Source organism: Streptomyces jeddahensis (assembly GCF_001642995.1).
GTDB classification, from domain to species: domain Bacteria; phylum Actinomycetota; class Actinomycetes; order Streptomycetales; family Streptomycetaceae; genus Streptomyces; species Streptomyces jeddahensis.
Genome location: NZ_LOHS01000079.1, coordinates 1 through 55561 on the forward strand (window position 1 = coordinate 1; position 55561 = coordinate 55561).

Sequence of the window (55561 nt, forward strand, 5' to 3'; positions counted from 1 at the left end):
CCCGCCCGCCGTGGCGCGCGTGAAGATCTCCACCTCGACGTTGATCGCGGCCAGCCGCTTGGCGAGCTCCACGATGTATACGTTCATGCCGCCCGCGTCGCCCGTGCCGGGCTGGTGCAGCGGGGAGGTGTGCACGCTGAGCATGGCGACCCGCCGCGGGCGCCGGTGTGTGCCGGGCAGCCGGAGCCGGGAGGGAGCCGCCGGGGAACGGCGCCCGAACCTGGTCACGTACTGGCTCACGTGGCGGTCCTCCTTGCTGCGGGCGTGGCAGCTCGATATGCGGGCAGTGCAGGCACAGCTGTGCGCGCAGTGCGGGCACACCTGTGCGGAGAACGTGCTACCGCCTCCAAGAGCCGCAACACCGGAGCAACCTCCTCGCATTCCGCTTTGCCGAAAGATTGCCGAGGCGGGGTCGAGGGTGACCAGGTGGCGGGCCCGGCGGGGGCTCCGGCGTGACCCGGTGGCGGGGCTTCGGCTGGGGCTCCGGTGCGAGCAGGGGGCGAGCGCGGCCGCGGCCCGGCGGCAGGCGCGGCCGCGGCCCGGTGGCGGGTCTCCCGCGTGGCCGGTGGCGGGCTCAGCCATGGCCTGGCGGCAGGCTCCGGCGTGACCCGGTGGCGGCTCAGCCGTGGCCCGAGCCCCCCGGTGAGACGGCTCACACGCGCGTGGCGGGCCATGCGGCCGCGGAACGCCATCGTCGCAGGTCACACGTGCGGGCGGTCTTCGGGAGCGCGGCCGACGGGAAGGCGCCCGCCCATACCCTCATACGCATGGCCTCCCGCACCCAGTCCCGGCCCGTGGGAACGGTGACACGCGGGACCACCAATCCGAACCGGCTGCGCCGCATGGACCGCTGGATCGCCGCCGCCCACGGCCGTCGGCTGCGGCGCGCGGACGACGCCGTCGCCGTCGATCTCGGCTACGGCGCCGCTCCCTGGACCGCGGTCGAGCTGCTGCAGCGGCTGCGCACTGTCGCGCCGCACGCGCGCGTGGTCGGTATCGAGATCGAACCGGCACGGGTGGAGGCCGCGAAGCCGTACGAACGCGAGGGGCTGCACTTCCGCCACGGCGGCTTCGAGATACCGCTGCCCGAACGCCCCGTCCTCATCCGCGCGGCGAACGTGCTGCGCCAGTACGACGAGGACCAGGTCGCCGCCGTCTGGGAGCGGCTGTGCGCGCGGCTCGCGCCTCCGGCCCCCGCGAGCGGTTTCGCGGGCGGGCTGCTGGTCGAGGGCACGTGCGACGAGATCGGCCGGCGGCACGTGTGGGTCGCGCTCGACACGTCGGGGCCGCGCACGGTGACGTTCGCGACCCGCCTCGGCTCCCTGGACCGCCCGTCCGACCTCGCCGAGCGGCTGCCGAAGGTACTGATCCACCGGAACGTGCCCGGTGAGCCGGTGCACGCCTTCCTGCGCGACTTCGACCGGGCGTGGGCGGCCGCGGCGCCCTACGCGTCGTACGGTGCGCGCCAGCGGTGGATCAGGGCGGTACGCGACCTCACGGCGGACTGGCCGGTGCTGGACGGGATCTCGCGATGGCGGCAGGGCGAAGTGACCGTCGGCTGGGAGGCCTTGGCGCCGCGTACGTCGTCCTGACCGGCGCGCAGGACGCCTTGCCGCCGACGGCCGGGAACGATCTCCGAGGCCCGTTCGTCACATGAGGCGGTGGGGGATCGGAATTCCCGTCCGGCTCTGTCGTATTGAGCGCGGGCGTGGCACCATCCCGAAGACGTCCGGTAGTTACTGACGGTAAATCAGCTTTGGGGGGCTGAGACGTGATCGGGAAGACCGGGAAGGTGGGCTTGACCTCGGCGGCCGTAGCGCTGGTCTGCGCGGTGACGGTACTGACGGCCCCGGGAGCGGCGTACGCCAGTTCGTACGCGAATCCGGCCAAGCCGGCCCCGACCCCCACGCCGACGCCGACGGCCTCCGGGGACCAGGACCTCGAAAAGGTCCGCGAGGAACTGGACCGGCTCTACCACGAGGCGGCGGTCGCGACGGACGAGTACAACGCGGCCGAGGAGAAGGCCGACGAGCAGTCCGCGGAGATCGTCGAGCTGGCCCGCAGGATCGTCAAGGGCCAGGAGAAACTGGACGACTTGAAGGAGCGCGTGGGCGCGGCGGCCAGGGCGCAGTACCGCAGCGGCGGGCTGCCGCCCGAGGCGCAGCTGATGCTCAGCGACGACCCGCGGCTGTTCCTGGACGGCGCCAGCCGGGTGCGCGAGGGCGCGCAGGCGACCAAGGGGCTGCTCGCCGAGCTGACCCGGACGCAGGAGGACCTGCAGTCCTACGCGAAGGACGCCTCGACCCAGTGGCAGCGGCTCGAGGCCAACCGCAAGGCCAAGGCGGCGGCGAAGAAGAAGATCAAGAGCCGGATCGCCGAGGCCGAGAAGCTCGAGGCGAAGCTCGAGAAGGAGGAGCTCGAGCGGCTCCTTGAGCTGGAGCAGGAGACCGCGTACCAGAACCAGGCCGCCTGGCTGAGCTCCGGAATCCTGAAGGAGATCGACGGCAAGGCGTCGCCCCGCGGCAAGAAGGCCGTCAAGTACGCGACCGCGCAGATAGGCAAGCCGTACGAATGGGGCGCCGAAGGCCCGAAGACGTACGACTGCTCGGGGCTGACCTCACAGGCCTGGGCGGCCGCCGGGCGCGGCATTCCGCGCACCTCGCAGGAGCAGTGGAAGCAGCTGCCGCACATCGACATCAGGGACATGCGGCCGGGCGACCTGATCATTTATCACGACGACGCCAGCCATGTCGGGATGTACATAGGCGACGGCGCGATCGTGCACGCGCCGCGCCCGGGGCGTACGGTGACCATCGCGGGCGCCGGCTCGATGGCGATTCTCGGGGTGGTACGTCCCGATAAGTGAGGCCTTGCGTGAGGCGCGACACGTGACCTACTGCACGTGACCCGCGGCACCTTCGGGCGCCCACTCAACCTCTGCGGCGTGATGTTCGTCATCCACAGTGAGACGTGCCGTGCCCAAATCCGCTCCTGAATGCGGCATATGACAGCGGCGGTTTGCTGCTCGCCATTCCGTTACCGCGGGGGCTACCGCTATGGTCCCCGTCGGTGGGGGCGAAGGTCTTCGTTCCACCGTGCCCTCGGGGGGAGGGAAGGAATCCAGAACCATGCCCGTACCCATACCGCGGCAGAGAGGTATCCCAGCCGTGGAGAGTGGTCAGGCTCAAGCCGAGCCCACGCACGGCCTGCCTCGCCCCCGGACGGAACCGGCGACGCCGCGGACCGCCGACGCCGTAGACGGCGGCGGGCGCACCGGCGACGGCCACGGCCGTGACGGCGATCACGACGGTGACGCCGACAACGGCCGTCACGACGCCGGCTACGGCGGTGGTCCCGGCAGCGGTACGGGGATCACGCTCCTGGTCATCGAGGACGACCCGGCCGGTTCGCTGAGCCTTCCGGAGCTGATCGACTCCGCCGGCAAGCCCGTCCGCGTCCGCACCGCCCGCAACCTCATCGAGGCCGAGCGGCTTCTCACGGACGACGTCAACTGCATCCTTCTCGACCTCGCGCTGCCCGCACCCGGCAGCGGCACGGCGTCCCAGGGACCGGCCGGCGGCGCCCGGCCCGGATCCGGGAGCGGTGCCGCGCACGGTTCCGGGAGCGGTTCCACGCACGGTTCGGGCAACGGTCCGCGTCCCGACGCCGACGAACTCGCGACGCTCAGGCACGTACTGCGTCTCGCGCCCCGGCACGCCGTGCTCGCGCTCACCGCGTCCGGTGACGCCGAGCGGGGCGCGGAAGCCGTGCGCGTGGGCGCCCAGGACTATCTGTTCCGGGACGAACTGGACGGAAAGCTGCTCACCCGCGCCATCCGGTACGCGGTGGAGCGCAAGCGCGCCGACGTGGCCCAGCGCAAGCTCACCGAGTCCCGGCTGCGGGCACAGGAGAACGCCCGTCTGGAGCGGGGTCTGCTGCCGACGCCCCTGCTGGGCGGCTCGTCGCTGCGTTTCGCCGCCAGCTACCGCCCCGGCCGTTCGCGCGCCCTGCTCGGCGGCGACTTCTACGACACGGTCCGCACCCCGGACGGCACGGTGCACGCCATGATCGGCGACGTCTGCGGGCACGGCCCCGACGCCGCGGCGCTCGGCGTCGAACTGCGCATCGCCTGGCGGGCGCTGACCCTCGCCGGGATGTGCGGCGACGAGCTGCTGTCGACGCTCCAGGAGGTGCTGGAGCACGAGCGCGCGGACGACGAGATCTTCGCGACGCTGTGCACGGTGGACATCGCCCCCGACGAGCGGCGCGCCGGCCTGTGCCTGGCGGGACATCCGTCTCCGCTGATCGCCCGGCAGGGCAGCCGCGCCGAACTCCTGGCGCCGGAGGAGAACAGCGGCCCGGCACTCGGCCTGCTCGAACGCGCCCGCTGGCCGCGCCGGCAGGTGGAACTGGGCGCCACCTGGAGCCTGATGCTCTACACGGACGGCCTGATAGAGGGCCGTATCGGCCAGGGCAATCAGCGGCTCGGCCAGGAAGGGATGGTGGACCTGGTCCGCCGCCAGCTCGCCGCGGGCCTGCAGGGCGAGGAGCTGCTGGAGGCGGCGGTCAACGAGGTCCGCGACCTCAACGGAGGGGACCTGACGGACGACGTGGCCGTCCTGCTGCTGGACCGCGACCGGAACCGGGACCGCACCCGCGGCCAAGGCCGGGAGCGGTAGAGGCCGAGAGCGGTAGAGCGCAACGCGCAGGAGGCACCCGCAGAGGCACCAGGCCCCTGGCGACCGCTACCGTCCGCCGTTGTAGGGCCCGTAAGGACCGTCGCTGCTCGAGCCGCGGCGGCCGCCGCCACCCGTGATCGACCGGACCGCGGGCCGCACGTCGACCATGTACACGATGGTCGCGATGGCGCCGATGATGGGCAGGAACGACAGGATGGGGAAGAGCAGGCTCACCACGAAGGCGATCCCCAGGATGATCAGCCAGAACGGCTTGGTCTGCTTGTCGGCGGCACGATAGGCGTCTTCGCGCCGGATGGCGGCGTCGATCAGAGCGAAGCCGCTGAACAGGATCAGGGCCACGCTCAGCAGCCACATGAAACCCGCGAACCCCTGCATCAGCACTGCGTCCACCACCTGGTCATCGGCTCATGTCTATGCGGCCACCGTACCTGCTACCCGAGGAACGAGCCGGGCACTCCGCAAGTGCCCGGCTCATTCCCGCGACGAGGTCGCTCCGGAGCTCTCCCGGGACCCGGAGCTTCTTCCGGAACCCGGAGCTTCTCCTGGAACGCGGTCACTTGGCGGGCGGGGTGGGCTTCTTCGCCGTGGTGGTGGTCTTCTTGGCCGGGGCCTTCTTCGCCGCGGGGGTCGTCTTCTTGGCCGAGGCCGCGCTCCGGGACTCGGCGGCCTTGGGCGACGACGCCGACGAGGACGGCTTCGACTCCGGCTCGACGGTCACAGCGAGCTCCGAGATCTCCTCGGCCGCCTCACCGCGCCAGGTCCGGACGGCCTGCTCGCCGTGCTCGGCGACCTTCTCGTACGTCTCACGCGCCTTGACCGCGTACTCGGCGGCCACGCCGACGCCGCGCAGGGCCAGGTCCTGAGCGGATTCGCCCAGCTTCTTCAGGTCGGTGTCGATGGTGCCGAGCACCTCCGCGACCTTGGCCTGGAGGGTCTCCTGCACCTCCTTGGCGCGGGCGGCGGCCTTGTCCTGGACGACCTTCGGGTCGGTGCCGCGCACGGCCTCGATACGGGCCGGAGCCTCGGCGCGCAGCTGCTCGACGAGCGAGGGCACCTTCTTGGCCTGCTGGTACGCGAGGTCGGCGGTGCCCGCTGCGAAGTACAGCGGCGTGGGGTCCTTCAGGGTCTTACGCAGATCGTCGGTGATGGCCATGACTGTGGTCCTCCCGGATCACTTCAGCTCGAGGGTTTGTGGTCGTGCTGGTCGTGCTGGTCGGCATCGCTGCCACTGGCCGCGCTGGGCTCGCCGGCCCCGCCGCGGCCGTCCGCGGCGGTGTCCTGGATGGCATCCGCTACGACATCCGTAACGGCATCCGTAACGACGTCGGTCCCGGTTCCGTTCTCCTTGCGGAAGGACTCGTAGATCTGCAGGAGCACCTGCTTCTGACGTTCGTTGAGGGACGGATCGGCAAGGATCACCGCGCGCGTCTCCACGTCGTCCCGATCCCGCTCCGCGTCGAGGATCCCGGCCCGCACGTACAGCGTCTCGGCGGAGATCCGCAGCGCCTTCGCGACCTGCTGCAGCACCTCGGCACTCGGCTTGCGCAGCCCGCGCTCGATCTGGCTCAGATACGGATTGGACACCCCTGCCGCCTCCGCGAGCTGCCGCAGCGACAGCTGCGCGGTGCGCCGCTGCTCGCGCAGGTACTCGCCGAGATTGCCGACGTTGAGTGATGCCATGCCTCGATGGTGCCTCACTGGCGCTAACTATTGCAAGCGCGTGCTTGCAAAAGTGTGCCGCGCGGCGCGAGCCCAAAGATGCCCACTTCCCGATAATCCGCTACGGACCGATTGCCACTACCCTTGCCCGCATGACCGCCATGGCACCCAAGCGCACCGAGCCGGACCTCTCGTACCTGCTGGACCACACGAGCCATGTCCTGCGCACCCAGATGTCGGCGGCGCTCGCCGAGATCGGATTGACGCCGCGCATGCACTGCGTACTGGTCCACGCCCTGGAAGAGGAGCGCACCCAGGCTCAGCTCGCCGAGATCGGCGACATGGACAAGACCACAATGGTGGTCACCGTGGACGCGCTGGAGGAGGCCGGCCTCGCCGAGCGGCGTCCCTCCAGCCGGGACCGGAGGGCGCGGATCATCGCGGTCACCGAGGAGGGCGCACGCGTCGCCGAGCAGAGCCAGAAGATCGTGGACCGCGTCCACGGGAGGGCCCTGCAAGCCGTCCCCGAGGGCGACCGGGCGGCTTTGTTGCGGACCCTGGAGCAGCTGGCCGGCGGGCATCTGGCCACACCGGCCGAGAGCCCGCGACCGGCCCGGCGGGCACGTCAGCGCGGATAGCAACCGCTCCCGCCCCCACTAGATGTGAAGTAGATAGTCTGCAACAGAACTATCTGCTACGGTCTCTCCTGTCGGCCCAACCGAACAGGAGAGAACGCATGTCCGCAGCATCTGCCGCTTCCACTCCTCCTCGCGGCGCAGCGCCCCGGCGCGAGGCGTCCGCGGGTCCCGCCCCGACCACCCGGTCCCGGACACTCGCCCTCGGCGTCATCGCCACCGGAATGCTGATGACCGTCCTCGACGGCAGCATCGTGACCGTGGCGATGCCCGCCATCCAGCACGACCTGGGCTTCTCCCCCGCCGGCCTCAGCTGGGTCGTGAACGCCTACCTGATCGCGTTCGGCAGCCTGCTCCTGCTCGCCGGACGGCTCGGCGATCTGTTAGGGCGTAAACGCATGTTCCTGGCCGGAACCGCGGTGTTCACCGGCGCATCGCTCCTTGCGGGAGTGGCGACGTCCCCCGCCGTACTGATCTCCGCCCGGTTCCTGCAGGGCATCGGCAGCGCGATGGCCTCCGCCGTCAGCCTGGGCATCCTCGTCACGCTGTTCACCGAGCCCAGGGAGCGCGCCAGGGCGATCGCCGTGTTCAGCTTCACCGGGGCGGCCGGCGCATCGCTCGGCCAGGTGCTCGGCGGCGTCCTCACCGATGCCCTCGACTGGCACTGGATCTTCTACATCAACCTGCCGATCGGGCTGGCGGCCCTCGCGATCGCCGTACCCGTCCTGCCCGCCGACCGCGGGCTCGGCCGTGCGGCAGGTGCCGACGCCCTCGGCGCTCTCCTCGTCACGGCCGGCCTGATGCTCGGGATCTACACGATCGTCAAGGTGGAGGAGTACGGGTGGACTTCGGCACCCACGCTCGGCTTCGGCGCCCTCGCCCTCGTCCTGCTCGCCGCCTTCGTCGTGCGCCAGGCGACCGCCAGGACCCCGCTCATGCCGTTGCGGATCTTCCGCTCCCGCAGTGTCTCGGGGGCGAACCTAGTTCAGATCCTCATGGTGGCGGCGCTCTTCTCGTTCCAGATCCTGGTGGCCCTCTATCTCCAGAAGGTGCTCGGGTACGGGGCGGCCAGGACCGGCCTGGCCATGCTCCCCGCGGCAGCGGTCATCGGCGCGGTGTCGCTCGGGGTCTCAGCCCGGCTGAACGCCCGTTTCGGTGAGCGCAACGTGCTGCTCGCGGGACTCGTGCTGCTGATCGGGGTGCTCGGACTGCTCACGCGTCTGCCCGTGGAGGCGCACTACCTCACCGACCTGCTCCCCGTGATGCTGCTCGCCGCCGGCTTCGGGCTCGCCCTCCCCGCACTGACCACGCTGGGCATGTCGGGCGCCAAGGACGACGACGCGGGGCTGGCGTCCGGGCTGTTCAACACGACCCAGCAGATCGGCATGGCCACAGGCGTCGCCGTCCTCTCCACCCTGGCCGCCTCCCGCAGCGACAGCCTCCTCGCACAGGGCCGCACCCCGGCCGAGGCCCTGACCGGCGGCTACCACCTGGCCTTCGCCGTGGGCACGGGGCTCCTGGTGACGGCGTTCGTGGTGGCGTTCGCGGTGCTGCGCCCGTCGCGGCGCGTCATACGCCCGTAGGAAACCCGACAGCCCTCGGCCTGCCGTCGCCGTGCGGGAGCGCACGGGCGAGGTACGGGTTCGCCGTCGACCTGACCGGCAGCCCCAGCGATGCCGTGGCGGCCGCCAGAGTCATCCCGTACGAGTCGACGGCCCGGCGGACGTTGGGAGCGTCGAGACTTGCGCCCGTGACGAGCCGGTCCAGGTCGACATAGGCGGAGCGGATGATCTCGATCCGCCGGTAGACGGGCCAGTCCTCTCGCCAGCCCTTGGTGTGCTCGTCCGGGAGCCGGCGCTGCCAGCGGTCGAACATGCGCTGGCGGATCTCGGGCCGGGTCGGGGTGAGATGCATGTGCCGGACCAGGTCGTAGAGAGGGTCGCCGATCACCGCCATCTCCCAGTCGATGATGGTGAGACCGGCCCCCTCTCTGCGCACCAGATTCCACGGGTTCAGATCACCGTGGAGGAGTGCCGACGCCCGTGGAGCGACGTGGTAGCGGCCCAGGATCTCCCTCAGCCGGCGCCCGTCGGGCAGCCCCAGGACCCTGGCCAGTTGCTGGGACTCCTTGGGCAGCTCCTGCACAAGCCGGACGAGTTCCTGGGTGAGCCAGCCGAAGAAGTCCAGTGAATCCGCCGCGGGGTCGAGTGAGGAGTACTCGATCTTGGTCAGTTCGCAGAGCTGGTCCACGAGTTCGTCCGCTTCGTGGGGCAGCAGGCCGTGTACGGGGTGGTTGGGCGGCCGGTCACTGCCGAGCGGCCCCACATAGGTGTGGATGGCGAAGGGGTCCTTCGGCCGGGAGGCCCGGGGCTCGCTCAGCCCGAGGGCCAGTACCCGGGGGGCGCGCACCGTGGCGTTCGAGTCCTCGATGGCCCGCAGTACCGCGTGCTCGCTGAGGAAACTGCGGCTGCGCTCCCGGCGGCAGGGCGCCGCCAGCTTGCGGCGTACCACGACGGGGAAATCGACACCGGGCACCCTGACCACCGAGTTGAGGTGCGCGGTGCCCTTGAACACACGGTCGGCGGGAGCGGCGCCCTCGGCGATGAGCGCGTCGAGGACAGCGTTGCGAGGAAAGTCCGGGTGCTCGGGGACGCGCTTGTCAGGCTCCCAGCCGATCCCTGTGGCCGTCCGTACCCCGGTGCGGCGTTCCCGCCGCGCCGCCTGCCAGCGGACGAGGACGCGCTCGATCTCCGGCTCCTCGGGCAGCTGCCTGAGCCCGAGTGGTTCGGCTGCGGCCTCGAGGGCCCGGCGCACCTCGGCGGAGGCGACGTCCAGGTTCTTCTGATCGCACGAGTCCTCGAGGGACTTCGCTGCGCGCATGATGTCCGGATAGACGGACTGGGCGCGTTCGAAGGCGATGTAGTGGCGCAGGTCCCTGGTGAGGCCGTTGACCGCAGCCGGTCTGGCGCCTTCCATGGCCGCTGCCCACGCGTCGATCACCTCGCCCCACTGGAACGCCGGGTACTGCATCCGGACCAGGTGTGTCGCGAGGTCGTGCAGCGGATCGCCGTACGTCGCGAGCTCCCAGTCGACGCAGATCAGCGGCGGGTCCCCGCCGTAGGACACGATCACGTTGTCCCGGTGCAGGTCCGTGTGGAGCAGGCTGTAGGGACGACGGGACATCGGAGGCACCCGCTGCGCCAAACGGGTCATGGCGTCGTCGGGAATCCCCAGGGCCGCGAACAGCCCTCCGAAGGCGGTCCAATTGGGCTGCCGGACTTGGCGGTCGACCAGAACGGCCAGGGTACGCAGGAACGCCTGGCTGTCCTTGTCGTTGCGGGGCCAGCAGTCGGGCAACCGCGGTAACGCCTCCCGGCGCACCTGGGACATCTGGGCCAGGAGCCCGGCCAGCGCCCTGATCAGCATCTGGTCGAGCGGCTTGCCGTTCTGGCACATGCTGGAGAGCGGTACTCCCTGCACATAGCTGTGGACAGCGGAGCCCGGTCGTTCGGCGAGGCATTCCGGCACATGGGGAAGGACGCCCTTGATGGCGCCGAGAATGTCCGACTCCTGCTGCCAGGTCCTGACCACCACCGGCAGGGCCTCGGCCCTCCGGATCCGCACCGTCACAGACGTGCCCGGCTCTCGTCCCACCAGACGCGCCATCCGTTCCGTCAGAGGCAGCACGAAGTTCCGGTTGTGATGTCCACGGCTCATCTCGCCGACCTGCTTGGCCTGCCGCACGAAGTCGTCGTAGGCGTCGTCGGTGGCGCATCCCCAGATGACCGAGGGACTGGGAACAGGAGGTGCGCCCACTGGCCGCTCCTGAATAGGTCGCGCGAGGTGGTGCAAGAGAATGCACCCAAGGTGTTTGCACACCCTAGCGGCGGCGCACGCTCCGCACGACTTGAGCGGTACCGTCTCTGGTCTCAATGAGGTATACGTCGCCCTGCGGTGTCACCGCGTTCGACGGTTTGGCCGGATTCCGTGTCATTGAGCCAATCGGTCCCAGACGGAGTCGAACCACGTCTGCATGCTGTCGACAAAGACGGACCCTTGGGAATCAGCGTCCTCGTCGCGGACGTGATGCATGAGCGTGGCCCCGAGCCCGAGGACGTCGAGAGCGTCGACAGTCGTCCCGTCGTCCAGCAGGATCGGGCGCCTGACCACCTCGTACGGGCCGTGCAGCGCCTCTGCGCCGTTGAAGAGATACAGCTTGAAGGTCGGCGTCAGCGCTACTCGGCGGACCTCGATGTCGACCGCCGGAACGGCACCCTCGGCCTGCAGTGCGCGCAGCACCGTTCGCAGCGAATGGGTATGGCGGGTGGTGATGTCGCGCAGGCGGCTCGCCAGGATCTCGTCGACCCGGTCGGCATCCTTGCGGCCGATCGCTCGCGGATAGGGCATCACCTGCGTTTCGGAGGGCAGCAGCATCCGCAGCGCGATCCTCTCCGGGCCAATCTCACCTGCACGGATCCGTTCGGCCTGGACCCGGATGTGCGCGTCCAGCGACTCGGACGTCAGCGTGTAGACGTCCAGGCTCACTTCGGGGTGCTCGAACGCTTCTCCTATGAGCGGGCCCAGCGTGACACCGCCCTTGCGTGTGTCCTTCGCCGTGGACGAGTGGATGCGCTGGGTCTTCAGCACCCGCGATCCGCTGCCCTGCCGGGACTCGATCCAGCCCTCGCTGACCAGCTCCCGGAGCACCCGCTGCACGGTGTCCCGCGAGACACGGAACTCGGCGGCCAGTTCCCGCTGCGCCGGCAGCATGCCGCCCACTCGGTAGGTGCCGTCGGCCAAGCGGGCGCGCAGCTGCTCGGAGACGCGCAGGAACTCCCTGCCGCCGCCGTCAGCTGATGACCGTCCCGTGCCACCCACATCGCGACCGTACCTCTTCCAGCCGACAAGCAAACCGATTTCAGTCAAATAGAAGGGCCCGCGGGTGGCTGGTTAAGGGATCAATCAGGCAGGGCACATCCACTTCAAGTCAACCAGTCCAATTGGACGGTTAGTTGATCGCTTCTCGGGAAGCGGAGAGGGGGCGGGCCCATGGTTCTCTTCCAGCTGCTGTCGACGGTCGTGGTCCTCGGCTTCGAACAGCTCGTCCAGTGGGAGTACGGCCCGATGGGCATGGTCTGCCTCTGCCTGCTGGCCGTGGGCATGCGGATGCGCAACTCGACCTGCGTGTCGCTCGGGGCCGTGGTGTTCGTGCTGCTGATGGTTCAGGCCTGATTCCTGAGCACCTTCAGGACAGGCTCCAGCGAGTTGACGATGTGCTCCGCGCCGGACGCTCGCAGGAGCTTCTCCTTGCGGGCGTTGCGCGCGTAGCCGAGGAACGGCACCCCGGCCCGCTCGGCGGCCTGGAAATCGGACGGTGTGTCGCCGATCATCAGCGCGGACTCGGCGTCGGCGCCCAGGGCGTTCAGGGCCCGGTTGAGGCAGTGCGGGTGGGGCTTGAGGAGGTGCAGGTCCTGGGTGCGGCCGTAGATATGGGGAAGGAAGCATTCTTCGAGGCCGCGCGTCGCGAGGTACTCGCGCACGGCGCGCGGTGAGTTGTTGGTCGTGATGGAGAGCCGCGACCCGACGGCGGTCCAGGTGCGTATGAGCGGGTCCGCGTACGGTGTCGGCAGGGCTGAGGGGACCGCCCGCAGCTCCTGCTGGGTCAGGCGTTCTTCGAGCTCGGCGACCAGGTCGCTGCCGGCATGTCTGCGGTCGACGGCGCGCAGCACCTCGTGCGGGTCCGGTACCTGGCGCTCGACCTCCGTCAGCAGCCCGTGGAGCCCGCGTTGCTCGAGCCACCGCACCTGGCCTTCCGCGATCAGCTCCGCCTTGTGTCCCGCGAACAGCCTGCAGATCGGCCCGTCGAAGTCGAACAGGACGTAGCGAGCGCGTGTGATCAGTTCGCGCAGGTTCTCGGTCTCTTGTGCCGCCGGTTCAGTCTGCTTCGTATCAGATGTCACTAGGAGAGTGTCAGGTCCGTGGTGATGGTTTCCCAGAGGGCGTTGAACCACTTCTGCGACTCCTCCACGAACGCCATGTCCCGGCTGCCCGCCCGCTTCTCGAAGGCGAAGAGCAGCGATTCGGTGCCCAGGGCGTCGTACATGTCCAGCTTTCCGCTCTCGACCTCCTCCTCCCGCCTGGTGACCATGTAGTACGACAGCAGCGCTTCGGTGCCGTTGAGCAGGTACAGCTTCACCGGCGGGGTGAATGGCAGCGCGCGGAACGTGACGTGCACGTCGATACCGTGCGAGGAGCGCAGGGAGCGGAGGTTGTGGCTCAGGACGTGGCCCTGGGCGTTGCGCTGGGCCAGCCAGCGCTCGTGCACGGGGTCCTCGTCGCCCTGGTCCTCGACCGAGACGGGGAAGGCCAGATTGATGTCGCGGCCGGGGAGCAGGATGCGGACGTCGATGGACTCGGGGCGGATGCGGCCCTCATGGATGAGGCGGACCGGCTCGCCCAGCGCCAGCATCAGGGTCTCGGCCGTGAGGGAGACGACGTCTATGCGCACCTTGGGGGTGGCGAAGGCCGCTGTCAGGCGCGGGGCGAGCGCCACCATCGTGGGCTGCGGTCCCTGGCGCGTCGGGGCCGGCGCCGCGATGCGCGGCGGGCTGCCCTTGCTGACGTTGGCCAGCAGGCCGTCGTCCTGCAGGGTCTTCAGGGCCTGACGCACGGTTCCGCGCTCCACGCCGAACTCCAGCGCGAGCTCCGCCTGGGTGGGCAGGCGGTCTCCGGCCTTGAGGGCACCGGTGCGGATGCGTTCCCGCAGCGCCTCGGCGATGTCCTTGGGCGTGAGCTTTCTGCTGCCGTTCACTGCGACGTTCTCCTGGGTCACAACCAAACGCTACAACTCCATGCCATCTGATGGGAGTTGTTTGGAAGTTGTTTATTCCCTCCGACCAACTGGGGATAACTTCAGTGTAGTTGGTTGCCAACTTGGTCAGCCTGGCGGAAGTTAGCAGCCATCCCGCTCCTCCCACCCCGAAGGAGGAACCACCGTGCCCGTCATCGCTTTCGTCTCCGCCGTCTTCATCATCGGCTTCGAGCAGCTCGTCCAGTGGAAGTACGGCCCGATGGGCATCGTCGGACTGCTGCTTCTGACCATCGGCGTCAAGGCCAGGAACCCCGTCTGCAGCTCCATCGGGGCCGTCGTCCTCGCCCTGATGGTCGCCCATCCCGCCCTCTGAGGCACAGACGCCCGAGCCGGGCTCAGCACGGCACCGTGAGCGCGGCTCAGGCCGTCAGGACCAGATCAGAACTGATCGTGTTCCATAGCGAGTTGAACCACACATGGGACTGCTCCACGAACGTCGTGTCCCGCAGCCCCGCCCCCTGCTCGAAAGGGAAGAGCATGGACTGGGTCCCCTGCGCGTCGTACGTCTCCAGGTACTCGTGGTCGATCTCCACGCCCCGCAGGGTGAGCGTGTAGTACGCGAACAGCGCTTCGGTGTTGTTCAGCAGGTACAGCTTCACCGGCGGGGTGAAGGGCAGCGCCCGGAACGAGACGCTGACGTCGATGCCGTGCGTCGACCGCAGCGCCATGAGGTTGTGCCGCAGCACCTGACCCTGGGCGTTGCGCTGGGCCAGCCACCGGCGGTGCAGCCGGCTGTCGGCGGCCGCGTGCACCGGTGCGGGGAAGGCCAGCGCGATGTCCCGGCTCGGCAGCAGCACCCGCACATCCACCTTGGCTGGTTTCATTCGGCCCTCGTGGATCCTGCGGAGCGGTTCGCCGATGGCGAGCGTGAGCGACACGGCCGTCAGGCACAGGGCGTCGATCTCCACGTGCGGTGCCGTGAACGCGGCGGCAATCCGCGGGGCGAGCCCCACCATGGTCGGCTGCGGCGGCGCTTCCGGGCCGGTGAAGGCGTGTTCTATGTGCTCGGCGACAGTGGCCGGGCTGCCCTTCGTCACATTGGTGAGCAGCTGTTCGGACTGCAGGATGCGCAGGGCCTGGCGCACGGTGCCGCGCTCCACGCCGAACTCGACGGCCAGCTCGGCCTGCGTGGGCATGCGCTGCCCCCGCCGCAGCCGCCCGTCCCTGATCCGGGCGCGCAGTTCGTCGGCCACCTCGCGGTACGACCGAGGTGACGGCCCCTCTGACCTCTTCCGTCCGTCGACGGCGGCATGCTCCGGGTTCACAACCAAACACTACAACTTCCCGCCATCTTTGGGGAGTTACCGAGAAGGTGGTTATGAGCCGTGCCACCGCGGAGATAAGTACGAGTGAGTTGGTCACCAACTTGAGCAACATGGTCAAGCTTCCGCAGGGTTGGCAACGGCCTAGCGGGGGTCCACCTCCCCATCCCCAAGGAGGGACCGTCATGCCACTCGTCGCCATCGTCGTCGCCGCCCTCGCCATCGGATTTGAGCAGCTCATCCAGTGGAAGTACGGGCCGATGGGCATCATCGCCTTCGTCGCCCTGACCATCGGCCTGAAGGCCAAGAACACCATGGTCAGCAGCATCGGGGCCGTGATCCTCGTGATGCTGCTCGCCCAGTCCGGCTGACCGGGCCCCAGTACGGCTGGCTGGGCTCCCTTCCGGAGGGGAGCCGGGAGCCCGGTCACGCCTCAGCTCCCGCACACCACCTACACCCACGCCCCCACGGTGTGCGGGTCATACGTGAACAGAAATGCCGGCAGTCAGAAGATGTCCGGCCCCGTCGGGCGTCGCATCCAGCCGATAGCGCCCGCCCGCGAACCCGCCGTCGTCGGCGATCTCCAGCACGAGGCTCGCCGACGACGCGTACGTACGGGCTTCCAGGGCCCGTACGACGTCCAGGATCCGCACCCACAGATGGCGGCCCCGCCGACGCGCCCCCGCAGGCGGGGCGCGTCAGAACGTCGCCCGTACCGCGCCCACCTCGCGCCCCCCGCCCCACAGCGGCGCGTGGCCGATGCGCTCGAGTACCGGGGCGTCCAGGCCCGCCAGGGTCAGGGCGCGTGCCAGTACCGGCCCCAGTGCCCGCGTCGCGCCGTCCTCGATCTTGAACGCCAGTGCGCGGCCGTCCGGCAGGGCGACGGCCTGGACGGCCTCGGCGCCCATCTTCGACAGGACGCCTGGCACCTCGCGCATGAGCCAGGTGTCGGGTCGGCGCGTACCGGCCACGTACTCGGGGTGGGCCCGCATCGCGTCCGCCACCCGCCGCTCGGCGGACCCTTCGGGCGCGAGCACGAAGTGGCGGAAGGCGCGCGCCAGCCCCGTGAGGCTGATCGCCATCAGCGGCGCCCCGCACCCGTCCGTACCGACCGCGGCGACGGACTCCCCGGCCGCCTCCTCCACCACGGACAGGACGAGGCGCTGCAGCGGATGGTCGGGGTCCAGGTAGGTGTCCGCGGACCACTCGTTCAGCCCGCACGCCGCCAGCATCGCCGCATGCTTGCCGGAGCAGTTCATCGTGACCGGGTCCCGGACAAGGCCGGCTGCCAGATACGTCTCGGCCTCCGCCGCGTCCAGCGGCAGATCGGCGGGGCACTGCAGCTGCCCGGCCGTCAGCCCGTTCTCGGCCAGCATCTTGTGTACGAGGTCGCGGTGGAACTCCTCGCCGGAGTGGCTCGCTGCGGCCAGTGCCAGCCGCTCCCCCGACAGGTCGAGCCCGGCGCGCAGGACGGCCGCGGCCTGCATCGGCTTGTTCGAGGAGCGCGGGAAGACGGGCGCCGTCACATCGCCCAGCGCCAGCTCCACGCTCCCGTCCGCCCCCAGCAGGACGAGGCTGCCCCGGTGGTGGCCCTCGACGAAGCCGGTCCGCACGACGTCGGCGAGGACCGGGGGTATGGCGGGCACGGACGACGTGCCGGCGGCGGGGGAGCCGGAACAGGAGGTCATGGGGTACGGCCTTCCGGGCTGAACGGACCCGTCCCGGCCGGGGCCGCCGGGATCTCCGGCGGCCCCACGTCACGCGAGCAGGTCGTCTACTTGTGCTTCGCCATCACGGTACCTGCGGGCGATCTCGGCACTGCACTCGTCGGTCGTGCGCTGGAACTGCCGACGGCGCCGGGAGACCTCCTGCTCGTACTGCACGAGGCGGCTCATGGCGCTGTGCAGTTCCAGGTTCGTGCGGGCTTCCAGGTCCGAGAGCGCGACCTCGGCGAGCATGTCGGCGGCAAGCTGCCGGTACTCCTCGCTGTAGGGCGTGCCGAGTGTCACATGCCGGGCGGAGGACCGGTTGCGGGCGGGCTGGTCGGTGAGGATCTCCGCGAGCCGGTCGACGATTGAGGACGAGGCCACCGGGTCGGGCACATGAGCGCCCGCCGGGCCCGGCAGCCCGGCGTCGCCGACACCGTCCAGTGGGCCACCGCCTGCACGCACACCGGTACCAGCACCAGCTCCGGTGCCCGTACCCGCACCACAACCAGAACCAGCAGCACCACCAGAACCACCAGAACCGGCGCCCGTTCCAGCGGCACCGGCACCCGTTCCAGCGGCACCGGCGCCCGTACCGGCGGCCATCGCACCACGGGCCGTTCCCCCACGGCGCGCCAGCTCCGCTCGGAGGATGTCGATCCGCCCCTGCAGCAGCCTCCGCACATAGCTGAGATCGGCCTCGTGCCGCTGTGCGTCGCGGCGCAGGGCACGCAGCTCGGGCAGCCGCAGCATGGTCGGTTCGTCCTCGGCCGAGCCCTGGGGCTCGGGCTGCGGGGGCTGCGGGTACCAGCCACCGCCGACCGCCGGAGTGGACGGGCTGCCGCTCCGCTGCAGGGGCGGCCGGAACGCCCCTTCACCGCCCAGCGCCGCGAGCGCCTGGGCGATGCCCGTATCGCCGCCGGTCCCCCCGTCGTCCTCATGGCGGACCTGCCCCGCGTAGCCCCCGTGGTCGGCGGGCGGGCTCGTGCGGGTCTGTGGCACGGGCGCGGCGGGCTGCCCGGTGCTCGGTGTGCTCATGCGTCTCTACCGTCCCCTCGACCGGCGAGGTGAGCGCGTGCGGTGCTCCCGCACGTCTCACTGCGTGTGAGCATCGTGCCACCCCAGGTGGCCGCCATGGGGACGAGTGCGCCCCATCCGCCCCGGATGGGCGCTTCGGGAGCATGCCAAGACGGGCCCGAGAACGGCCGGGCGGGACCGGAGGCAGCCCGGTACAGGGCAGGCCGACCTGGGACGACAACCCGAAAGGGGGGCGCTGCCGACGCCGCGGCATGATGGTCCGTATGCGTGCAGTGGTGCAGAGGGTGGACGGCGCGAGCGTCGTCGTGGACGGTGAGACGGTCGGCGAGATCAGCGGCGAGGGCCTGTGCGTCCTCGTGGGGGTCACCCACGAGGACACCAAGGAGAAGGCGGCCCAGCTCGCCCGCAAGCTCTGGTCGATCCGCATGCTGTCCGACGAGCGGTCGTGCAGCGACATCGACGCCCCGCTGCTGGTCATCAGCCAGTTCACGCTCTACGGGGACGCCCGCAAGGGCCGCCGCCCCACCTGGAACGCCGCAGCCCCCGGCGATGTCGCCGAGCCGCTCGTGGACGAGGTCGTGGCCCAGCTGCGCTCGCTGGGCGCGACCGTGGCGACGGGCCGGTTCGGCGCGAAGATGCGTGTGTCGCTGACGAACGACGGCCCGTTCACGGTGCTCCTGGAGACCTGACGCCCGGCCTACGGCTCCACGACGACTTCCTGAGCCGCCGCCGTCGTGTCGGCGATGAGCCGCGCGTCCACCGGCACGTTGCGCTTCACCAGCGCCAGCGCGATCGGGCCGAGCTCATGGTGGCGTACGGAGGTCGTGACGAAGCCGATCTTGCGGCCGTCCGGGCCGTCGTCGGCGAGCCGGATGTCGGCGCCGTGCGGCGGCAGATGGACCTCGCTGCCGTCCAGGTGCAGGAAGACCAGCCGACGTGGCGGCTTGCCGAGGTTCTGCACCCGCGCGACGGTCTCCTGACCCCGGTAGCAGCCCTTCTGGAGGTGGACGGCGGTGCCGATCCAGCCCAGCTCGTGCGGGATGGTGCGATGGTCGGTCTCGAAACCGAGCCGCGGCCGGTGGGCCTCGACGCGCAGGGCCTCGTACGCGAGGATGCCGGCCGCCGGGCCGCTGCGCTCGGCGTACGACTCCAGCTGGGCCCGCGGCAGGAAGAGGTCGCGGCCGTGTGCGGTCTCGCGTACGACGACGCCGTCGGGCACCTCGGCGATGGAACCGGCCGGCAGATGGACCACCGCGAACTCGTCGGTCCGGTCGGCGACTTCGACGCGGTAGAAGAACTTCATGGACTCCAGGTAGGCGATGAGCGCGTCCTGCGTGCCGGGTTCGACGTGCGCCCAGACCGTCTCGCCGTCGTCGACGAGGTACAGCGCGTGCTCGATGTGGCCGTGCGCGGAGAGGATCAGCGCCTCGGTGGCCTGACCCGCCGGGAGCTCGCTGACGTGCTGGGTGAGCAGCAGGTGCAGCCAGCTCAGCCGGTCGTCGCCGCTGACCGTGACGACGCCGCGGTGCGAGAGGTCGACGAAGCCGGTGCCGTCAGCGAGGGCACGCTGCTCACGGAACAGGTCGCCGTAGTGGGCCGCTACGCCTTCGTCCATGCCCTCGGCGGGCACGGCGCCGGGCAGGGAGAGCAGAGGGCTGCGCTTCGATAGTTGCTGCATATCCACTCACACTACGACCCGGTGGTCGTCTTTTTTATTTCTCGGGTTTCCCGGCCGGGCTCTCCGCCCCGGTACCGGCCGCCGAGCCGCAGTCCCTGCACCGCCCGAAGATCGCGAAGTGCTTCATATCGGTGTCGAAACCGAAGGTGTCCCGGAGCTTCGCGGTGAACTCGGCCGCGATCGCGACATCGGCCTCGATGACGTTCGTGCAGTCGCGGCACACCAGATGGATGTGGTGGTGGCGGTCGGCCAGGTGGTACGTCGGCGCTCCGTGCCCGAGGTGGGCGTGGCTGACCAGGCCGAGCTCCTCCAGGAGCTCCAGGGTCCGGTACACCGTGGAAATGTTGACCCCCGACGCCGTCTTCCGCACTTCGGAGAGGATGTCGTCGGGGGTCGCGTGCTCGAGGGTGTCGACGGCTTCCAGGACAAGCTGCCGCTGCGGGGTCAGCCGGTAGCCGCGCTGCCGCAGATCGCTCTTCCAGTCGGTGCTCACCACACCGGAAAGTCTAGGCGGCCTCGGGGAAATCAGGCCTCCGAGGACTGCTTCCCAGGACTACTTGAAGAAGGCGATCCCGTCGTCCGGCATGTCGTCGGGGAGGGCCTTGGCCCAGCGCTCGACGTCCTCGGGCGTGACGACCTTCTTCAGCTGCGCCGACATGTACGGCCGCAGCGGCACCTCGGGGGTCTGCTTCTCGCCGACCCACATCAGGTCGCCCTTCACATACCCGTACAGCCGCTTGCCACCGCTGTACGGGCCGGAGGCGGCGGTGCGCGCGACGGCGTCCGTGGCCAGGTCGATCTGCGGCTTCTTGTCGGCCAGCTCCCCGTACCAGACCTCGACGACACCGTCGTCGCGGACCATCACGACCTCGATCTTGCGGTCCTGGTCGATACGCCAGAAGCCGTGCTCGGACTCCAGCGGCCTGACCTTGTTGCCGTCGGTGTCGAGGACCCAGGTGTGCGAGTGGTACGCGAGGAAGTCCCGCCCGTCATGGGTGAACGTGACTTCCTGGCCGAAGTTGGCCTTGTCGCCACCGGGGAAGTCGGTGACACCGGCGCCCGCCCAGTTGCCGAGGAGGAAGGCGAGGGGGACGAGGTCCTTGTGGAGGTCGGACGGGATCTCGATCATGAGTTGCTCAGAACGTTTCCGGAAGAGGGTGACGGGGCTCAGCGCTGACCCTGGTACAGCTTCTTCACGGTCAGCCCGGCGAACGCGAGAACGCCGACGCAGACCAGAACCAGCAGGGCTTCGAAGAAAACCTCAAGCACGGGGTGCTCCTCGGGTGAGCGGTGGATGCGGTCCCCCACTCGGCGGGGCCGAGCACGGGAGAACAGGGGCCGGGCCCCAGCTTAGTCGGCCGGGGCCCGGGCCACTCCATGAGGTCCGCGACGCGGTCCGAGAAGCGGTTCGCGGCGCGATTGGCGACGCTCAGCCGAGCAGCTGGCTCTGCAGGATCACCGACTGGTGGAACGGGATCCCGGCCGTGCCGCCCTTCTTCTCGTGGAGGAGGAGAGCGATGGTGTCGCCTGCGGCCAGGTAGGCCTGTCGGACCTGCTTCGCGCCGTACGGCTTGGACTCGGCGTAGACGTAGTACTGCGCGGTCCCAGACGAGTCCGAGGTGTCCCACTCCTTATCGAGCTTGCTCTCCGGGGACCCGGCGAGGGCCGCCCCGGGGACCGCCCCCACCTCCAGTTCGTAGTCCAGGAAGGCGTCCGCGTACGCGACCGATGTGAAGCGCAGCAGATAGACCCGGGAGACGGTGCCGTCGGGCATGGTCCAGCCGCGCGCCGCGATGTGCCGCAGCGCGGAGTCGGCCAGCGCCTGCTCTAGGTCCTTACGCCGGTCCTTGTCGTACTCCGAGACGTACTGCTCGACGGTCGTCCAGCCGCCGTCCAGTCGCTTGTCGGGCGTGGCCCCGGCAGGCGCGGGAAGCAGCAGCTCGCGCACGTCCGCGTGGTGGACCTCTGCTTCGTTGCTCTCGGTGAAGGGGCGCGGCGAGCCGGAGGGCAGTGCCGGAAGCGACAGCTCCGGATAGTCCCAGCGGCCGTCGTGCCGGGTCTCGAGGCCGGGCACATCGGTGCGTTCGAGGGAGGTGATGCCGAGCGCCGTTCCAGTGCCGACAGCACCGAACACCAGCACGGCGGCGGTCCAGCGGGCCAGGGCGCGCAGGACGCGGCGGTCCTTCGGCGGCGCGGACTGCGCCGGCGCGAGTGCCTCCGGCGGCAGCGGGGGCATGGGGGGCAGAGCGACGGCGGTGGCTGCCGATGCCGCCCCGACCGGCATGGCGCCCCCGGCCGGGATCCCTGCGGGGTGCGCCGGAGCCGCCGGGTACGCCGGAGCCACAGAGGCCGCCGCGTACGCCGGGACCCCGTCGCCCCCTGGGACCTCCGGGGATGGCTGAGGGTCTGTGGTCGGCTGGCTCATACGTACTCCCCCGGGGACTCGATGTGGTCCAGTTGCTCGCGCAGCAGCTCGACGGCTTCGGCCTTGGAGAAGGGCTTGGAACCGTAGGCCTCCATGGACACGAACAGCTCGCCTTCGTAGGCGACGCAGCTCATCGCGTCGAGATCCGTGTCCTTGTCGGCGGGCATCAGATGGCACGTGGCGTTCTTGAAGCCCTTGACCGAGGGACCCTTGCGGAAGACGCCGACCGCGTCGAACAGTCGCGTCTGAAACTTGTACATGTCACGCACAGCCTTCTTGTTCTCCATCTGCGCGATGGACACCTCGGCGACGCGGACATGGGTGTCGAAGGCGTACGAGCGCATCGCGACGCCCTTGAGCCGCAGCTTGTCGATGTACTTGCCGAATTCGCGGCGCTGCTTGCCCGTCAGGCCCCGGCCGGACGCCTTCATGAGGGCGACCGCCTCCTTGCCGCTCAGTTCGGCGTCATTGCCGTATTCGCCGATGTCGGGCCCGAGGCGGTAAGCCTCCGGTACGGGCAGCAGCAACCGGGTGAGCTCGGTGTCGGCCCGGCCACGGCTCACGTCGCCCGCCGGGTCCTTGCCGGGCTTGGAGGCGTCGTCGTCCGCCCAGAGGACGGTGGGCGCGGTGCGGTCGGCGTCGTCCACGGTGACCTTGGTGTAGCCGAGACCGCCGACGAGGGCACCCAGGACGAGGACGGCGGGCAGCACCGTGCCGACGAGGCGGCGTGCACGCGACGGCCCAGGTTCAGGCGCAGGACCGGCTGAGGGCGCAGAACCGAAAGCGGGGGCAGGACCGGCTGAGGGCGCAGGACCGGTCGCGGGCGCGGGCCTGGGTGCGGCCTCGCCGGTGGGCCACGGAGTCGTGGGGTCCTCGTCGTTCACAAGCGCTCCAGCTGCCGCTCGGCCAGCGTCCGGATGTCCTTCTTGCTGATCGGCTTCGTGTCGAAAATGTGGATGTCGAACATGACGTCACCCCGGTAGCCAAGGGCGCGGGCTTTATAGACCGGCAGATAGCCGGGCTTGTTCTCCACGGGATAGACGAAGTAGCGGCCGTTGCCGCTGCCCTTGATGGGATGGCCCGCGTTGCCCGCTCCGCGCTCCGCTCCGGGCATGTAGTCGAGCTGCGATTCCGCGAAGTCGACGGCGCCCAGACCGGCCCCGGAGCGGAACTGGGCCAGCCGCACGGCGATCTGACCGTACTGTCCGCGCCCCCAGTCCGCCGCCGCGATCCGGCGGATGTCGTCTTCCACGAAGCCCTCGAACATGGAGCCCTCGCTGACGAACTCGAACGCGTAGTCGGCCGGAGTCAGCCAGCCGTCGTCCGGCAGGCTTCCCCCCTCGAAGATGGACGCATTCGCCTCCCGTGCGCCCGCCGGCTTGGCGATCAGCAGCTTGCGCAGGTCACCCGCGGCCCTGCGGCCGCGGTCCTCCTTGTCGGAGAGCGGGTCCGGTTCCTTGCCCTCGGGCAAGGCCTTGGCGGGGTACGCAAGTCCCGGCTGCGCGAGTGCGGGCAGCGGCGTGGGCGGTCGCTCGGCCTGTACGCCGTAGCCGACGGCGATACCGGCGACGAGGCCGAGCACGGCGGCGGTGGCGAGGAGCAGCGCGGTTCGGCCACGCCGGCGCGGCGGGCGGGCGTCCACCGTGCTCACCGCGTCCCTCACATCTGCCGGAGGCTGAGTCACCGGCGGTTCCGGTATCCCGGGTGGCCGCGGCGCAGCCGCCCCAGGAGCCGCAGCGTTGCGTGAATCTTCTTCCAAGAGGTCCCCCCGGGGACTGTCGAAGCAAGAATTCCGTATCTGACGGCACAGCAGACTCATAAGTAACGCCGAGGGTTGCGCGCCATTGGATTACGGATCGGCCTACAGTTCGACCATGGCGAAGAAGCTCGTGATCAAGGTGACCGCAGGGACCGATGCCCCCGAGCGGTGCTCTCAGGCCTTCACGGTGGCGGCGGTTGCCGTCGCCAGCGGAGTGGAGGTCTCGCTGTGGCTGACCGGCGAGTCGGCGTGGTTCGCGCTGCCGGGACGGGCCGCGGAGTTCGAGCTGCCGCACGCCGCGCCGCTGCCCGATCTGCTCGACTCGATCCTGGCCGCCGGCCGGGTCACCCTCTGCACGCAGTGCGCGGCGCGCCGGGACATCACGGAGAAGGACGTGATCAAGGGCGTACGGATCGCGGGGGCGCAGGTGTTCGTGGGCGAGGCCATGGCGGACGACACCCAGGCGCTCGTCTACTGAACGAAGCTCGTCGAGGGAGCGATGACGGGACGAGGCGCAGTCCTGGCTAGCGGCTGCGCTTCTTCCCGTCCAGTTCGTCCCACCACTCGTCCGACGTAGGGTCCCCGGACGGGTCGTCCCACCAGCGGTCGTCCGGGCCGCGGCGGTTGGCGATCATCGCGGCGACCGGCGGGATCATCATCGCGACGATGCACATCCCCACCGCCACGGGGATCGACCACAGCCGTACGACTGCCCAGGCCAGGACGAACAGCGCCAGGCACGTGCCCATCAGGGCGAAGTACAGGTGCCGCCTTCGGGCATACATGAGTCCAGCGTAGTCCGGACATACAGGCCGTCCAGGCATACCGAAGGGCCGCACCCCGTCCAGTGGCGTCCAACCCCCTGGGGTGCGGCCCTTCAGCCGTTCAGCGACCTGCGTCGTGCGTCAGGTGCTCGGTGCCTCAGACCGCGATCGCGACCTCGGCGAGGCCGCCCTTCTGGGCGACGACCGTACGGTCCGCGGTCGCACCCGGCACCAGGGCGCGCACGGTCCACGTGCCCTCGGCCGCGTAGAACCGGAACTGGCCGGTCGCCGAGGTCGGGACCTCGGCGGTGAACTCGCCGGTCGAGTCCAGCAGGCGCACGTAACCGGTGACGGGCTCGCCGTTACGGGTCACCTGACCCTGGATGGTGGTCTCACCGGGCTTGATCGTCGAGGCGTCGGGGCCGCCGACCTGCGCTCCACACATGCGTTTCTCCTATGGAAGTGAAAGTAGGCCGGACGGCCGGGACTGGGGTTACTTGTTGGCGCCGAGCTCGATCGGCACGCCGACGAGGGAGCCGTACTCGGTCCAGGAGCCGTCGTAGTTCTTGACGTTCTCCACGCCGAGCAGCTCGTGCAGCACAAACCAGGTCAGCGCGGAGCGCTCACCGATGCGGCAGTAGGCGATGGTGTCCTTGGCCAGGTCGACGTTCTCCTCGGCGTAGAGCTCCTTGAGCTCGTCGTCCGACTTGAAGGTGCCGTCGTCGTTGGCGTTCTTGGACCACGGGATGTTGCGGGCGCTGGGCACGTGGCCGGGGCGCTGCGACTGCTCCTGCGGCAGGTGGGCCGGGGCGAGCAGCTTGCCGCTGAACTCGTCGGGCGAGCGCACGTCGACCAGGTTCTGGTTGCCGATCGCGGCGACCACGTCGTCGCGGAAGGCGCGGATCGAGGTGTCCTGAGCCTTGGCCTTGTACTCGGTCTTGGCGCGGGTCGGGACCTCGGCCACCAGGTCGCGGGAGTCGAGCTCCCACTTCTTGCGGCCGCCGTCGAGGAGCTTGACGTTCTCGTGGCCGTACAGCTTGAAGTACCAGTAGGCGTAGGAGGCGAACCAGTTGTTGTTGCCGCCGTAGAGGATCACGGTGTCATCGTTGGCGATGCCGCGCTCGGAGAGCAGCTTCTCGAAGCCCTCCTGGTCGACGAAGTCACGACGGACCGGGTCCTGCAGGTCCTTCTTCCAGTCGATCCGGATGGCGTTCCTGATGTGGTTCTTCTCGTACGCGGACGTGTCCTCGTCGACCTCGACGATGACGACCTTCGGGTCGTCCAGGTGCTCCTGGACCCAGTCGGCGTCGACCAGGACGTCGCTGCGGCTCATGCTTCTTCTCCTCCGGGGCAGTTGCGGCGGGATGTGCGTCGGGTGGGCGTAAGGCGCGACCGGCGGGCCCGCGGACGGGCAGCGCACAGCGGCGGCGCGGATACGCGAAGGCTTCGAGGGGCCTCGGGATACGGGATGCGGAGCTCCCGCTCAGAAGCTGCGACAGAGCATGGCGGCGACGCGGCACAGGTCTACTGCCCGCCGCTTCGTAAGATCCGCCTGTCGCTTCATGGTTCCGATCGTAGGGAGGGACGGGCGGACATGTCACCGGCGTGTCGGATAGTGAGACGCGATCGTCCGCATGCCGGAACCGTGGGGGGATCGCGGGTGCTTCGGTACGGGCGCGGCGCCAGAGCTGAAGGCATCGCATCTGCTGTTCGGACGGGTCCGTCTCGTCTTTCGGACACGCGGGGCATGCGGGGCGTGCGACGTGCCGTAGCGGCCGCTGCACCGGCCGCTGACTCGCCGTGCGCCCTTCCTCGCTACCCGGCGAGCTTCACGTCCGAACCCGTCACGGAGATCTCGACGCCGTCCTGGGCCGCCCGCACCTTGTCCAGGTTGATGCCGTCGGGCAGCCCGTCGATCCTCTGCCCGAAGTCGGTGATCTCGCGGAGGCCGTCCTCGCCGATGGAGAAGGGCAGGTCCGGCAGGGTGATGGCGTCCACCTTCACGGTGTCGCCGTCGACCTTGACCGAGCTGAGCACGGACACCTGCTCGTTGATCTCATTGCCGAACAGACTGCCCGTGAGCTCGACGTCGAGCTTGATCCTGCCGTCGCCGCCGTCGGACAGGCGGGTCACCTTGGCGGTGAGGCCCGGCAGGACCTGGACAGGCTGCACCTGCGCGGCCTTGAGCAGCTCGTCGTAGGAGATGAGGGCGGTGCCGGACGCCGTGTCGGCGGTCGCGGAGCTGTAGTCGCCGGAGAAGGTGACACCGCGCAGATGGGCGGACAGCTGGGCGATACGGATGCTGTCCGCGCCGCTGTCGTCGCCGTTCCCGTTGCCGTTGCCCGTGGTGGACGCCTCGAGGTCCTTGATCCCGATCTCCACGTCGTCGAGCTTGCCGCTCGCGAGCTGGGTGAGGAACGGGAAGCCGTTGATGGACACGTCGGGGGTGCTGTCCAGCCCCTCGCTGGCGCGCAGCCGGTCCGCGGCCTCGTTCTCGGCGAAGCCGACCGCGACCCGGTCGGCGAGGACGAACAGGCCGCCGAGGATGACGGCGACGATGACGAGTACTCGCAGTGCGCGCATGGCTCGGTCTGTTCCCCTGCCTGGGCGACAGCGGACCACAGCCCGGTCACTTGCCGTGTCCGCTACCGGGGAGCCCCCGGTTCCGCCGAGCCTAACGCGGACGCGCCCCCGGTCCGGGGGCCCGCAGACGGCTTGTCGATCAACTGTGACGATGAAGGTGACCGGCAGGGATCAGCCGAGGCCGAGTCCCCGCCCCAGCACGTACACGGCCGGGGCGGCCGCGGCCAGCGGAAGGGCGACCCCGGCGGTCATGTGTACGAACCGCGACGGGTAGTCGTAGGCGGCCACCCGATGCCCGATCAGCGCGCACACCCCCGCGCCGAGCCCCAGCAGCGCGCCCTGCGTCCCGTCGGCCCCGCCGGACAGCGACGCCATCCCGACCACGGCGACTCCAGCGCCGGAGGCTGCCGCCGCCGCCAGTACGACGGAGACCACGGAGGGCAGCGAAAGGGCCCGCAGGGCCGCGTTCACGAGCACGGCGGCGGCCACCGCGAGGCCGCCGACCGTGACGGCGTCCGGCTCGGCCGCCAGATGCCCGGCCGCGACGATCGCCAGCGCCGCCGAGGCGACGGTCGCCATCAGCCCGTACATCCGCTCGTCCGGCGCGGCATGGCTGCGCAGCTGCAGGACGAGGGCGAGCAGCACCCATACGCTGAGCGTGCCGAGGATCGCGGCCGGTTCGTTCCCGCGCCCGGCGACCAGCAGGGCGGCGTCGGCGACGAGGGCGCCCGCGAAGGCGAGCGCGATGCCCTGCCGGGCGGGCCACATCCCGTTCAGCCGGAACCACCCGGCGGCGGTCACGGCCTGCAGCACGACGAGCGGCACGAGCAGCGCGTACTGCCCGACGGCCGCCGCCCCGGAGAGCAGCAGCCCGAGCACGGCGGTGAGCGCGGCGGGCTGCACCCCGGGCTCGATGATCGGCGACCGCCCTTCGGCCCGGGCACGTTGAGCGGCGGTTTCCGTCGTGGGCAGGCGTTCCGCTGGGGGTCCCCCCAGGCCCTTAAGGCTCTGGGGGAGGGACGGGTGGGCACGACCCACGTCGGAGGGCACCTCGGCGTGCAACGGCGCCCCCGACGAGGGGGCGCCATAAGGCGGCGCCGCAGGCGCCGGCACCTCCGGCGGCAACGGCTGCGACAGCGGATACGGCTCGTACGTCTCGTACGGCTGATTGCTCATACTGCGGGTGTCACCCTCCTGCGAACGGCGGGAGCACCTCGACCGTGCCGCCCTCGGCCAGCCGTACCGTCTCATGCCCACGGGTGCCCACGGGGTCCCCGTCGACGAGGAACGAGCACCGCTGAAGGACGCGGACGAGCTCGCCGGGGTGCCGCAGCCGTGCGGCGTCGAGCGCCTGGGCGAGCGTCTCCGCATCGTACGGCTCCTCGGCGGTGCCGGCCGCAGCCTTGGCGGCGGCCCAGTAACGGATGGTCCCCGCTGCCATGTGCGGCTCCTCTCTCGTCAGCCTCGTCGGACTGGTCGATCTCTCCCCGTCCATGATGGCGTGTCCCGCCGACGGCATCGTACGCAGGGACGGGCCGCCGGGAAGGGGAGCAACCGGCCGCCGGCACACGCAGTTCGCGCCTGCTCCTGCGTCTGCTTGCCACCGGCCGCTCCCCCTCCCCGCCTACAGACCACCCAACAGCTGCCCGCCCTGCAGCCCCGTCAGGGGGTGACGTTCAGCTGACGTCGTCGGCGTCCAGGCGGTAGAGACCGCTGCTGGAGGTGGAGGAGCTCGAGAAGCTGGAGCTGCTACTGGACGACTTGCCGCTTTCGCTGCTCGATGACGAGCCGTACTCGGAGGCCGAGACCGCCGTGCCGTGCTCCTGGCCCCACTCGGAGATCTCCGAGTGGGAAGGCCGCAGCGCGCCCGTCGCCCACTCCCCGATGCGCGCCAGCAGCGCGTCGTCCGCGGCGTGCTCCGCGTGGCCCATGCCGGGCTCCAGCCACAGCTCGGCCGCCCCGCCGGCGGCCTCCGCGAGGGAGCGCGGATGGTCCAGCGGGAAGTACCCGTCGCGGTCGCCGTGCACGATCAGCAGCGGCTTCGGGGCGATCAGCGGGACCGCCTCGACCGGTGAGAGCGGGACCGGGTCCCAGTCGCGGTGGTGGATGCGCGTACGCAGCCCGAACCGGCCGACGGCACGCCCGACCGGCCGGGTGACCAGCCAGTGCAGCCTCCGCATGGGGGCGGTGCCCCGGTAGTACCAGCGGGCCGGCGCGCTGACGGCGACCACGGCGTCCGTACGCGCGTCGGTGTCCGCGGAGAGCGCCGCATGCCGTAGCACCACCGAGCCGCCCATCGAGAAGCCCACCGTCGCGATGCGGGTGTGCCCCAGCTCGCGGGCCCAGCGCACGGCGGCCGCCAGGTCGAGCACCTCCCGGTCGCCGACGGTGGAGTGTCCGCCGGACGCCCCGTGGCCGCGGAACGAGAACGTGACGACGGGCGCGTGCCGGCCGAGGATGCCCGCGACCCGCCGCACATGGGGCCGCTCCAGATCACCGGTGAAACCGTGCGCGATCACGATCGCGAGCTCCTGGAACGCGCCCGACCCCGGCTCGTAAAGAGCGTCGATGACCACCCCGTCATCCGTATGGAGCAGTCTTCGCTGCGTTCGTCCCGTGACCGGGTGCACAGAAGATCGCGTGACTTGACCTGCCGTAACGGAACGCATGTGGGCTATTCTGCTGGACAGAGGATCCGGGCAGCGACGCCCCCGGGTCCTTTTGCGCTTTCAGACGTGCCGTATACGAAGCCGTGTACGACGGGGTACGAAGCCGTGAACGACCAGGCCACGGCCCCGTGGCGACACGGAGGCGCAGCGGATTCCCAGGGACGCGGGGACCCGCACCGTACGAAGCAGTGCCGCGCGTAAACGTCCTCGCAGGGACCGAGGAGGGAACCGACGTAATGGGCGAGCTGACCGTGCACGACGTAACGACGACCCAGGCAGGTGGGGCGCGATGAGTTCTCTGCTGCTCCTGACGAACGCCCTTCAGCCGTCGACGGAGGTGCTGCCCGCCCTCGGCCTGCTTCTGCACAACGTGCGGGTGGCTCCGGCGGAAGGGCCCGCACTCGTCGACACCCCCGGTGCCGACGTGATTCTCATCGACGGCCGCCGTGACCTGCCGCAGGTGCGGAGCCTGTGCCAGTTGCTGCGGTCCACCGGGCCGGGCTGTCCGCTGATCCTCGTCGTGACGGAAGGCGGCCTCGCGGCGGTCACCGCCGACTGGGGCATCGACGACGTCCTCCTCGACACCGCCGGTCCGGCCGAGGTCGAGGCGCGGCTGCGGCTGGCCATGGGCCGCCAGCAGATCACCGCGGACGACAGCCCGATGGAGATCCGCAACGGCGACCTGTCGGTGGACGAGGCGACGTACAGCGCGAAGCTGAAGGGCCGGGTCCTCGACCTGACCTTCAAGGAGTTCGAGCTGCTGAAGTACCTGGCCCAGCACCCGGGCCGCGTCTTCACACGTGCCCAGCTCCTGCAGGAGGTCTGGGGCTACGACTACTTCGGCGGTACGCGCACGGTCGACGTGCACGTGCGGCGGCTGCGGGCCAAGCTCGGCCCGGAGCACGAGTCGCTGATCGGAACCGTCCGGAACGTCGGTTACCGGTTCGTCACTCCGGAGAAGGCCGAGCGCGGCGCCGACGCCGCGGCCAAGGCCGCGACGCCTCCGGTGGAGGACGAGGTGGCCGACACGGCGCCCGTTCTGGAGGCCGAGCCGGAAGAAGCAGCCGTACGCCCTGCCCAGAGGTAGGTCCATCCGCGTAGACTCCGCGCGTGGCCAAGGTAACCAGGGATGACGTAGCACGGCTGGCGGGTACGTCCACCGCCGTCGTGAGCTACGTCATCAACAACGGACCCCGGCCGGTCGCCCCGGCCACGCGCGAGCGCGTTCTCGCCGCGATCAAGGAGCTGGGCTACCGGCCCGACCGCGTGGCGCAGGCGATGGCCTCGCGGCGCACCGACCTCATAGGCATGATCGTGCCCGACGCGCGCCAGCCCTTCTTCGGGGAGATGGCGCACGCGGTCGAACAGGCCGCCGCCGAGCGCGGAAAGATGGTGCTCGTCGGCAACTCCGACTACCTGGACGAACGCGAGGTCCACTACCTGCGTGCCTTCCTCGGCATGCGGGTCTCCGGGCTGATCCTCGTCAGCCAGGGCCCCAGCGAGACCGCTGCCGCCGAGATCGACGCCTGGGACGCGCGCGTGGTGCTGCTGCACCGGCGGCCCGAGGCCATAGAGGACGTCGCCGTCGTCACGGACGACATCGGCGGGGCGCAGCTCGCGACCCGCCACCTGCTCGAGCACGGACACGAGTACGTCGCGTGCCTCGGCATCACCGAGGAGACCCCGGCCGTCGGCGACCCGGTCGCCGACCACGTCGAGGGCTGGCGCCGCGCGATGGCGGAGGCGGGCCGGTCGACGGAGGGCCGCCTGTTCCAGGCGCCCTACAACCGCTATGACGCGTACGAGGTCGCGCTGCGGCTGCTGGCCGGGCCCGATCGGCCGCCGGCCATCGTGTGCGCCACGGATGACCAGGCCATCGGTGTGTTGCGGGCCGCGCGTGAGTTGCGTATCGACGTGCCGGGTGAGTTGGCCGTGGCCGGGTTCGATGACGTCAAGGAGGCGGCGTTGACGGATCCGCCGCTTACGACGGTGGCGTCGGATCGGCCGGCGATGGCTCGGGCTGCGGTGGATCTCGTGCTGGACGACGGTCTGCGGGTGGCTGGGTCGCGGCGGGAGCGGTTGAAGTTGTTTCCGTCGCGGTTGGTGGTGCGGCGGTCTTGCGGGTGCGGGTGAGCAGGGTTTCTTTCCCCTAACCCGCCCCTTCCCGAAACTGGGGGCTCCGCCCCCGCCCCCGTGATCGGCGGCTCCGCCGCCTCGTCCTCAAACGCCGGACGGGCTGAATTCGTTCTCACACGCCAGACGGGGTGAGATCGGTCGTCGGGGGTGGGGTTGGTGCGCCCGGTAGGCGCATCGTTGCCACCGTGCCGCCGCCCTCCGCGGGGCTGAGTGTTACCTCTCCGCCGGACTGCTGCACCGTGCGGGCCACGATGGACAGGCCGAGGCCGGAGCCGGGGAGTGCGCGGGCGGACGGGGAGCGCCAGAAGCGGTCGAAGACGTGTGGGAGCTCGTCGGCCGCGATGCCGGGACCGTGGTCGCGCACCGTCAGTACGCCCCCGTCGAGCCCGACGTCGATCGCGCCGCCGTTCGGGCTGAACTTCACCGCGTTGTCCAGGATGTTCACGATGGCCCGCTCGAGGGCGGCCGGCTCGGCGCGCACGTACCACGGCTTGAGGTCCGCCGTGATCGTCAGCTCCGGGCCGCGCAGACGGGCGCGGTCCAGGGCCGTCTCGGCGATGTCGTGCATCGCGACGACCTCGGCCTTGTCCCCGTGCTGGCCCGAGTCCGGACGGGACAGCTCCTGCAAGTCGCCGATCAGCGCGGCCAGCTCCGTCATCTGCGCCGTCACGGACGCGAGCAGCGCCTTGCGGTGCTCCGGCGGGATGGCGCGCTTGGTCTCCTCGCTGCGGACGAGCAGCTCGATGTTGGTACGCAGGGAGGTCAGTGGCGTACGAAGCTCGTGGCCCGCGTCCGCGATCAGCTGCTGCTGCAGGTCCCGTGAGGACGCCAGCGCGGACGTCATCGAGTTGAAGGAGCGGGACAGGCGGGCGATCTCGTCGTCGCCCTCGGCCGGGATACGGATAGTGAGGTCCTCCGTACGGGCCACGTGCTCGACGGCCTCGGTGAGGGTGTCGACCGGGCGCAGTCCGGCCCGCGCCACCGCCAGTCCCGCCGCGCCCGCGCCGATGACGCCGATGCCGGAGACCAGGAGGAGGATGAGGGCGAGATCATTGAGCGTCTTCTCGGTGTCCTTGAGGGGCAAGGCGACCAGGAGAGCGTGGTCCTCGACCAGGGCCGGCCCGGTGCGGCTGTCGGCGATCAGGGGCAGGGTCAGCACCCGCACGGGGTTGCCGTCGCTGTCGACGCCGTCGCGACGCATCCCCATGCCACGAGTCGTGCCCTTCGCCACGTCCTCGTCGGCGTCGACGACCTTCACCGTGCCCGCGGAGAACGAGAAGACGCACAGGGTGCCGTCGGACTTGACCACCTGCATGTAGTAGGTGCTGGGCTGAGGACCCAGATCGCTCTGATCGGACGTGTTCTGGGCGCAGTCGGTCAGGACCCGGGTGATGGTGCTGGCCCCAACCGGGGAGTTCGCCGCCCGCAGATCACCGTCGATCGCGGCGAACAGCTTTCCGTGCACGATGAACCAGCAGGTCACCGAAACGGCCGCCACCGCGAACGCCACCGCCGCGGCGACCAGCAGGGCCAGCCGCGAGCGCAGGGGCAGGGATCGGTATCGCTTGATCACTCGGTTCACTCGGCGCCGCCCGACCGCAGGACGTACCCGACGCCCCGCACCGTGTGGACGAGGCGCGGCTCGCCGCCGGCCTCTGTCTTGCGGCGCAGGTACATGACGTACACGTCGAGGGAGTTCGAGGAGGGCTCGAAGTCGAAGCCCCAGACCGCCTTGAGGATCTGCTCGCGGGTGAGGACCTGGCGCGGGTGCGCGAGGAACATCTCGAGGAGCGTGAACTCGGTGCGGGTCAGTTCCACGGGCCGCCCGCCGCGGGTGACCTCGCGCGTGGCGAGGTCCATCCGCAGGTCGGCGAAGGTGAGGGCGTCGTCCTCCTGGGCGCCGACCGCCGTGGCGGCGTACGAGCTGCGGCGCAGCAGGGCCCGGATGCGGGCGAACAGCTCGTCCAGTTCGAACGGCTTGACGAGGTAGTCGTCGGCGCCCGCGTCGAGGCCGGTGACGCGGTCGCCGACGGTGTCGCGGGCGGTCAGCATCAGGATGGGCGTAGTCGTGCCCGCGCCCCGCATGCGGCGGGCCGCGGTGAGGCCGTCCATGCGGGGCATCTGGATGTCGAGTACGACGAGGTCGGGCCGGTACGCGGTGGCCTTCTCCAGGGCGTCCGCGCCGTCGACGGCGACCTCGGTGTCGTATCCCTCGAAGACGAGGCTCCGCTGGAGGGCCTCCCGCACGGCGGGCTCGTCGTCGACGATCAGAATGCGCTGCGGTTCGCCTTCGGCGGGGCTCATGCGGTGTCTTCCTCGGGAGTACGGTCGTCTCAGGACAGGTAAAGCGTCGCACGACGTGCGGGGCGGACACGCCCCTCCCGGGCCGCGGGGCGCCGTCTTGGGCTGCGCCCGTACGTTTCAAGCGCACCGCCGTCGTGGGTTGTGCCCACCCGTTCCTCCCCCAGAGCCTTAAGGGCCTGGGGGGACCCCCAGCGGAACGCCTGCCCACAACGGCGGCCGTCGCCGGTCTGGGGCTCAGCACATCGCGGGGGTGAGCCGGTGCAGCGGGACCTTGCGGCGGTGGGGGCGCGCGGCGGTGGTGCGGAGGCCCATCAGATGCGGGACCGCCACCTCCCGGGCGCGGGTCCCCGGGGCGGGGATCTCGGACGTCTCAGCCACCCGCGGCGTCGCCGCCGCGTGGAGTTCGTTCGCCACGGCCAGGGCCACGGAGACCTCGGCGGGGCGGACGGGGGCGGTCACCTCGTGCTGAACCTTCTTGATCATGTCGATCATGTCGAACTCCTTACCAGTGGCCCGGAAGGGCGCCCGCTCAGCTGTCGGAGCCGGAGCGGAGCTTGTCCAGGTCGGACTTGACGGTGTTGATCGGGATGGCGAAGCCCAGGCCCACGCTGCCCGCGCTGGACGAGCTGCTCGACGAGGTCGGCGAGTACATGGCGGAGTTGATGCCGATGATGTTGCCGTTCATGTCGATCAGCGCGCCGCCCGAGTTGCCGGGGTTGAGCGAGGCGTCGGTCTGCAGGGCCTTGTAGGTGGTCGTGGAGGAGCCGGTGTCGCCGTTGAACTCCTGGCCGCCGAACTCGAAAGGCCAGCCGAAACCGCCACCGGGCTGTTGCTGCTGCCCCTGGCTCTCGTCCGTCGAGACGGTGACGTCCCGGTCGAGCGCCGAGATGATGCCGCTGGTCACGGTGCCGCTCAGGCCCTCGGGGGAGCCGATCGCGACGACCTCGTCGCCGACCTTGACGTTGCTGGAGTCGCCGAGCGAGGCGGCCGTCAGGCCGGAGGCGTCCTCGAGCTTGATCAGCGCGAGGTCCTTCTTGCTGTCGGTGCCGACGACCTTGGCGGTGTACGTCTTGCCGTTGCTGGTCGTGGCCTTGACCGACGAGGCGCCGGAGATGACGTGGTTGTTGGTGATGATCTCGCCGTTGCTGGTGATGATCACGCCGGAGCCGGTGGATTCCCCGGCGTTCGAGGTGGCGTTGATCTCGACGATGCTCGGGCTGACCGCCTCGGCGACACCGGCGACGGTGCCCCTCTTGCTGGTGGGCACCACGCTCGTGCCGGCGCTGGCCGTCGTGACGTCCTTGCCGGTCAGCTCCTGGAAGGCGAACGCGGTGCCGCCGCCCACGGCCGCGGCCGCGATCGCGACGGCGGCGAGCAGCGCCATCGGGCCCTTCGCGCGGCGCCGGGGCGCGGGCGCCGCCGACTCGGCAGGGGCGGCGAAGGCGTACCCACCGCCGTACCCACCGCCGTATCCACCGCCCGTTCCGTTGCCGTCATGACCGTCGCCGCCGCCCGGACCGGAGCCCGGCCACACCCTGGTGCCCGGCGCGACGGAGACCGGCTGTACCGGGTCGTACGCGGGCGGGGGCGGCCACTCGGCGCCCGCCGGGGCGGCCTGGTACGCGGACTGCTGCCCGGCCTGAGAACCGAACTGGTGCCCGTACTGGTGCCCGGCCTGAGGCCCGGCTCCAGGGGCGGTGGCGAACCGCTGCGTGGCGGAGTCGTCGGAAGAGTGCTGCTGCTCGGGGTACGCGGACTGCTGGCTGTCGCCCTGGGGGTACTCGCCGTCGCGGCGGATGCTCTCGGTCATGCTTCAGAGTTTTTCCGCGCTCCATGAGAGCTCCCTGAGTGCTCCCTGAGAAGCCCGACAGAAGTGCGTATGCCCGATATAAGGGCGGTCGGGCCGAGAAACAGGGGGTTGCCGCGCGGTGATGTGACGGAAGCCCGGGACGAACACTTGGCCATCCCTCTGTGAAGCCGGTGTGCAGAGGGGTTCCTGAGACCTACGATCTCCGCGCCGGAGGGGGGCTCCGCGGCTTTCGCCTTGACTCACGCCTGTGACTGTCCGCGAGGCGAGGTGTCTGCGTCGTATGCCCTGCTCGGGCCCACGATCACAGCACACCACCCCAGGAGACCTGAGTGATACGTGCCCTGCGCGGCCGCAGCGGACGCCCCGTGAAGGCGGCGTCCGCGGCCGTTCTCGCACTGGCGCTGAGCTGCGCCGGTGCCGTCGCGGCACAGCCCGCGGCAGCGGCCGGCGAGCCGCACCGCCTGCCGAAGGCGGGCCCGTCCCAGACCGCGGCTCCCAAGCCGACCGCCTCCGACAAGCAGCTCCACAAGCGGATCGTCGAGGCCGCCGAGGACGTGGCGACGACGTCCGAGGACCCGGCCCCAGCACCGGAGCAGACCCCGACCGAGGAGTCCGGCAGGACTCAGACGCCGTTCATCATCGGCGGCACCGAGACCACCATCTCCAGCGCCCCGTGGATGGTCCAGCTCGGTTACCACGACGACGCGACCGGCGAGGGCTACTTCTGCGGCGGCACCCTCGTCGCCCCGAACAAGGTCCTCACGGCCGCCCACTGCGTCGCGGGCCTCGACTGGAAGACCAACGGCGCCGTCCTCGCCGGCACCGCCGACCTCGACGACACCACCACCGGCACCGTCGCGGGCGTGTGGAGCCAGTGGAGCCACCCCCGCTTCAACGCGTCGACCGTGCAGAACGACATCGCGGTCCTCACCCTCGACCGCCCGCTGGAGCAGACCTGGCTGCGCCTGGCCGCCTCCAACGACAGCGCGCTGTACGCCCCGGGCACCACCGGGACCGTCTACGGCTGGGGCCTGACCTCCGGCGCGGACGGCGCCGAGCTGTCGTCGAAGCTCCGCAAGGTCAGCCTGCCGATGGTCGCCGACTCGACGTGCAACAGCGCGATGCAGTCGGTCCTGGGCAGCGACGCGTTCGTCGAGGGCTCGATGGTCTGCGCGGGCACCCCGGCGACCGGCACCGACGAGGGCACCAAGAGCCCCTGCAACGGCGACTCCGGCGGCCCGCTCGTGGTCGGCGGCAAGATCGTGGGCGTGGTGTCGTGGGGTGTCGCGGGCTGCACGGCCGAGGGCGCGTACCCGGTGTTCACCAAGGTCAGCTCGTACACCTGGGCGGCCCAGCCGCGCATCGACGACGCCGACCTGTCGTTCGACGGCCGGGCGGACCTGCTGGCCCGTACGCCGTCGGGCAACCTGTTCGAGCAGGACAGCAAGGGCACCTCGCTCACCCAGCGGGCGTACCTCAGCAACGGCTGGGAGGGCATCAGCTGGGGCCTCCAGGCGGACCTCGACCGCGACTGGTTCCAGGACCTGATCGTCCGGGACAAGGCCGACGGCAAGCTGTACCGCAGCTACCTGGACCACGCCAGCGGCGAGTTCGCCTGGATGCAGATCAGCACGGTCTGGGGCGGCTACAAGTCGTATGCGATCCCCGGTGACATGACCGGTGACGCGCGGCCCGACATGGTCGTGGTGGACGCCGACGGCTCGGCCTACCTCTACCCGGGCCGGGGCAACGGCCAGTTCAACGCGAAGATCAAGGTGGTCAGCGGGGCCTGGAAGGGCTTCAAGGTCCTCGGGCGCGGCGACCTGTCCGGTGACGGCAAGCCCGACCTGCTGGTCCGCGACACGGCGAACACCCTGTGGCTGTACAGGGGTACGGGCAAGGCCTCGGCTCCCTGGTCGCCCCGCATCAAGGCGCGTACGGGCTGGAACTTCACCGCGCTCGTCTCCAACGGCGACATGACCGGTGACGGCATCTCCGACGTCCTGGCCAGGTCGTCGGACGGCACGCTGTGGCTCTACCCGGGCACGAACAAGGCCTCGACGGACCTGTTCGCCTCGCGCAAGAGCCTGGGCACCGGGTTCAACCAGTACAACCTGCTGTTCTGAGAAAGCGGGGCGGTCGGCGGAACCCTCGGTGCCGCCGACCGCCCCTCAGCGGTCGTCAGTTGTGCTTACTCGTCCTCACTTGACGACCGTGATCCGGTCCGCCGCCGGCACCGGATACGGCGTCGCGGCCGAGGAGTTCGCCGTGAGGTACTCCTCGAAGGCCGCCAGGTCGTCGCCGCCGACCAGGACGTTCGTGCCCTTGCCGAGCTCGGCGAAGCCGTCGCCGCCGCCCGCGAGGAACGAGTTCATCGCGACGCGGTAGGTGGCAGCCGGGTCGATCGCCGCACCGTTCAGCTTCACCGAGTCGGTGACGACCCGGGCGGCGCCCGTCTTGGTGAGATCGAGGGTGTAGGTGAGACCCGCGGAGACCTGGAGGATCTTCGGCGCCGCCTCGTTGCTGCCGCTGACCTGCTGCTGCAGCGCGGTGATCAGCTGCGCACCGGTGAGATCGACCAGGTTGACCGTGTTGGCGAACGGCTGGACCGTGTACGCCTCGCCGTACGTCACCACGCCGTCGCCCTCGCTGCCGCTCGCCGCGTAGGTGAGCGGGGCACGGATACCGCCCGGGTTCATCAGCGCCAAGTCCGCCTCCGGATCGAGGGACTTGGCGTAAGCGAGCTGGGCGTCGGCGATCAGGTCGCCGAGCGGGGACTCGGTGCCGGTGTTCGGGATCTCGCCCGCGATGTAGCCGATGGGCCGGCTGGCGACGGGCGCGGCGAGCTCCTTCCAGCGGGTGATCAGCTCCGTCATGTCCGGGGCCTTGGCGACGTCACGGGTCACGACGTGGTTGGCGGACTTGACGGCCGTACGGGCGATGTCGCCGGTCCAGCGGTCGTACGTGAGCGTGGTGTCCGTGTAGAGCCGGCCGAAGGACGCGGCCGAGGTCACCGTGCGGGGGTTGCCCGCCGGGTCGTCGATGGTGCACGCGTACGCCTGGTGGGTGTGGCCGGTGACCAGCGCGTCCACCTGCGGCGTGATGTTCTTGGCGATGTCGACGATCGGGCCGGAGATGCCGTCGCCCGGACCGGGGCTGTCGCAGTCGTAGTTGTACGCCGCCGAGGCGGGCGCGCCGCCCTCGTGGATCAGCGCGACGATCGACTTCACGCCCTGCTTCTGCAGCACCTTGGCGTACTTGTTGATCGTCTCGACCTCGTCACCGAACTTCAGTCCCTTGACGCCCTCGGCGGAGACGATGTCCGGGGTGCCCTCCAGGGTCACGCCGATGAAGCCGACCTTGACGCCGTTCTTCTTCCACACCCAGTACGGCTTGAGGATCGGCTTGCCGGTCTTCTCGTCCGTCACGTTCGCCGCGAGGTAGGGGAAGTTGGCGCCCGCGAACTCCTCGCTGTCGTTGTAACAGCCGTCCTCGGGATGGCAGCCGCCGTTCTGCAGGCGGGCCAGCTCCTTCGCGCCCTCGTCGAACTCGTGGTTGCCGACCGAGGTGACGTCGAGGTCGAGGCCGTTGAGCGCCTCGATGGTCGGCTCGTCGTGGAAGAGCCCGGAGATCAGCGGCGAGGCGCCGACCATGTCGCCGGCGGCGGCCGTGATCGAGTACTTGTTGCCCTCGCGGGCCTGGCGCAAATGGGTGGCGAGGTACTCGACGCCGCCGGCGTTGATGGTCTCGGTCGTGCCGTCCTCGTGCACGTGCGTGACCCGCCCGGAGGAGCCGGCCGGGGGCTCCAGGTTGCCGTGCAGGTCGTTGAAGGACAGCAGTTGCACGTCCTGATAGCGGCCGGGCAGCGAGGCGGCGCTCTTGGTCTCCCCCGCCGTCGCGGGGATCGCGGCGATCAGCGCCCCGGTGGTCGACAGCACCGCCGCGCCGACCAGTATCCGGCGGGCGGCCCTCTTCTTGTGGGGTCTAGCGGACATTTGTCCCCTCGTTGGCTCAGCGTGAAGGGTGTGGCAAGTGTGAGCCGCAGCCTAGAGTCAACGCGCGTAGCACAACAGGGGTTTGGTGGTTACGGACTGGTTTCCGACGCCACACCCCGGGAACACCGGCGGCCCGCCGCGAGCGGGTGCTGGGCCGACGGCCGGAACACCCTGCCGGGAACCGTTTGCCCGCCGTCGGGACCGCCGTACTCTCGTATCCATGACCAGCGACGACGCCCTTCCGCCCGCCTTCCTCCGCCGTATCGAGACGCACAGCGAGCTCACGCCCGACCAGGCGGAGGCCGTGCTCGAGCTGATCACGGAGGCCGCCCGCGTCGACGGGCAGCAGGCGGTGTCCGAGCAGGGCCGGCTGCAGCTCCGTGGCGGCCCCCGCGAGGGAGTACGCCATCTCCTGCTGTTCCTCGAGGACGACCTCGTCGGATACGCCCAGCTCGAGGACACCGATCCGATCGAGGCGCCGGCCGCCGAGCTGGTGGTCCATCCGGCGCACCGCGGCCACGGGCACGGCCGCGCCCTCGGCACCGCCCTGCTCGCCGAGTCCGGCAAGCGGCTGCGCATCTGGGCGCACGGCGGGCACTCCGCCGCCCGGCACCTCTCGCAGGTCCTGGGCCTCACCCTGTTCCGCGAACTGCGCCAGATGCGGCGTCCGTTGGCGGATCTCCGCCTGCCCGAGCCGGTGCTGCCCGAGGGCGTCCGGGTACGTACGTTCGTACCGGGCGAGGACGACGCCGCCTGGCTCGCCGTGAACGCCGCGGCCTTCGCCCACCACCCCGAACAGGGCTCCCTCACCCAGCGCGACCTCGACGACCGCAAGGCCGAACCGTGGTTCGACCCCGAGGGCTTCTTCCTCGCGGAGCGGGAGGACGACGGCCGGCTGGTCGGCTTCCACTGGACGAAGGTCCACGGGGAGGAGCAGCTGGGCGAGGTGTACGTCCTCGGCGTCGCCCCCGAAGCCCAGGGCACCGGCCTGGGCCGGGCCCTGACCACCATCGGCCTGAACCACCTCGCCGCCTCCGGCCTACCGACCGCGATGCTCTACGTCGACGCGGACAACAAGGCGGCCCTGCGCGTGTACGAGCGGCTGGGCTTCGTGACGCACGAGGTGGACCTGATGTACCGCACGGAGCTGTAACCGGGCGGGTGGCGGAGCCTCCCTGACGGGACATCACCCGCCACACAAATCACCCGCCGCTGCTGACACACAACTCGGATCTTGACGCCACAGGCTCTGTACGCCACCCTTTCACTACTCAATTAGTGAAAGGGTGGTTGTACGAGTGGTCGAGTACCGCATCGACCGGCGCAGCGGCGTCGCCACCTATCTGCAGATCGTCCAGCAGACGAAACAGGCCCTGCGTCTGGGCCTGTTGGAGCCCGGCGACCAGCTCCCCACGGCCCGCGAGGTCGTGGAGGCCACGGCCATCAACCCGAACACCGTGCTGAAGGCCTACCGCGAGCTGGAGCGAGAGGGACTGGTCGAGGCCCGTCGCGGCCTCGGCACGTTCGTCCGCCGTGCGCTGGGTGCCGCGGCCGCCGGTTCGCCGCTGCGGTCCGAGCTCGCCGCGTGGGCGGCGCGGGCCCGCGCATCCGGCCTGGACCGGGACGACGTGGCAGCCCTGTTCGCCTCCGTACTGGACGAGCAGTTCGCCGACAGCACCGACAACACCGAGGGGGACGAAGCCATGAACAAGGGGGACAACGCATGACGGACACCGCCATCGAGGCGGCCGCACTGGGCAAGCGGTTCGGAGGGCCGTCGCGGCGCGGCGGCTGGGCGCTGCGGGACTGCGGCTTCCGGCTCCCGGCCGGCCGCATCTGCGCGGTCGTCGGACCCAACGGCGCGGGCAAGTCGACACTGCTCGCCCACGCGGCCGGGCTGCTCGAACCCACCGAGGGCACCCTCACCGTGCTCGGCTCCCACCCGTCCGCGGCCCGCGAGCGCATCGCGTACGTCGCCCAGGACAAGCCGCTGTACCCGCAGCTCACGGTCACCGAGACGCTGCGGCTGGGTCACGAGCTCAACCCGGGACGCTGGGACGCCGCCCTCGCCGAGAGGATCGTGACCGACGGGCACCTCGATCCGGCGGCCCGGATCCGGGACCTGTCCGGCGGACAGCGCACCCGGGTCGCCCTCGCCCTGGTCCTCGGCAAACGGCCCGAACTCCTCCTGCTCGACGAGCCGATGGCCGACCTCGACCCCCTGGCACGCCACCAGCTGATGGGGACGCTCCTCGCAGAGGCCGCCGAGCACGGCACGACGGTGGTGATGTCGTCGCACATCCTCGGCGAGCTCGCGCACGCCTGCGACTTCCTCCTCCTCGTCGGCGACGGCCGCATCCGCCTCGGCGGCGCCATCGACGACCTGGTCGCCGCGCACCGCTTGATCACCGGCCGCGGGCCGCTCACGGACGCGCTCGCCCCGCACACCGTCATCGAGTCCCGCGCCACCGGCCGCGGCCTCACCGCCCTGATCCGCCCTGCGGGCCCCATCGCCCCCGGCTGGGAAGCCGCGGAGCCATCCCTGGAGGACATCTTGCTCGCCCATCTGCGCTCACCGGACGCACCGGCGCTGCTCACGCCGGGCGCGACCGCCCGTTCCTCTGCTTCCGACATGTCCGCGGCGGTGACCGCATGAGCGCATCGGCAACCCTGCGGCGCAGCTCGGGCGGCCGCCTGCGCGGCCCGTACTGGACGACGGTCCGCCTCCACCGCGCCATCCTCTGGGGGGCGCTCGGGCTGGTGATCGCGGCGGCGGTGGTGGCGGTCGCCCTGCGTGTCTCGGCGGTGGTGATCCCCGAGCAGACAGACTGCGTCGGGGCCTGCACCGACACGTTCCTCGGATTCGACAGCGCCAGGGCCTTCCTCGGGATCACCGCCGATTACGCCGCCACAGCTCTGCTGTTCCTGCCGTTCCTCGTCGGCGCCGTCGTGGCGGGACCGGTCATCGCCCGCGAGCTGGAGAGCGGGACGCACCGGCTCGCCTGGACCCAGTCGGCGTCCCCGGCACGCTGGCTCGCGGCGAAGCTGACGGTGGCCGCCGTCGCGACGACCGCCCTGGTGCTCGCCCTGGTAGGGAGCTACCAGTTCCTCAGGGCACCCGTCGCGGGCACTTACAACCAGCGCTGGGTGGACCGGGGCGTCTTCGAGGCGTACGGCCCCGTACTCATCGCGTACTGCCTCCTGGCCGTCGCCATCGGAGCGCTCGCCGGCCTGGTGGTACGCCGCACCCTCCCCGCCATGGCGATCGCCGGGGTGGTCTCGCTGTCCATGATCCTGGCCGTCGGCTCGGTGCGCTGGGACGTGTTCCCGGTACGCACGATCACGGGCTCGGGAACGGGGAGAATGGACGGGACGATGGCCATCGGACGGGACTCCTTCCTCATGCAGTCCGGCTATGTCACAGCCTCGGGGGACCGCCTCCCGTACAACGCCTGCTGGCAACGCACCCGCGACTTCGACAGCTGTCCCGCCGACCTCAACATCACCGGCTGGTACGTCGACTTCCACCCCCACACCCACTTCTGGTGGGTCACGTTCGCCGAGACCGCGATCATGCTGGCCCTGGCCGCCGCGGCTGCCTGGGCGGCGTTCCGCCTGCTGCGCCGCAGAACCGTATGACGTAGGGTGCCGCCACCCCCGAGAGGGAGCGCAGGCACCCGGCCCCCGGCGCCGCAAGTCGCCCGGGGGCCGCCCTCCGCTATCCCGCACGTCATGTCGCCGTAACCGACGATTCAGACGGCCTTGCGACGCTCGGTGAATGACGCCCGAGGTGCCCGACCCGCCCCCTGGCTCCCGGAACGGGAGGCTTCGCCTCACCTCCCCTTTGGAGCCCGCACTTTCTGACGCGCCCGTAATGCTCTCGGCGCGGAACAATGGTTCCATGAACCAGCCCGACACCAAGGCAGACGCCCACCCGTCTCCCACCACCGCCCTTGGTGGAGACCCTTCGGGTCGCGGAGATATTCAGAACGCGCAGCCCTCCGTGGGCTCCATCGCCGCGCACCGCCCGCACACGCTCGCGGCGGCCGTCTCCGAACTGGAGCCGGACATCGACTCGGTCGACGCGGACCTGGATGCGTACATGCAGAAGGGTTTCGGCGCTGACCTGCCGGACGGCCGGTTCCTGGATCGCGAACGCAGCTGGCTCGCGTTCAACGAGCGCGTGCTCGAGCTCGCCGAGGACCCCCACACGCCCCTCCTGGAGCGCGCCAACTTCCTCGCGATCTTCGCCAGCAACCTGGACGAGTTCTTCATGGTCCGGGTCGCCGGCCTGAAGCGCCGTATCGCGACCGGTGTCGCCACCCGGTCCGCCTCCGGTCTGCAGCCGCGCGAGGTCCTGGAGATGATCTGGGCCCGCTCCCGCGAGCTCATGGCCCGGCACGCCGCCTGCTACCAGGACGACGTCGCCCCGGCGCTGGCCGAGGAGGGCATCCACCTGGTCCGCTGGAACGAGCTGACGGAGAAGGAGCAGGCCCGCCTGTTCACGCTCTTCCGGCACCAGATCTTCCCGGTGCTGACGCCGCTGGCCGTGGACCCGGCGCACCCGTTCCCCTATATCTCCGGCCTCTCGCTCAACCTCGCGGTCGTCGTCCGCAACCCGGTCTCCGGCCACCGCCACTTCGCCCGCGTCAAGGTGCCGCCGCTGCTGTCCCGCTTCCTGGAGGCGTCGCCGAACCGCTACGTCCCCATCGAGGACGTCATCGCCGCGCACCTGGAGGAGCTGTTCCCGGGCATGGAGGTGCTGGAGCACCACATGTTCCGCCTCACCCGGAACGAGGACCTGGAGGTCGAGGAGGACGACGCCGAGAACCTGCTCCAGGCCCTGGAGAAGGAGCTCATGCGGCGCCGCTTCGGCCCGCCGGTGCGCCTCGAGGTCGAGGAGTCGATCGACCGCTACGTCCTGGACCTGCTGGTACGCGAGCTGAAGATCAGCGAGGCCGAGGTGTACCCGCTGCCGGGCCCGCTCGACCTCACCGGCCTCTTCGGTATAGCCAAGCTGGACCGGCCGGAGCTGAAGTACCCCAAGTTCATCGCGGGCACCCACCGGGACCTCGCCGAGGTCGAGTCCGCGTCCGCGCCCGATATCTTCGCGGCGCTGCGCGAGCGGGACGTGCTGCTGCACCACCCGTACGACTCGTTCTCCACGTCCGTGCAAGCGTTCCTGGAGCAGGCCGCGGGCGACCCGGACGTCCTCGCGATCAAGCAGACGCTGTACCGCACCTCCGGCGACTCGCCGATCGTCGACGCACTGATAGACGCCGCCGAGTCCGGCAAGCAGGTGCTGGTCCTCGTCGAGATCAAGGCACGCTTCGACGAGCAGGCCAACATCAAATGGGCCCGCAAGCTGGAGGAGGCCGGCTGCCATGTCGTGTACGGCCTGGTCGGCCTGAAGACCCACTGCAAGCTGTCGCTGGTGGTGCGCCAGGAGGGCGACACCCTCGTCCGCTACAGCCATGTCGGTACGGGCAACTACCACCCGAAGACCGCCCGGCTCTACGAGGACCTGGGGCTGCTCACCGCGGACCCGCAGGTCGGCGCCGACCTGTCGGACCTCTTCAACCGGCTGTCGGGCTACTCGCGCCGCGAAACGTACCGCCGCCTCCTCGTCGCGCCGAAGTCGCTGCGCGACGGCCTGATCTCACGGATCAACAAGGAGGCCCAGCACCACCGCGCCGGCCGCCCGGCCTACGTACGCATCAAGGTCAACTCGATGGTCGACGAAGCGGTCATCGACGCCCTGTACCGCGCCTCGCAGGCGGGCGTGCCGGTGGACGTGTGGGTGCGCGGCATCTGTGCGGTGCGGCCTGGCGTCCCGGGCCTGTCCGAGAACATCCGCGTACGCTCCGTCCTCGGCCGCTTCCTCGAGCACTCCCGTGTCTTCGCCTTCGGCAACGGCGGCGAGCCGGAGGTGTGGATCGGCAGCGCCGACATGATGCACCGCAACCTCGACCGCCGGATCGAGGCACTGGTCAGGGTCTCCGACCCGGCCCACCGGGCGGCCCTCAGCCGGCTGCTCGAAACCGGTATGTCCGACACCACGTCCTCCTGGCACCTGGGGCCCGACGGAACCTGGGCCCGTCACTCGTCCGACGGCGACGGTCAGCCGCTGCGGAACGTCCAGGAGATGCTGATAGACGCCCGGAGGCGCCGGCGTGGCACAGCAGCAACACCATGAGCGCGAGGCAGCCCCCGCAGGAGAGGTCCTTACGGCCTATCTGCAGGGCCAGGCGACGGAGTTCCTGCGCTCCCTACGACTGCACAGGGAGAGCGGGGGCTCCGGCGGAAGCTTGAACGGGGGTTCCAACGGGGGGTCCAAGGGGGTTTCCAACGGGGCCAAGGGGGGTGCCGGCGGAGGTTCCGGCGCGCCCGAGGAGACGGTCGACGCGGTGCGCGCCCTGCGCCGCTCGGCCCGCCGCATCAGCGGCACCCTGCACACGTTCCGCCCGCTGCTCGACGCCGAATGGTCCGATGCCCTCCGCCCCGAACTGGCCTGGCTCTCGGGCACCCTGGCCCGCGAACACGCCTACGCATCGCGCCTGAACCGCTTGCTGGGCGCACTGCAACGCCTGTCGGGCAGACAACTGACGCTGACCGCTTCGGCTGTCGGCAGTCGTTCCGACTCGGCCACCGCTGTGGGCAGTCGTTCCGCTGGGGCGGAACGGGTGGGCCCCCCGGGCCCCGACGACGTCGGCTCGCAAACCCCGCCCGCGGGCGGCACCCTCACCGTGGGCGCAGCCAAAGCGGGCGCCCTACTGGAGCGCCAGCTGACCCTGGCCCGGACAAGGGCCCACTCGGCAGCACTGGAAGCGCTCGGCTCCTCCCGCTTCCACGCGGTCGCGGACAGCGTCGCCGTACTCGCCAGCGAGGTCCCGCTCGCCCCCAACGCGGCACGGATCGACGCCCTGAAACCGCTGGCCGCGGCCGCGGAGGACCGCCTGATCGAGGCGGTGAAGGCGCTGCCTCTGTGCCGGGCCGGCCTCCCCTACAACGCGGAGGCCCTGATCCACGGCCTGGCGGCCGACCCGTCGCCGCAGCCGCAGGACGCCCCCTGGCACCAGGTCCGGCTGCTGCTGCGCCTGCACCGCTACGCACGGGAGGTACTGCACGGCGAGGAGGGCGTCGACGCACGCCTCCTCGAGGCCGGGCAGGCCCTGGACCAGCACCGGGACGCGGCGGAGGCGGCTGCCGCCGCGGCCGCGGCGGCCCGGACTCCCCGGATCGCCCCGGCGACGGCTTACGCGCTCGGGGTACTCCACGCAGATCAGCGACACGAGGTCGAGGCGGCCCGGTTCGCGTTCCAGCGGGTCTGGCTGCGGGAGGCGGTGAGCACCACGTGAGCAACGACGTCGTATGGGCAGCGGGCTGCGTCCTGTGGCGGAGTTCCCCTGCCGCCGGGCAACTGGAGATCTGCCTGGTGCACAGGCCGAAGTACGACGACTGGTCGCACCCGAAGGGCAAGGCGAAGCGCGGCGAGGACCTGGCGGCGTGCGCGGTGCGGGAGGTCGCGGAGGAGACGGGCCACGCGTGCGTGCTCGGCCCCCGCCTCCCCACCCTCCACTACATCGCGAGCGGTCGCCCCAAACTGGTGGCGTACTGGGCCGCAGAAGCGGGCGAAGGCCACTTCACCCCCACCCGAGAGGTAGACCGCCTCCTCTGGCTCCCCCCAGAGGAGGCCCGCCCCCACCTGACCCACCCCCGAGACCAACAACTGGTAGACGACCTACTCGCGGCCCTGCACCTCGCGTAGCGCTTACTGCTGTGGGCAATCGTTCCGCTGGGGCGGAACGGGTGGGCACAGCCCACGACGCACAGAGCCCCTCACATGGCGGGTGAGCACTCCCACCCGTTGGGGCACCCGAAAAAACCGGGCCGCCCCAACCCCGCAGAGGGCGCCCCCGCCAGAAGGCGCGCCCCCGCCAGAAGCCGTAAGCATTCCGTGACCTCACCGCACCGTCCACCGAGGTTCACCCCTCGTTCACTTACGCCCATCGGCCACGTCACCTGTCCTGCCTAATTTCGGCCCTACCGGGTGCGTGCCGCTCATGGGGGCGGCAACCCGGACCGCATAGCTGAACAGGACGCTGCGCAGCAGAACCCGCTGCCCGGCCCCACCGGGCCCCACCCCGGAGCAGCCGCACACACCCGATATCGCACGCCGCCCCGGACGGGCGGCTCCTGGAAGGAACTCCCGAAAAGTGAAGCTTCAGCGCAAGAACCGGCTTCGCGCCCTCTCCCTCGGTGCCGTCGCCGTCTCCGGCGCCCTGGCCCTCACGGCGTGCGGCTCCGACGAAACGGGCACCACGAGTGGTGGCAACGGCTCGGAGACGACCGCAGCGGGCTCCAACATCGACTGCGGCGACGCCAAGGGCCAGCTGCTGGCCGACGGCTCCTCCGCGCAGAAGAACGCGATCGACGCGTGGGTCAAGGCGTTCACGGCCCAGTGCTCGGGCGTGCAGATCAACTACAAGGGTGGCGGCTCCGGCGCCGGTGTCACCGCGTTCACCCAGGGCCAGGTGGCCTTCGCCGGCTCCGACTCCGCGCTGAAGCCCGAAGAGGTCACCGCCTCCAAGCAGGTCTGCGACGGCGGCCAGGGCATCGACCTCCCGATGGTCGGCGGCCCGATCGCGGTCGGCTACAACGTCCCGGGTGTCGACAACCTCGTCCTGGACGCCCCGACCCTCGCCAAGATCTTCGACAGCAAGATCACCAACTGGAACGACGAGGCGATCGCGAAGCTGAACCCCGACGCCAAGCTGCCCGACCTCAAGATCCAGGCGTTCCACCGCTCCGACGAGTCCGGCACCACGGACAACTTCACCAAGTACCTGATCGCCACGACGCCGGAGAACTGGAAGTACTCCGGTGGCAAGGCCTGGCAGGCCAAGGGCGGCCAGTCCGCCTCGGGCTCCTCCGGTGTCGCCCAGCAGGTGAAGCAGACCAAGGGCGCCATCAGCTACATGGAGCTGTCGTACGCCAAGGACGGCATCGACGCGGCCAGCATCGACACGGGCGCCTCCGCTCCGGTCGAGGCCACCGTCGCGAACGCCACCAAGGCCATCGCGGACGCCAAGGTCGTCGGCACCGGCAAGGACCTGGCGCTCAAGCTGAACTACGCCACCAAGGCCGAGGGCGCCTACCCGATCACCCTGGTCACGTACGAGATCGTCTGCGACAAGGGGAACAAGGCGGACACCCTGCCCGCCACCAAGGCGTTCCTGACCTACATCGCCTCCGAGGAGGGTCAGAAGATCCTCACCGAGAACGACTACGCCCCCATGCCCGAAGACATCATCACCAAGGTCCGCACCACCATCGAGGGCCTGAGCTGACCTGAGTGCGGTCCGGTCCCACCCGGGGCCGGACCGCACCGTCCGGTGCACCGCCGCCAGGAGCCGCACACCGCGTACGGCTTCGCAGACCGGAGAACCCGATGGATATATCGACACACAACACCCAAGCGCCTCCCCCGGCCCCACAGCCGGCCGCGACCGTGCAGAAGCGCGCGGCCCGCGGCGCCACCCGCCCCGGCGACCGGATCTTCCTCGGTCTCTCCCGCGGGTCTGGCATCTTCCTGCTGGTGATCATGGCCGCGATCGCGGTCTTCCTCACCTATCGCGCCTCGCTCGCGATCAGCAAGGACGAGGGCAACTTCCTCACCACCTTCGAGTGGAACACCAACCTCAACCCGCCGGTCTTCGGCATCGCCGTTCTGGCCTTCGGCACGGTGGTCTCCTCGATCATCGCCATGGTCATCGCGGTCCCGATCGCCGTCGCCATCGCGCTGTTCATCACGCACTACGCCCCGCGCAAGCTCGGCGGCCCCCTCGCATACGTGATCGACCTGCTCGCCGCCGTGCCGTCCATCGTGTACGGCCTCTGGGGCGCCCTCATCCTCGTACCGCAGATGGACGGCCTCTTCGGCTGGCTGGACAGCTACCTCGGCTGGACCGGCATCTTCTCCTGGGACGGAGGTCCCCCGCGCTCGATGCTGACGGTCGGCATCCTGCTCGCGATCATGATCTTGCCGATCATCACCAACGTGAGCCGCGAGGTCTTCCGCCAGGTCCCGCAGATGCACGAGGAGGCGGCCCTGGCGCTCGGCGCCACCCGCTGGGAGGTCATCCGCATGTCGGTCCTCCCCTTCGGCCGCTCCGGCGTGATCTCCGCCTCGATGCTCGGCCTCGGCCGCGCCCTCGGCGAGACCATGGCCGTGGCCACCGTGCTCTCCCCCGACTTCGACATCCACGCCAGCCTGCTCAACGCGGGCGGCGGAACCTTCGCCCAGAACATCGCCAGCAAGTTCGGTGAGGCGTCCGAGTTCGGCCGTGACGCGCTGATCGCCTCTGGTCTGGTCCTGTTCGTCATCACCCTGCTGGTCAACGGCGCGGCCCGCGCGATCATCGCCCGCCGCAAGGAGTACTCGGGGGCCAACGCATGAGCAACGCCGTCATCGCCGACAAGCGCCCCAGCAGCCTGCATGGCGCCCGTCTGCCCAAGTGGTCCCCGTACGCCATCGCGGTCGGCTCCGTCGCCGTCGCGATCGCCATCGGCCTGGGCGCCGGCCTCGACAGCCGCATCCAGTGGGGCCTGATCGCCGCGATCCTCTTCGTCCTCGGCACGTACGGCATCGCCGCCCGCGTCGAGGGCTCCCGCCAGGCCAAGGACCGCATCGCCACGTCTCTGGTCTGGGTGGCCTTCCTGCTCGCCGTCGTCCCGCTGGTCTCCCTGATCTGGGAGACCGTGAAGCGCGGTGTGAAGGTCCTCGACATCTACTTCCTGACCCACTCCATGGGCGTGGTCGCCGACTCCGAGCCGGGCGGCGGTATCTACCACGCCATCCTCGGCACCCTGGAGCAGGTCGGCCTCGCCACCCTGATCGCCGCGCCGATCGGCGTGCTCACCGCGATCTACCTGGTGGAGTACGGCAGCGGGAACCTCGCCCGGGCCATCACCTTCTTCGTCGACGTCATGACCGGTATCCCGTCGATCGTCGCGGGTCTGTTCATCCTCAGCCTCATGCTGATGCTGGAGCTGCAGCCCTTCGGCTTCGCCGGCTCGCTGGCGCTCGCGATCCTGATGATGCCGGTGGTCGTCCGCTCCACGGAGGAGATGCTCAAGCTCGTCCCGAACGAGCTGCGCGAGGCCTCCCTGGCGCTCGGCGTCCCCAAGTGGCGCACCATCCTGAAGGTGGTCGTACCGACCTCCATCGGCGGCATCACGACCGGCATCATGCTGGCGGTCGCCCGTATCACCGGTGAGACCGCACCGGTGCTGCTGCTGGTGTTCGGCAACAGCTTCATCAACGCCAACCCCTTCGAGGGTGCGCAGGCGTCGCTGCCGCTGTACATCTACCAGCAGTGGGCGAATAGCGCCGGCAACGAGGCGGCGTACGACCGCGCCTGGGCGGCGTCGCTCACGCTGATCGCCTTCGTGATGATCCTCAACCTGGTGGCCCGCGGCATCGCCCGCTGGAAGGCCCCGAAGACCGGTCGCTGACGCGACCCCACAGCGACTGATCTGGAAGTGAAGTAGTCATGGCCAAGCGAATCGACGTAAGCGGTCTCACCGCCTACTACGGCTCCCACAAGGCGATCGAAGACATCTCGATGACGGTCGAGCCGCGCTCGGTGACGGCCTTCATCGGCCCCTCCGGCTGCGGCAAGTCGACGTTCCTGCGCACGCTGAACCGCATGCACGAGGTCACCCCCGGTGGCCGCGTCGAGGGCAAGGTGCTCCTGGACGACGAGGACCTGTACGGCGCCGGCGTCGACCCGGTCGCGGTGCGCCGCACGATCGGCATGGTCTTCCAGCGCCCCAACCCCTTCCCCACCATGTCGATCTACGACAACGTGGCGGCGGGCCTGCGCCTCAACGGCTCGTACAAGAAGAGCGAGCTGAACGACATCGTCGAGCGGTCCCTCAAGGGCGCGAACCTCTGGAACGAGGTCAAGGACCGCCTGAACAAGCCCGGCTCGGGCCTGTCCGGCGGCCAGCAGCAGCGTCTGTGCATCGCCCGCGCGATCGCCGTCGAGCCGGACGTCCTGCTGATGGACGAGCCCTGCTCCGCCCTGGACCCGATCTCGACCCTCGCCATCGAGGACCTGATCGGCGACCTGAAGGAGCGCTTCACGATCGTCATCGTGACGCACAACATGCAGCAGGCGGCCCGCGTCTCCGACCGCACCGCGTTCTTCAACCTCGCCGCCGTCGGCCAGCCCGGCCGGCTCATCGAGATCGACGACACGGAGCGGATCTTCTCCAACCCGTCCGTCCAGGCGACCGAGGACTACATCTCGGGCCGCTTCGGCTGATCCCGCCGGACCCCTTGCGGTGCTGCATGGCGGTGCCACCGCAAGGAAAAGGGCCCGCCCCCTGGCTCCCGGGGGGCGGGCCCATTTTCGTTCCGCTACGTGTGCGTCTGCCCTTTGCGGCACCATCGTGGCTGGTCGCGCAGTTCCCCGCGCCCCTTCAGGGCGCTACCGCTGCGTGCGCAGTGGGCGCCGCGCCGCAACCCCTACCGCTGTGGGCAATCGTTCCGCAGGGCTGGGGGCACCTCCCAGCGGTAGCTGGGGGAGGGTGGGCACAGCCCCACGACGGCGGGCACCCCGACAACTAGGGCAGCCACTCATGAGGGGGCTAGCCAAAGGCCAGCAGCACAACCCAATAGCTGAGCGCAGCGACAACGGCAGCAGCCGGCATGGTGATGAACCACCCAAGAACAATGTTCTTGGCAACCCCCCACCGCACAGCATTAACCCGCTTCGTCGCCCCCACACCCATAATCGCCGACGTGATCACATGCGTCGTCGAAATAGGCGCATGAAAAAGAAACGCGGAGCCGAACATGATCGACGCCCCCGTCGTCTCCGCGGCAAACCCCTGCGGCGGATCCAACTCAATGATCTTCCGCCCCAGCGTCCGCATGATGCGCCACCCACCCGCATACGTGCCCAGCGACAGCATCACCGCACAGACGATCTTCACCCAGACCGGAATCGGATCCCCGTAGTCCTCGACATCGGCGATGACCAGCGCCATCACCACGATGCCCATCGTCTTCTGCGCGTCCTGCAGACCATGCCCGAGCGCCATACCGGCCGCCGACACCGTCTGCGCGATACGGAACCCGCGCTTGGCCTTGCTCGGATTGGTCTTGCGGAAGATCCACATGATCGCGCACATCACGAGATAACCGGCAGTGAGACCGACGACCGGCGACACGAACATCGGAATGATGATCTTGTCGACGACCCCGCTCCAGTACACGGTGATGCCACCCGCGAGCGCCGCGCCCACCATGCCGCCGAAGAGCGCGTGCGACGAGGACGACGGCAGCCCGAAGTACCAGGTGATCAGGTTCCAGATGATCGCGCCGACGAGCGCGGCGAAGAGGATGCCCATCCCCTTGTGGCCCTCGGGCGTGGCGATCAGGCCCTCACTGACGGTCTTGGCGACCCCGCTGCCGAGGAACGCGCCGGCGAGGTTCATCACCGCGGCCATCGCGAGCGCCGCGCGCGGGGTCAGCGCCCGCGTGGACACGGATGTCGCGATCGCGTTGGCCGAGTCGTGGAAACCGTTCGTATACGTGAAAAAAAGCGCGACCCCAATGGTCACGACCAGGGCAAACGTGTCCACGAAGCCTCAGGACTCCTTGACCGCGATGGTCTCCACCGTGTTGGCCACGTGCTCGAACGCGTCAGCCGCCTCCTCCAGCACATCCACGATCTGCTTGAGCTTCAGCACCTCGATGGCGTCGTACTTGCCGTTGAAGAGGTGGGCCAGCAGCTTGCGGTGGATCTGGTCGGCCTGGTTCTCGAGGCGGTTGACCTCGATCCAGTACTCGGTGAGGTTCTCCATCGTCCGCAGGTGGGGCATCGCCTCGGCGGTCAGCTCGGCAGCCCGCGCCAGCACCTCGATCTGCTGCTCGACGCCCTTCGGGAGCTCCTCGATCTGGTACAGCACGACCAGGTCGACGGCCTCCTCCATGAAGTCCATGATGTCGTCGAGGGACGAGGCGAGGGAGTAAATGTCCTCACGGTCGAAAGGCGTGATGAAGGAGGAGTTCAGCTGATGGAAGATCGCGTGAGTAGCGTCGTCTCCCGCGTGCTCCGCGGCCCTCATCCGTTCCGCGATCTCGGCCCGGGCGGAGGCGTCCGCCCCGAGCAGTTCCATGAGGAGCTTCGAGCCCGTGACGATGTTGTCCGCGGAGGCGGCGAACATGTCGTAGAAGCTCGTCTCCCTGGGGGTCAGACGAAAGCGCACGTGGGATCCTCGGGGTGCTTTGGTTTCGATCGGTGCTCTGATGTCGGTCAGGGTGATGCTAGGCGCATCATCCGGCCACGGCGAACCGGCGTTTCCCAGTGTCGCCCATGAAGCACAGTGGCCAGCACGGGGTCCCGTCAACCGTTCAGTACCCAGGAAAATTCGGTACCATATACCCAGTAGGGGTATACGGAACAAGCCAGACCAGCAGCCACTGCAGCAGGAGGACGCGATGACGACCGCCAAGGCCGACGCGACGACCGGCGAAGCGCCCTCCACGACCACAGCGGCCACCGACGCCACAGAGGTCCCCGGCGTGACGGACGCGACAGCCGCGAGCGGCCAGATCGTGACGGACCACGACCGCGGCATCCACGGCTACCACAAGCAGAAGGAAGAGCACCTCAAGCGCCTGCGCCGCATCGAGGGCCAGATCCGCGGCCTGCAGCGCATGGTCGACGAGGACGTCTACTGCATCGACATACTCACCCAGGTCTCGGCATCCACCAAGGCCCTGCAGTCCTTCGCCCTCCAGCTCCTCGAGGAACACCTCCGCCACTGCGTCGCCGACGCGGCCCTCAAGGGCGGCGAAGAAATCGACGCAAAGGTAGAAGAAGCCACCAAGGCAATCGCCCGCCTACTGCGCACCTAGCGCTCCGCGGGAAGCGCCGCGATATGCCGCGATCGTCTTCGTCTGCGGCACCGTCGTGGCTGGTCGCGCAGTTCCCCGCGCCCCTTCAGGGCGCTGCCGCGCCACCACCGACCGCTGTGGGCAATCGTTCCGCAGGGCTGGGGGCACCTCCTGGGGGTACCCCCAGCGTTAGCTGGGGAGGGTGGGCACAGCCCACGACGTACGGCCACCCGACAACTAGCGCGCCCAACGAATCGGACGGCGCCCCCGACTAGCAGCAGTACTTAGACGCCCCGAAGTCGGAGTCCCGCTCAGAGACCCGCAAGACCTCATCAATGAGGTCAGAACTAAGCCGCTCCTCCCGCGAAGCGGACGCCGCGATAATGAGCTCCCCGCACAACTCGATCTCGGCAAGGGCAACGTGGTCCTGAACACCCGTACCGCCGCGCACCGGAGCCACGTTCATCACCTCTCCCTGCCGCCCGCCGCAGCCGACTTCCAAGAGTAGGGAGAGCCCTACGCACCGCGCATGGCACGGAAGGACCATTTCCAGCCGCCCGCCCGGGTCGGCCCCAGAGCGCCACCCGCGCGGCCGCCGGGTCACTCCTCCGCGATCTTCCCCGCGAAGATGTCCTCCGCGTCCGGCAGTTCCA

General features: G+C 70.1%; 57 protein-coding genes and 3 pseudogenes (1 of these 60 cut by a window edge). 25 read left to right on the top strand and 35 right to left on the bottom strand.

Annotation, left to right across the window (positions count from 1 at the left end):
• Positions 1–240 (bottom strand): annotated as a pseudogene (locus tag STSP_RS16220) (D-inositol-3-phosphate glycosyltransferase); the annotation flags it as partial.
• 527 nt (positions 241–767) lie between these two features.
• On the opposite strand from STSP_RS16220, the gene STSP_RS16225 reads away from it, so the two are divergent.
• The 3 genes from STSP_RS16225 (at position 768) to STSP_RS16235 (ending at position 4679) form a co-directional block, all read left to right on the top strand.
• A complete protein-coding gene (locus tag STSP_RS16225) occupies positions 768–1592 on the top strand; it encodes a class I SAM-dependent methyltransferase (protein ID WP_067278174.1) in 825 nt (274 codons plus the stop codon).
• Between the two features lie 182 nt (positions 1593–1774).
• Complete coding sequence (locus STSP_RS16230; protein WP_067278177.1) at positions 1775–2866, top strand: C40 family peptidase; 1092 nt, start codon at positions 1775–1777, stop codon at positions 2864–2866.
• Between the two features lie 262 nt (positions 2867–3128).
• Entirely contained in the window at positions 3129–4679 is a 1551-nt protein-coding gene (locus STSP_RS16235) for a PP2C family protein-serine/threonine phosphatase (RefSeq protein WP_067278036.1), read from the top strand.
• Between the two features lie 66 nt (positions 4680–4745).
• On the opposite strand, the gene STSP_RS16240 is transcribed toward STSP_RS16235, so the two are convergent.
• From STSP_RS16240 to STSP_RS16250, 3 genes are all read right to left on the bottom strand, one after another.
• Positions 4746–5075: a DUF2516 family protein gene (locus STSP_RS16240; protein WP_078067239.1), complete on the bottom strand. Its 330-nt coding sequence runs from the start codon at positions 5073–5075 to the stop codon at positions 4746–4748.
• Between the two features lie 178 nt (positions 5076–5253).
• The gene (locus STSP_RS16245) at positions 5254–5853 is read right to left on the bottom strand and encodes a hypothetical protein (protein WP_067278038.1); all 600 of its coding nucleotides are present in this window, start codon (positions 5851–5853) and stop codon (positions 5254–5256) included.
• Positions 5854–5876: 23 nt separating this feature from the next.
• Entirely contained in the window at positions 5877–6380 is a 504-nt protein-coding gene (locus STSP_RS16250) for a helix-turn-helix domain-containing protein (protein WP_067278041.1), read from the bottom strand.
• A 131-nt stretch (positions 6381–6511) separates the two neighbouring features.
• Here STSP_RS16250 and STSP_RS16255 point away from each other — a divergent pair, with 131 nt between their 5' ends.
• On the top strand, positions 6512–6997 hold the full coding sequence (locus STSP_RS16255) for a MarR family winged helix-turn-helix transcriptional regulator (protein WP_067278042.1): 486 nt from the start codon (positions 6512–6514) through the stop codon (positions 6995–6997).
• A 98-nt stretch (positions 6998–7095) separates the two neighbouring features.
• Positions 7096–8577 carry an MFS transporter gene (locus tag STSP_RS16260; protein WP_067278045.1) on the top strand — a complete coding sequence of 494 codons (1482 nt, stop codon included), beginning with the start codon at positions 7096–7098 and terminating at the stop codon, positions 8575–8577.
• On the opposite strand, the gene STSP_RS16265 is transcribed toward STSP_RS16260, so the two are convergent.
• Positions 8564–10810 carry a phosphotransferase family protein gene (locus STSP_RS16265; protein ID WP_408646302.1) on the bottom strand — a complete coding sequence of 749 codons (2247 nt, stop codon included), beginning with the start codon at positions 10808–10810 and terminating at the stop codon, positions 8564–8566. The genes STSP_RS16260 and STSP_RS16265 overlap by 14 nt on opposite strands.
• 174 nt (positions 10811–10984) lie before the next feature.
• Complete coding sequence (locus STSP_RS16270; protein WP_067278046.1) at positions 10985–11872, bottom strand: winged helix-turn-helix domain-containing protein; 888 nt, start codon at positions 11870–11872, stop codon at positions 10985–10987.
• Between the two features lie 171 nt (positions 11873–12043).
• Between STSP_RS16270 and STSP_RS16275 the strand changes: the two genes are divergently transcribed.
• On the top strand, positions 12044–12226 hold the full coding sequence (locus STSP_RS16275) for a hypothetical protein (protein WP_067278049.1): 183 nt from the start codon (positions 12044–12046) through the stop codon (positions 12224–12226).
• Here the strand turns inward: STSP_RS16275 and STSP_RS16280 are convergent.
• Positions 12217–12954 (bottom strand): HAD family hydrolase, encoded by a 738-nt coding sequence (locus tag STSP_RS16280; RefSeq protein ID WP_232789664.1) that lies wholly within the window; start codon positions 12952–12954, stop codon positions 12217–12219. The two genes, STSP_RS16275 and STSP_RS16280, sit on opposite strands and share 10 nt — an antisense overlap.
• Positions 12954–13832: a GntR family transcriptional regulator gene (locus tag STSP_RS16285; protein ID WP_067278052.1), complete on the bottom strand. Its 879-nt coding sequence runs from the start codon at positions 13830–13832 to the stop codon at positions 12954–12956. Before STSP_RS16285 ends, STSP_RS16280 begins: the two co-directional genes overlap by 1 nt.
• Before the next feature lie 157 nt (positions 13833–13989).
• Here STSP_RS16285 and STSP_RS16290 point away from each other — a divergent pair, with 157 nt between their 5' ends.
• Positions 13990–14178, top strand: a complete 189-nt coding sequence (locus STSP_RS16290) for a hypothetical protein (protein WP_067278055.1) — start codon at positions 13990–13992, stop codon at positions 14176–14178.
• Between the two features lie 46 nt (positions 14179–14224).
• Here STSP_RS16290 and STSP_RS16295 read toward each other — a convergent pair whose 3' ends face one another.
• Positions 14225–15130 (bottom strand): winged helix-turn-helix domain-containing protein, encoded by a 906-nt coding sequence (locus STSP_RS16295; RefSeq protein WP_078067233.1) that lies wholly within the window; start codon positions 15128–15130, stop codon positions 14225–14227.
• A 182-nt stretch (positions 15131–15312) separates the two neighbouring features.
• Between STSP_RS16295 and STSP_RS16300 the strand changes: the two genes are divergently transcribed.
• Entirely contained in the window at positions 15313–15498 is a 186-nt protein-coding gene (locus tag STSP_RS16300; protein WP_067278059.1) for a hypothetical protein, read from the top strand.
• Between the two features lie 147 nt (positions 15499–15645).
• Here STSP_RS16300 and STSP_RS37145 read toward each other — a convergent pair.
• The 3 genes and pseudogenes from STSP_RS37145 to STSP_RS16310 form a co-directional block, all read right to left on the bottom strand.
• Positions 15646–15786: pseudogene (locus tag STSP_RS37145) on the bottom strand (GNAT family N-acetyltransferase); the annotation flags it as partial.
• A gap of 39 nt (positions 15787–15825) precedes the next feature.
• Positions 15826–16815: an asparaginase gene (locus STSP_RS16305; protein WP_067278061.1), complete on the bottom strand. Its 990-nt coding sequence runs from the start codon at positions 16813–16815 to the stop codon at positions 15826–15828.
• A gap of 69 nt (positions 16816–16884) precedes the next feature.
• The gene (locus STSP_RS16310; protein ID WP_408646304.1) at positions 16885–17871 is read right to left on the bottom strand and encodes an RsiG family protein; all 987 of its coding nucleotides are present in this window, start codon (positions 17869–17871) and stop codon (positions 16885–16887) included.
• 263 nt (positions 17872–18134) lie between these two features.
• Here STSP_RS16310 and dtd point away from each other — a divergent pair, with 263 nt between their 5' ends.
• Positions 18135–18560 (top strand): D-aminoacyl-tRNA deacylase, encoded by a 426-nt coding sequence (dtd, locus tag STSP_RS16315; protein ID WP_067278063.1) that lies wholly within the window; start codon positions 18135–18137, stop codon positions 18558–18560.
• Between the two features lie 8 nt (positions 18561–18568).
• On the opposite strand, the gene ygfZ is transcribed toward dtd, so the two are convergent.
• The 6 genes from ygfZ to STSP_RS16345 all read right to left on the bottom strand — a co-directional run bounded on the left by ygfZ (position 18569) and on the right by STSP_RS16345 (position 23625).
• A complete protein-coding gene (gene ygfZ / locus STSP_RS16320) occupies positions 18569–19549 on the bottom strand; it encodes a CAF17-like 4Fe-4S cluster assembly/insertion protein YgfZ (protein WP_067278066.1) in 981 nt (326 codons plus the stop codon).
• Positions 19550–19583: 34 nt separating this feature from the next.
• Positions 19584–20045 (bottom strand): Fur family transcriptional regulator, encoded by a 462-nt coding sequence (locus STSP_RS16325; protein ID WP_067278068.1) that lies wholly within the window; start codon positions 20043–20045, stop codon positions 19584–19586.
• A 57-nt stretch (positions 20046–20102) separates the two neighbouring features.
• Positions 20103–20678: an FABP family protein gene (locus STSP_RS16330; protein ID WP_067278070.1), complete on the bottom strand. Its 576-nt coding sequence runs from the start codon at positions 20676–20678 to the stop codon at positions 20103–20105.
• A gap of 300 nt (positions 20679–20978) precedes the next feature.
• Entirely contained in the window at positions 20979–21833 is an 855-nt protein-coding gene (locus STSP_RS16335; protein ID WP_067278073.1) for a hypothetical protein, read from the bottom strand.
• A gap of 137 nt (positions 21834–21970) precedes the next feature.
• Complete coding sequence (locus STSP_RS16340; protein WP_232789666.1) at positions 21971–22684, bottom strand: hypothetical protein; 714 nt, start codon at positions 22682–22684, stop codon at positions 21971–21973.
• A gap of 170 nt (positions 22685–22854) precedes the next feature.
• A complete protein-coding gene (locus tag STSP_RS16345; protein ID WP_232789667.1) occupies positions 22855–23625 on the bottom strand; it encodes a hypothetical protein in 771 nt (256 codons plus the stop codon).
• 223 nt (positions 23626–23848) lie between these two features.
• Here STSP_RS16345 and STSP_RS16350 point away from each other — a divergent pair, with 223 nt between their 5' ends.
• A complete protein-coding gene (locus tag STSP_RS16350) occupies positions 23849–24211 on the top strand; it encodes a DsrE family protein (RefSeq protein WP_067278080.1) in 363 nt (120 codons plus the stop codon).
• Between the two features lie 46 nt (positions 24212–24257).
• Here STSP_RS16350 and STSP_RS16355 read toward each other — a convergent pair whose 3' ends face one another.
• From STSP_RS16355 to STSP_RS16385, 8 genes and pseudogenes are all read right to left on the bottom strand, one after another.
• Complete coding sequence (locus STSP_RS16355) at positions 24258–24518, bottom strand: DUF3099 domain-containing protein (protein ID WP_067278083.1); 261 nt, start codon at positions 24516–24518, stop codon at positions 24258–24260.
• Positions 24519–24654: 136 nt separating this feature from the next.
• Positions 24655–24942 (bottom strand): DUF1416 domain-containing protein, encoded by a 288-nt coding sequence (locus STSP_RS16360; protein WP_067278085.1) that lies wholly within the window; start codon positions 24940–24942, stop codon positions 24655–24657.
• 48 nt (positions 24943–24990) lie between these two features.
• Complete coding sequence (locus STSP_RS16365; protein ID WP_067278087.1) at positions 24991–25830, bottom strand: sulfurtransferase; 840 nt, start codon at positions 25828–25830, stop codon at positions 24991–24993.
• A 150-nt stretch (positions 25831–25980) separates the two neighbouring features.
• Positions 25981–26061 (bottom strand): putative leader peptide, encoded by an 81-nt coding sequence (locus STSP_RS41215; protein ID WP_351515640.1) that lies wholly within the window; start codon positions 26059–26061, stop codon positions 25981–25983.
• A 251-nt stretch (positions 26062–26312) separates the two neighbouring features.
• On the bottom strand, positions 26313–27080 hold the full coding sequence (locus tag STSP_RS16370; RefSeq protein ID WP_067278090.1) for an LmeA family phospholipid-binding protein: 768 nt from the start codon (positions 27078–27080) through the stop codon (positions 26313–26315).
• 171 nt (positions 27081–27251) lie between these two features.
• The gene (locus tag STSP_RS16375; protein ID WP_067278093.1) at positions 27252–28331 is read right to left on the bottom strand and encodes a hypothetical protein; all 1080 of its coding nucleotides are present in this window, start codon (positions 28329–28331) and stop codon (positions 27252–27254) included.
• A complete protein-coding gene (locus STSP_RS16380) occupies positions 28267–28521 on the bottom strand; it encodes a MoaD/ThiS family protein (RefSeq protein WP_067278095.1) in 255 nt (84 codons plus the stop codon). Before STSP_RS16380 ends, STSP_RS16375 begins: the two co-directional genes overlap by 65 nt.
• 430 nt (positions 28522–28951) lie before the next feature.
• Positions 28952–29749: pseudogene (locus STSP_RS16385) on the bottom strand (alpha/beta hydrolase); the annotation flags it as partial.
• Between the two features lie 289 nt (positions 29750–30038).
• On the opposite strand from STSP_RS16385, the gene STSP_RS16390 reads away from it, so the two are divergent.
• Both STSP_RS16390 and STSP_RS16395 read left to right on the top strand, forming a co-directional pair.
• Positions 30039–30836, top strand: a complete 798-nt coding sequence (locus STSP_RS16390) for a response regulator transcription factor (RefSeq protein ID WP_067278097.1) — start codon at positions 30039–30041, stop codon at positions 30834–30836.
• Between the two features lie 23 nt (positions 30837–30859).
• Positions 30860–31882, top strand: coding sequence for a LacI family DNA-binding transcriptional regulator (locus tag STSP_RS16395; protein ID WP_067278098.1), 1023 nt, complete (start codon positions 30860–30862; stop codon positions 31880–31882).
• A gap of 115 nt (positions 31883–31997) precedes the next feature.
• On the opposite strand, the gene STSP_RS16400 is transcribed toward STSP_RS16395, so the two are convergent.
• The 4 genes from STSP_RS16400 to STSP_RS16415 all read right to left on the bottom strand — a co-directional run bounded on the left by STSP_RS16400 (position 31998) and on the right by STSP_RS16415 (position 35999).
• A complete protein-coding gene (locus STSP_RS16400; RefSeq protein ID WP_067278101.1) occupies positions 31998–33467 on the bottom strand; it encodes a sensor histidine kinase in 1470 nt (489 codons plus the stop codon).
• Positions 33464–34189: a response regulator transcription factor gene (locus STSP_RS16405; RefSeq protein WP_067278102.1), complete on the bottom strand. Its 726-nt coding sequence runs from the start codon at positions 34187–34189 to the stop codon at positions 33464–33466. Before STSP_RS16405 ends, STSP_RS16400 begins: the two co-directional genes overlap by 4 nt.
• 234 nt (positions 34190–34423) lie before the next feature.
• Entirely contained in the window at positions 34424–34681 is a 258-nt protein-coding gene (locus STSP_RS16410; RefSeq protein WP_332835375.1) for a hypothetical protein, read from the bottom strand.
• Between the two features lie 37 nt (positions 34682–34718).
• Positions 34719–35999: a S1C family serine protease gene (locus tag STSP_RS16415; protein WP_067278104.1), complete on the bottom strand. Its 1281-nt coding sequence runs from the start codon at positions 35997–35999 to the stop codon at positions 34719–34721.
• Positions 36000–36328: 329 nt separating this feature from the next.
• Between STSP_RS16415 and STSP_RS16420 the strand changes: the two genes are divergently transcribed.
• Complete coding sequence (locus STSP_RS16420; protein WP_067278105.1) at positions 36329–38125, top strand: trypsin-like serine protease; 1797 nt, start codon at positions 36329–36331, stop codon at positions 38123–38125.
• 75 nt (positions 38126–38200) lie between these two features.
• Here STSP_RS16420 and STSP_RS16425 read toward each other — a convergent pair whose 3' ends face one another.
• The gene (locus tag STSP_RS16425) at positions 38201–39994 is read right to left on the bottom strand and encodes a bifunctional metallophosphatase/5'-nucleotidase (RefSeq protein WP_067278107.1); all 1794 of its coding nucleotides are present in this window, start codon (positions 39992–39994) and stop codon (positions 38201–38203) included.
• Between the two features lie 220 nt (positions 39995–40214).
• Here STSP_RS16425 and mshD point away from each other — a divergent pair, with 220 nt between their 5' ends.
• The 11 genes from mshD (at position 40215) to pstB (ending at position 52326) form a co-directional block, all read left to right on the top strand.
• A complete protein-coding gene (mshD, locus tag STSP_RS16430; protein WP_067278109.1) occupies positions 40215–41147 on the top strand; it encodes a mycothiol synthase in 933 nt (310 codons plus the stop codon).
• A gap of 145 nt (positions 41148–41292) precedes the next feature.
• Entirely contained in the window at positions 41293–41721 is a 429-nt protein-coding gene (locus STSP_RS16435) for a GntR family transcriptional regulator (RefSeq protein WP_067278111.1), read from the top strand.
• Positions 41718–42650, top strand: coding sequence for an ABC transporter ATP-binding protein (locus tag STSP_RS16440; protein ID WP_067278113.1), 933 nt, complete (start codon positions 41718–41720; stop codon positions 42648–42650). Before STSP_RS16435 ends, STSP_RS16440 begins: the two co-directional genes overlap by 4 nt.
• A complete protein-coding gene (locus tag STSP_RS16445; RefSeq protein WP_067278116.1) occupies positions 42647–43633 on the top strand; it encodes an ABC transporter permease in 987 nt (328 codons plus the stop codon). The genes STSP_RS16440 and STSP_RS16445 overlap by 4 nt, the downstream gene beginning before the upstream one ends.
• 139 nt (positions 43634–43772) lie before the next feature.
• Positions 43773–46190 carry an RNA degradosome polyphosphate kinase gene (locus tag STSP_RS16450; RefSeq protein WP_408646307.1) on the top strand — a complete coding sequence of 806 codons (2418 nt, stop codon included), beginning with the start codon at positions 43773–43775 and terminating at the stop codon, positions 46188–46190.
• Entirely contained in the window at positions 46168–47352 is a 1185-nt protein-coding gene (locus STSP_RS40220; protein ID WP_067278120.1) for a CHAD domain-containing protein, read from the top strand. Before STSP_RS16450 ends, STSP_RS40220 begins: the two co-directional genes overlap by 23 nt.
• Positions 47349–47762, top strand: coding sequence for an NUDIX hydrolase (locus STSP_RS40225; RefSeq protein WP_067278122.1), 414 nt, complete (start codon positions 47349–47351; stop codon positions 47760–47762). Before STSP_RS40220 ends, STSP_RS40225 begins: the two co-directional genes overlap by 4 nt.
• 448 nt (positions 47763–48210) lie before the next feature.
• Entirely contained in the window at positions 48211–49344 is a 1134-nt protein-coding gene (pstS, locus tag STSP_RS16465) for a phosphate ABC transporter substrate-binding protein PstS (RefSeq protein WP_067278125.1), read from the top strand.
• A gap of 101 nt (positions 49345–49445) precedes the next feature.
• The gene (pstC, locus tag STSP_RS16470; protein ID WP_067278128.1) at positions 49446–50453 is read left to right on the top strand and encodes a phosphate ABC transporter permease subunit PstC; all 1008 of its coding nucleotides are present in this window, start codon (positions 49446–49448) and stop codon (positions 50451–50453) included.
• Positions 50450–51511, top strand: a complete 1062-nt coding sequence (pstA, locus tag STSP_RS16475; protein WP_067278130.1) for a phosphate ABC transporter permease PstA — start codon at positions 50450–50452, stop codon at positions 51509–51511. The genes pstC and pstA overlap by 4 nt, the downstream gene beginning before the upstream one ends.
• A gap of 38 nt (positions 51512–51549) precedes the next feature.
• Positions 51550–52326, top strand: a complete 777-nt coding sequence (pstB, locus tag STSP_RS16480) for a phosphate ABC transporter ATP-binding protein PstB (RefSeq protein WP_067278133.1) — start codon at positions 51550–51552, stop codon at positions 52324–52326.
• Between the two features lie 325 nt (positions 52327–52651).
• On the opposite strand, the gene STSP_RS16485 is transcribed toward pstB, so the two are convergent.
• Positions 52652–53650, bottom strand: coding sequence for an inorganic phosphate transporter (locus STSP_RS16485; RefSeq protein ID WP_067278135.1), 999 nt, complete (start codon positions 53648–53650; stop codon positions 52652–52654).
• Between the two features lie 6 nt (positions 53651–53656).
• Positions 53657–54277, bottom strand: coding sequence for a DUF47 domain-containing protein (locus STSP_RS16490; protein ID WP_067278137.1), 621 nt, complete (start codon positions 54275–54277; stop codon positions 53657–53659).
• Positions 54278–54509: 232 nt separating this feature from the next.
• Here STSP_RS16490 and STSP_RS16495 point away from each other — a divergent pair, with 232 nt between their 5' ends.
• On the top strand, positions 54510–54929 hold the full coding sequence (locus STSP_RS16495; RefSeq protein ID WP_107441313.1) for a metal-sensitive transcriptional regulator: 420 nt from the start codon (positions 54510–54512) through the stop codon (positions 54927–54929).
• Positions 54930–55179: 250 nt separating this feature from the next.
• Here the strand turns inward: STSP_RS16495 and STSP_RS40230 are convergent, their stop codons facing one another.
• Together STSP_RS40230 and STSP_RS16505 are read right to left on the bottom strand one after the other, a co-directional pair.
• The gene (locus STSP_RS40230; protein WP_067278140.1) at positions 55180–55374 is read right to left on the bottom strand and encodes a hypothetical protein; all 195 of its coding nucleotides are present in this window, start codon (positions 55372–55374) and stop codon (positions 55180–55182) included.
• Between the two features lie 134 nt (positions 55375–55508).
• Positions 55509–55561, bottom strand: the end of a protein-coding gene (locus tag STSP_RS16505) for a hypothetical protein (protein ID WP_067278143.1). The gene runs 799 nt beyond the window's last position; the window shows 53 of its 852 coding nt (coding positions 800–852); the start codon falls outside the window, past its right edge — the gene reads right to left on this strand; the stop codon is at positions 55509–55511.

Excerpts from the sequence above, each read along its gene's own strand:
- STSP_RS16445 (WP_067278116.1), top strand. The coding sequence starts at position 42,647 with ATGAGCGCATCGGCAACCCTGCGGCGCAGCTCGGGCGGCCGCCTGCGC.
- STSP_RS16260 (WP_067278045.1), top strand. The coding sequence starts at position 7,096 with ATGTCCGCAGCATCTGCCGCTTCCACTCCTCCTCGCGGCGCAGCGCCC.
- STSP_RS16335 (WP_067278073.1), bottom strand. The coding sequence starts at position 21,833 with ATGCCGGTCGGGGCGGCATCGGCAGCCACCGCCGTCGCTCTGCCCCCC.
- STSP_RS16250 (WP_067278041.1), bottom strand. The coding sequence starts at position 6,380 with ATGGCATCACTCAACGTCGGCAATCTCGGCGAGTACCTGCGCGAGCAG.
- STSP_RS16495 (WP_107441313.1), top strand. The coding sequence starts at position 54,510 with ATGACGACCGCCAAGGCCGACGCGACGACCGGCGAAGCGCCCTCCACG.
- STSP_RS16410 (WP_332835375.1), bottom strand. The coding sequence starts at position 34,681 with ATGATCGACATGATCAAGAAGGTTCAGCACGAGGTGACCGCCCCCGTC.
- STSP_RS16380 (WP_067278095.1), bottom strand. The coding sequence starts at position 28,521 with ATGGCAGCGGGGACCATCCGTTACTGGGCCGCCGCCAAGGCTGCGGCC.
- STSP_RS16305 (WP_067278061.1), bottom strand. The coding sequence starts at position 16,815 with ATGACCTCCTGTTCCGGCTCCCCCGCCGCCGGCACGTCGTCCGTGCCC.
- STSP_RS16355 (WP_067278083.1), bottom strand. The coding sequence starts at position 24,518 with ATGTATGCCCGAAGGCGGCACCTGTACTTCGCCCTGATGGGCACGTGC.
- dtd (WP_067278063.1), top strand. The coding sequence starts at position 18,135 with ATGCGTGCAGTGGTGCAGAGGGTGGACGGCGCGAGCGTCGTCGTGGAC.
- STSP_RS16440 (WP_067278113.1), top strand. The coding sequence starts at position 41,718 with ATGACGGACACCGCCATCGAGGCGGCCGCACTGGGCAAGCGGTTCGGA.
- STSP_RS16390 (WP_067278097.1), top strand. The coding sequence starts at position 30,039 with ATGAGTTCTCTGCTGCTCCTGACGAACGCCCTTCAGCCGTCGACGGAG.
- STSP_RS16405 (WP_067278102.1), bottom strand. The coding sequence starts at position 34,189 with ATGAGCCCCGCCGAAGGCGAACCGCAGCGCATTCTGATCGTCGACGAC.
- STSP_RS16360 (WP_067278085.1), bottom strand. The coding sequence starts at position 24,942 with ATGTGTGGAGCGCAGGTCGGCGGCCCCGACGCCTCGACGATCAAGCCC.
- STSP_RS16330 (WP_067278070.1), bottom strand. The coding sequence starts at position 20,678 with ATGATCGAGATCCCGTCCGACCTCCACAAGGACCTCGTCCCCCTCGCC.
- STSP_RS16235 (WP_067278036.1), top strand. The coding sequence starts at position 3,129 with ATGCCCGTACCCATACCGCGGCAGAGAGGTATCCCAGCCGTGGAGAGT.
- STSP_RS16350 (WP_067278080.1), top strand. The coding sequence starts at position 23,849 with ATGGCGAAGAAGCTCGTGATCAAGGTGACCGCAGGGACCGATGCCCCC.
- ygfZ (WP_067278066.1), bottom strand. The coding sequence starts at position 19,549 with ATGCAGCAACTATCGAAGCGCAGCCCTCTGCTCTCCCTGCCCGGCGCC.
- mshD (WP_067278109.1), top strand. The coding sequence starts at position 40,215 with ATGACCAGCGACGACGCCCTTCCGCCCGCCTTCCTCCGCCGTATCGAG.
- pstA (WP_067278130.1), top strand. The coding sequence starts at position 50,450 with ATGAGCAACGCCGTCATCGCCGACAAGCGCCCCAGCAGCCTGCATGGC.
- STSP_RS16275 (WP_067278049.1), top strand. The coding sequence starts at position 12,044 with ATGGTTCTCTTCCAGCTGCTGTCGACGGTCGTGGTCCTCGGCTTCGAA.
- STSP_RS16365 (WP_067278087.1), bottom strand. The coding sequence starts at position 25,830 with ATGAGCCGCAGCGACGTCCTGGTCGACGCCGACTGGGTCCAGGAGCAC.
- STSP_RS16450 (WP_408646307.1), top strand. The coding sequence starts at position 43,773 with ATGACGCCCGAGGTGCCCGACCCGCCCCCTGGCTCCCGGAACGGGAGG.
- STSP_RS16255 (WP_067278042.1), top strand. The coding sequence starts at position 6,512 with ATGACCGCCATGGCACCCAAGCGCACCGAGCCGGACCTCTCGTACCTG.
- STSP_RS16415 (WP_067278104.1), bottom strand. The coding sequence starts at position 35,999 with ATGACCGAGAGCATCCGCCGCGACGGCGAGTACCCCCAGGGCGACAGC.
- STSP_RS41215 (WP_351515640.1), bottom strand. The coding sequence starts at position 26,061 with ATGAAGCGACAGGCGGATCTTACGAAGCGGCGGGCAGTAGACCTGTGC.
- STSP_RS16370 (WP_067278090.1), bottom strand. The coding sequence starts at position 27,080 with ATGCGCGCACTGCGAGTACTCGTCATCGTCGCCGTCATCCTCGGCGGC.
- STSP_RS40230 (WP_067278140.1), bottom strand. The coding sequence starts at position 55,374 with ATGAACGTGGCTCCGGTGCGCGGCGGTACGGGTGTTCAGGACCACGTT.
- STSP_RS16225 (WP_067278174.1), top strand. The coding sequence starts at position 768 with ATGGCCTCCCGCACCCAGTCCCGGCCCGTGGGAACGGTGACACGCGGG.
- STSP_RS16425 (WP_067278107.1), bottom strand. The coding sequence starts at position 39,994 with ATGTCCGCTAGACCCCACAAGAAGAGGGCCGCCCGCCGGATACTGGTC.
- STSP_RS16245 (WP_067278038.1), bottom strand. The coding sequence starts at position 5,853 with ATGGCCATCACCGACGATCTGCGTAAGACCCTGAAGGACCCCACGCCG.
- STSP_RS16375 (WP_067278093.1), bottom strand. The coding sequence starts at position 28,331 with ATGAGACGGTACGGCTGGCCGAGGGCGGCACGGTCGAGGTGCTCCCGC.
- STSP_RS16300 (WP_067278059.1), top strand. The coding sequence starts at position 15,313 with ATGCCACTCGTCGCCATCGTCGTCGCCGCCCTCGCCATCGGATTTGAG.
- pstB (WP_067278133.1), top strand. The coding sequence starts at position 51,550 with ATGGCCAAGCGAATCGACGTAAGCGGTCTCACCGCCTACTACGGCTCC.
- STSP_RS16240 (WP_078067239.1), bottom strand. The coding sequence starts at position 5,075 with ATGCAGGGGTTCGCGGGTTTCATGTGGCTGCTGAGCGTGGCCCTGATC.
- pstC (WP_067278128.1), top strand. The coding sequence starts at position 49,446 with ATGGATATATCGACACACAACACCCAAGCGCCTCCCCCGGCCCCACAG.
- STSP_RS16310 (WP_408646304.1), bottom strand. The coding sequence starts at position 17,871 with ATGAGCACACCGAGCACCGGGCAGCCCGCCGCGCCCGTGCCACAGACC.